This window comes from Aromatoleum toluvorans (assembly GCF_012910905.1).
Taxonomy (GTDB): domain Bacteria; phylum Pseudomonadota; class Gammaproteobacteria; order Burkholderiales; family Rhodocyclaceae; genus Aromatoleum; species Aromatoleum toluvorans.
Genome location: NZ_WTVN01000001.1, coordinates 230686 through 286558 on the forward strand (window position 1 = coordinate 230686; position 55873 = coordinate 286558).

Annotated in this window: 60 protein-coding genes and 3 tRNA genes (2 of these 63 running past the window's edge); 34 read left to right on the plus strand and 29 right to left on the minus strand. The window is 63.5% G+C overall.

Annotation, left to right across the window (positions count from 1 at the left end; genetic code table 11):
- The 3 genes in view from GPA22_RS00970 to GPA22_RS00980 are tightly spaced (each overlapping or abutting the next) and all read right to left on the minus strand, a layout consistent with a single transcriptional unit that may run on beyond the window.
- Positions 1–289 carry the start of a hypothetical protein gene (locus tag GPA22_RS00970; RefSeq protein ID WP_169254218.1) on the minus strand. It extends 392 nt beyond the left edge of the window, so only the first 289 of its 681 coding nucleotides appear in the window; the start codon lies at positions 287–289; the stop codon falls past the left edge of the window.
- Positions 286–1428 carry a hypothetical protein gene (locus tag GPA22_RS00975; protein ID WP_169254219.1) on the minus strand — a complete coding sequence of 381 codons (1143 nt, stop codon included), beginning with the start codon at positions 1426–1428 and terminating at the stop codon, positions 286–288. Before GPA22_RS00975 ends, GPA22_RS00970 begins: the two co-directional genes overlap by 4 nt.
- The gene (locus GPA22_RS00980; protein WP_169254220.1) at positions 1425–2402 is read right to left on the minus strand and encodes a PD-(D/E)XK nuclease domain-containing protein; all 978 of its coding nucleotides are present in this window, start codon (positions 2400–2402) and stop codon (positions 1425–1427) included. Before GPA22_RS00980 ends, GPA22_RS00975 begins: the two co-directional genes overlap by 4 nt.
- Before the next feature lie 631 nt (positions 2403–3033).
- Between GPA22_RS00980 and GPA22_RS00985 the strand changes: the two genes are divergently transcribed.
- Both GPA22_RS00985 and GPA22_RS00990 read left to right on the plus strand, forming a co-directional pair.
- Positions 3034–3792, plus strand: a complete 759-nt coding sequence (locus GPA22_RS00985; protein WP_169254221.1) for a hypothetical protein — start codon at positions 3034–3036, stop codon at positions 3790–3792.
- A 34-nt stretch (positions 3793–3826) separates the two neighbouring features.
- Positions 3827–4456 (plus strand): RES family NAD+ phosphorylase, encoded by a 630-nt coding sequence (locus GPA22_RS00990; protein ID WP_343035915.1) that lies wholly within the window; start codon positions 3827–3829, stop codon positions 4454–4456.
- 70 nt (positions 4457–4526) lie between these two features.
- On the opposite strand, the gene GPA22_RS00995 is transcribed toward GPA22_RS00990, so the two are convergent.
- From GPA22_RS00995 to GPA22_RS01035, 9 genes are all read right to left on the minus strand, one after another.
- Positions 4527–4940: a single-stranded DNA-binding protein gene (locus tag GPA22_RS00995; RefSeq protein WP_169254222.1), complete on the minus strand. Its 414-nt coding sequence runs from the start codon at positions 4938–4940 to the stop codon at positions 4527–4529.
- 68 nt (positions 4941–5008) lie between these two features.
- Positions 5009–5455: a hypothetical protein gene (locus GPA22_RS01000; protein ID WP_169254223.1), complete on the minus strand. Its 447-nt coding sequence runs from the start codon at positions 5453–5455 to the stop codon at positions 5009–5011.
- A 17-nt stretch (positions 5456–5472) separates the two neighbouring features.
- Positions 5473–6618, minus strand: a complete 1146-nt coding sequence (locus tag GPA22_RS01005) for a PFL_4669 family integrating conjugative element protein (protein ID WP_169254224.1) — start codon at positions 6616–6618, stop codon at positions 5473–5475.
- An 11-nt stretch (positions 6619–6629) separates the two neighbouring features.
- Entirely contained in the window at positions 6630–7091 is a 462-nt protein-coding gene (locus tag GPA22_RS01010) for a hypothetical protein (protein ID WP_169254225.1), read from the minus strand.
- Positions 7092–7188: 97 nt separating this feature from the next.
- Positions 7189–7797 carry an STY4526/YPO1902 family pathogenicity island replication protein gene (locus GPA22_RS01015; RefSeq protein WP_343035916.1) on the minus strand — a complete coding sequence of 203 codons (609 nt, stop codon included), beginning with the start codon at positions 7795–7797 and terminating at the stop codon, positions 7189–7191.
- 91 nt (positions 7798–7888) lie between these two features.
- Positions 7889–9418, minus strand: coding sequence for a ParB family protein (locus GPA22_RS01020; protein WP_246263975.1), 1530 nt, complete (start codon positions 9416–9418; stop codon positions 7889–7891).
- A complete protein-coding gene (locus GPA22_RS01025) occupies positions 9393–10292 on the minus strand; it encodes a ParA family protein (RefSeq protein WP_169254226.1) in 900 nt (299 codons plus the stop codon). Before GPA22_RS01025 ends, GPA22_RS01020 begins: the two co-directional genes overlap by 26 nt.
- 205 nt (positions 10293–10497) lie before the next feature.
- Positions 10498–12645 (minus strand): MobH family relaxase, encoded by a 2148-nt coding sequence (gene mobH, locus GPA22_RS01030; RefSeq protein ID WP_343035926.1) that lies wholly within the window; start codon positions 12643–12645, stop codon positions 10498–10500.
- Positions 12646–12647: 2 nt separating this feature from the next.
- Entirely contained in the window at positions 12648–13115 is a 468-nt protein-coding gene (locus GPA22_RS01035) for a hypothetical protein (RefSeq protein WP_169254228.1), read from the minus strand.
- 595 nt (positions 13116–13710) lie between these two features.
- Between GPA22_RS01035 and pilL2 the strand changes: the two genes are divergently transcribed.
- From pilL2 to GPA22_RS01190, 31 genes are all read left to right on the plus strand, one after another.
- Positions 13711–14226: a PFGI-1 class ICE element type IV pilus protein PilL2 gene (pilL2, locus tag GPA22_RS01040; protein ID WP_169254229.1), complete on the plus strand. Its 516-nt coding sequence runs from the start codon at positions 13711–13713 to the stop codon at positions 14224–14226.
- Positions 14223–14903, plus strand: coding sequence for a hypothetical protein (locus GPA22_RS01045; protein WP_169254230.1), 681 nt, complete (start codon positions 14223–14225; stop codon positions 14901–14903). The genes pilL2 and GPA22_RS01045 overlap by 4 nt, the downstream gene beginning before the upstream one ends.
- Positions 14904–14939: 36 nt before the next feature.
- Positions 14940–15416 carry an integrating conjugative element protein gene (locus GPA22_RS01050; RefSeq protein WP_169254231.1) on the plus strand — a complete coding sequence of 159 codons (477 nt, stop codon included), beginning with the start codon at positions 14940–14942 and terminating at the stop codon, positions 15414–15416.
- Positions 15413–16000: a lysozyme family protein gene (locus GPA22_RS01055; RefSeq protein WP_169254232.1), complete on the plus strand. Its 588-nt coding sequence runs from the start codon at positions 15413–15415 to the stop codon at positions 15998–16000. The genes GPA22_RS01050 and GPA22_RS01055 overlap by 4 nt, the downstream gene beginning before the upstream one ends.
- A gap of 192 nt (positions 16001–16192) precedes the next feature.
- Positions 16193–18334 carry a type IV conjugative transfer system coupling protein TraD gene (traD, locus tag GPA22_RS01060; protein WP_169254233.1) on the plus strand — a complete coding sequence of 714 codons (2142 nt, stop codon included), beginning with the start codon at positions 16193–16195 and terminating at the stop codon, positions 18332–18334.
- Complete coding sequence (locus tag GPA22_RS01065; RefSeq protein WP_169254234.1) at positions 18331–19107, plus strand: TIGR03747 family integrating conjugative element membrane protein; 777 nt, start codon at positions 18331–18333, stop codon at positions 19105–19107. The genes traD and GPA22_RS01065 overlap by 4 nt, the downstream gene beginning before the upstream one ends.
- Before the next feature lie 12 nt (positions 19108–19119).
- Entirely contained in the window at positions 19120–19428 is a 309-nt protein-coding gene (locus tag GPA22_RS01070) for an integrative conjugative element protein, RAQPRD family (protein WP_211168866.1), read from the plus strand.
- 11 nt (positions 19429–19439) lie between these two features.
- A complete protein-coding gene (locus GPA22_RS01075) occupies positions 19440–19670 on the plus strand; it encodes a DUF3262 family protein (protein ID WP_169254235.1) in 231 nt (76 codons plus the stop codon).
- Between the two features lie 82 nt (positions 19671–19752).
- Entirely contained in the window at positions 19753–20187 is a 435-nt protein-coding gene (locus tag GPA22_RS01080) for a TIGR03745 family integrating conjugative element membrane protein (RefSeq protein WP_169254236.1), read from the plus strand.
- A gap of 26 nt (positions 20188–20213) precedes the next feature.
- Positions 20214–20627 carry a TIGR03750 family conjugal transfer protein gene (locus GPA22_RS01085; RefSeq protein WP_246263995.1) on the plus strand — a complete coding sequence of 138 codons (414 nt, stop codon included), beginning with the start codon at positions 20214–20216 and terminating at the stop codon, positions 20625–20627.
- Between the two features lie 13 nt (positions 20628–20640).
- A complete protein-coding gene (locus GPA22_RS01090) occupies positions 20641–21408 on the plus strand; it encodes a PFL_4703 family integrating conjugative element protein (RefSeq protein WP_169254238.1) in 768 nt (255 codons plus the stop codon).
- A gap of 209 nt (positions 21409–21617) precedes the next feature.
- Positions 21618–22457 (plus strand): TIGR03749 family integrating conjugative element protein, encoded by an 840-nt coding sequence (locus GPA22_RS01095; RefSeq protein WP_246263996.1) that lies wholly within the window; start codon positions 21618–21620, stop codon positions 22455–22457.
- A gap of 9 nt (positions 22458–22466) precedes the next feature.
- Entirely contained in the window at positions 22467–23939 is a 1473-nt protein-coding gene (locus GPA22_RS01100; RefSeq protein WP_169254240.1) for a TIGR03752 family integrating conjugative element protein, read from the plus strand.
- Positions 23926–24414, plus strand: coding sequence for a TIGR03751 family conjugal transfer lipoprotein (locus GPA22_RS01105; RefSeq protein ID WP_169254241.1), 489 nt, complete (start codon positions 23926–23928; stop codon positions 24412–24414). The genes GPA22_RS01100 and GPA22_RS01105 overlap by 14 nt, the downstream gene beginning before the upstream one ends.
- 6 nt (positions 24415–24420) lie before the next feature.
- The gene (locus GPA22_RS01110; RefSeq protein ID WP_246263976.1) at positions 24421–27294 is read left to right on the plus strand and encodes a conjugative transfer ATPase; all 2874 of its coding nucleotides are present in this window, start codon (positions 24421–24423) and stop codon (positions 27292–27294) included.
- Entirely contained in the window at positions 27294–27824 is a 531-nt protein-coding gene (locus tag GPA22_RS01115; protein WP_169254242.1) for a hypothetical protein, read from the plus strand. Before GPA22_RS01110 ends, GPA22_RS01115 begins: the two co-directional genes overlap by 1 nt.
- A gap of 2 nt (positions 27825–27826) precedes the next feature.
- Positions 27827–29143 (plus strand): integrating conjugative element protein, encoded by a 1317-nt coding sequence (locus GPA22_RS01120; RefSeq protein ID WP_169254243.1) that lies wholly within the window; start codon positions 27827–27829, stop codon positions 29141–29143.
- Entirely contained in the window at positions 29140–29490 is a 351-nt protein-coding gene (locus tag GPA22_RS01125) for a hypothetical protein (protein WP_169254244.1), read from the plus strand. The genes GPA22_RS01120 and GPA22_RS01125 overlap by 4 nt, the downstream gene beginning before the upstream one ends.
- A 13-nt stretch (positions 29491–29503) precedes the next feature.
- Entirely contained in the window at positions 29504–31081 is a 1578-nt protein-coding gene (locus tag GPA22_RS01130; protein WP_169254245.1) for a conjugal transfer protein TraG N-terminal domain-containing protein, read from the plus strand.
- Positions 31082–31086: 5 nt separating this feature from the next.
- Entirely contained in the window at positions 31087–32241 is a 1155-nt protein-coding gene (locus GPA22_RS01135; protein ID WP_169254246.1) for a DsbC family protein, read from the plus strand.
- Positions 32238–32660, plus strand: coding sequence for a TIGR03757 family integrating conjugative element protein (locus GPA22_RS01140; protein ID WP_169254247.1), 423 nt, complete (start codon positions 32238–32240; stop codon positions 32658–32660). Before GPA22_RS01135 ends, GPA22_RS01140 begins: the two co-directional genes overlap by 4 nt.
- 105 nt (positions 32661–32765) lie before the next feature.
- Entirely contained in the window at positions 32766–33686 is a 921-nt protein-coding gene (locus GPA22_RS01145; RefSeq protein WP_169254248.1) for a TIGR03756 family integrating conjugative element protein, read from the plus strand.
- A 4-nt stretch (positions 33687–33690) separates the two neighbouring features.
- Positions 33691–34224 carry a PFL_4695 family integrating conjugative element protein gene (locus tag GPA22_RS01150; RefSeq protein ID WP_169254249.1) on the plus strand — a complete coding sequence of 178 codons (534 nt, stop codon included), beginning with the start codon at positions 33691–33693 and terminating at the stop codon, positions 34222–34224.
- Between the two features lie 11 nt (positions 34225–34235).
- Entirely contained in the window at positions 34236–34790 is a 555-nt protein-coding gene (locus tag GPA22_RS01155) for a hypothetical protein (RefSeq protein ID WP_169254250.1), read from the plus strand.
- Between the two features lie 9 nt (positions 34791–34799).
- Complete coding sequence (locus GPA22_RS01160) at positions 34800–35741, plus strand: DUF3262 family protein (protein ID WP_246263977.1); 942 nt, start codon at positions 34800–34802, stop codon at positions 35739–35741.
- 19 nt (positions 35742–35760) lie between these two features.
- Entirely contained in the window at positions 35761–36396 is a 636-nt protein-coding gene (locus tag GPA22_RS01165) for a hypothetical protein (RefSeq protein WP_169254251.1), read from the plus strand.
- 460 nt (positions 36397–36856) lie between these two features.
- Positions 36857–37126: a hypothetical protein gene (locus GPA22_RS01170; protein WP_169254252.1), complete on the plus strand. Its 270-nt coding sequence runs from the start codon at positions 36857–36859 to the stop codon at positions 37124–37126.
- 320 nt (positions 37127–37446) lie between these two features.
- Positions 37447–38034, plus strand: coding sequence for a JAB domain-containing protein (locus tag GPA22_RS01175; RefSeq protein WP_246263978.1), 588 nt, complete (start codon positions 37447–37449; stop codon positions 38032–38034).
- A gap of 415 nt (positions 38035–38449) precedes the next feature.
- Positions 38450–39034, plus strand: a complete 585-nt coding sequence (locus GPA22_RS01180) for a metal-dependent phosphohydrolase (protein WP_169254254.1) — start codon at positions 38450–38452, stop codon at positions 39032–39034.
- A 319-nt stretch (positions 39035–39353) separates the two neighbouring features.
- Positions 39354–39563 carry a DUF4224 domain-containing protein gene (locus GPA22_RS01185; RefSeq protein WP_169254255.1) on the plus strand — a complete coding sequence of 70 codons (210 nt, stop codon included), beginning with the start codon at positions 39354–39356 and terminating at the stop codon, positions 39561–39563.
- Positions 39564–39589: 26 nt separating this feature from the next.
- On the plus strand, positions 39590–40558 hold the full coding sequence (locus tag GPA22_RS01190) for a tyrosine-type recombinase/integrase (RefSeq protein ID WP_169254256.1): 969 nt from the start codon (positions 39590–39592) through the stop codon (positions 40556–40558).
- Between the two features lie 74 nt (positions 40559–40632).
- Here the strand turns inward: GPA22_RS01190 and GPA22_RS01195 are convergent.
- From GPA22_RS01195 to GPA22_RS01205, 3 genes are all read right to left on the minus strand, one after another.
- Positions 40633–40708, minus strand: a tRNA-His gene (locus tag GPA22_RS01195).
- A gap of 47 nt (positions 40709–40755) precedes the next feature.
- Positions 40756–40832, minus strand: a tRNA-Arg gene (locus GPA22_RS01200).
- A 23-nt stretch (positions 40833–40855) separates the two neighbouring features.
- Positions 40856–40932: transfer RNA gene (locus GPA22_RS01205), tRNA-Pro, on the minus strand.
- 169 nt (positions 40933–41101) lie between these two features.
- Here GPA22_RS01205 and dksA point away from each other — a divergent pair.
- Positions 41102–41527, plus strand: coding sequence for an RNA polymerase-binding protein DksA (gene dksA, locus GPA22_RS01210; RefSeq protein WP_169254257.1), 426 nt, complete (start codon positions 41102–41104; stop codon positions 41525–41527).
- A 91-nt stretch (positions 41528–41618) separates the two neighbouring features.
- Here the strand turns inward: dksA and pnp are convergent, their stop codons facing one another.
- The 14 genes from pnp to GPA22_RS01280 all read right to left on the minus strand — a co-directional run.
- The gene (pnp, locus tag GPA22_RS01215; protein ID WP_169254258.1) at positions 41619–43718 is read right to left on the minus strand and encodes a polyribonucleotide nucleotidyltransferase; all 2100 of its coding nucleotides are present in this window, start codon (positions 43716–43718) and stop codon (positions 41619–41621) included.
- A 168-nt stretch (positions 43719–43886) separates the two neighbouring features.
- The gene (gene rpsO / locus GPA22_RS01220; protein ID WP_169254259.1) at positions 43887–44156 is read right to left on the minus strand and encodes a 30S ribosomal protein S15; all 270 of its coding nucleotides are present in this window, start codon (positions 44154–44156) and stop codon (positions 43887–43889) included.
- Between the two features lie 80 nt (positions 44157–44236).
- Complete coding sequence (gene truB / locus GPA22_RS01225) at positions 44237–45166, minus strand: tRNA pseudouridine(55) synthase TruB (RefSeq protein ID WP_169254260.1); 930 nt, start codon at positions 45164–45166, stop codon at positions 44237–44239.
- Between the two features lie 6 nt (positions 45167–45172).
- The gene (gene rbfA / locus GPA22_RS01230) at positions 45173–45556 is read right to left on the minus strand and encodes a 30S ribosome-binding factor RbfA (protein WP_169254261.1); all 384 of its coding nucleotides are present in this window, start codon (positions 45554–45556) and stop codon (positions 45173–45175) included.
- 3 nt (positions 45557–45559) lie between these two features.
- Positions 45560–48391, minus strand: a complete 2832-nt coding sequence (gene infB / locus GPA22_RS01235; RefSeq protein ID WP_169254262.1) for a translation initiation factor IF-2 — start codon at positions 48389–48391, stop codon at positions 45560–45562.
- 17 nt (positions 48392–48408) lie between these two features.
- A complete protein-coding gene (gene nusA, locus GPA22_RS01240; protein ID WP_169254263.1) occupies positions 48409–49884 on the minus strand; it encodes a transcription termination factor NusA in 1476 nt (491 codons plus the stop codon).
- 26 nt (positions 49885–49910) lie between these two features.
- Positions 49911–50339, minus strand: a complete 429-nt coding sequence (gene rimP, locus GPA22_RS01245; protein ID WP_169254264.1) for a ribosome maturation factor RimP — start codon at positions 50337–50339, stop codon at positions 49911–49913.
- Positions 50340–50501: 162 nt separating this feature from the next.
- Positions 50502–51473, minus strand: a complete 972-nt coding sequence (gene rluB, locus GPA22_RS01250) for a 23S rRNA pseudouridine(2605) synthase RluB (protein ID WP_169254265.1) — start codon at positions 51471–51473, stop codon at positions 50502–50504.
- Positions 51457–52050: an SMC-Scp complex subunit ScpB gene (gene scpB / locus GPA22_RS01255; RefSeq protein WP_169254266.1), complete on the minus strand. Its 594-nt coding sequence runs from the start codon at positions 52048–52050 to the stop codon at positions 51457–51459. The genes rluB and scpB overlap by 17 nt, the downstream gene beginning before the upstream one ends.
- On the minus strand, positions 52031–52861 hold the full coding sequence (locus GPA22_RS01260; RefSeq protein WP_169254267.1) for a segregation and condensation protein A: 831 nt from the start codon (positions 52859–52861) through the stop codon (positions 52031–52033). Before GPA22_RS01260 ends, scpB begins: the two co-directional genes overlap by 20 nt.
- A gap of 36 nt (positions 52862–52897) precedes the next feature.
- Complete coding sequence (locus GPA22_RS01265) at positions 52898–54100, minus strand: tryptophan--tRNA ligase (RefSeq protein WP_169254268.1); 1203 nt, start codon at positions 54098–54100, stop codon at positions 52898–52900.
- Between the two features lie 2 nt (positions 54101–54102).
- Positions 54103–54762 carry a site-2 protease family protein gene (locus GPA22_RS01270; protein WP_169254269.1) on the minus strand — a complete coding sequence of 220 codons (660 nt, stop codon included), beginning with the start codon at positions 54760–54762 and terminating at the stop codon, positions 54103–54105.
- Between the two features lie 74 nt (positions 54763–54836).
- Complete coding sequence (locus tag GPA22_RS01275) at positions 54837–55469, minus strand: L-threonylcarbamoyladenylate synthase (RefSeq protein ID WP_169254270.1); 633 nt, start codon at positions 55467–55469, stop codon at positions 54837–54839.
- A gap of 19 nt (positions 55470–55488) precedes the next feature.
- Positions 55489–55873 carry the 3' portion of a 3',5'-nucleoside bisphosphate phosphatase gene (locus tag GPA22_RS01280; protein WP_169254271.1) on the minus strand. The gene runs 482 nt beyond the window's last position, so only the last 385 of its 867 coding nucleotides appear in the window; the start codon falls outside the window, past its right edge; the stop codon is at positions 55489–55491.

Sequence of the window (55873 nt, forward strand, 5' to 3'; positions counted from 1 at the left end):
CGCTTCGTTGGCCGTTCGTCACTTCGATGTGGGGGAACTGGGCAAACAAGGTGAAGTCTGTTGAACGGTAGCCAGTTCGTTCAATCACCTCTTCCTTTCCGAAAGGATCCGCATTGACTTCCTCGTAGATGAACTTCTCGATAAACCGCGCTTCGATGAAGTCATCTCGTACACGCTCGACAACGAAGCCATCCATGCTCTCTTCGGAGAAGGGCATGTCCTTGAGCGTATTCCCAATGGTTCGTATCGAGGAAGGCCACTGTGCATTGAGCCATCTGACCCTGTTCATGCTGGCGCCCCCTGGGCTTGACCCTCCTTCGCCTCGGCTTCGACTTGTGCTTTCTTGCGAAGCTCCTTAATGGTGTTCGCCGCGGTTTCTTCGATAATGCTCAAATAGTTCTCTTTTCTTTCTGCCTCCACTGGTCGAATGGTCTTCGTATATTGCTTATCAACCATGTTGTAGGCCCCCCGAACGAAGTACTTGAAGCCCTTCCCCTGCAACGGTTCTTCGAAGGCTGCTTCAAACTCGACCATCGGGTGGGGGGGCGTCGCCAGCATCGAACGCCAGATGATGGATGTGATGAAGAAGCCTTTCTTCTTCAGGCTCTGGTACTCCTCTGAGGCAAGCAATGTCTCCCCTCTGAGTGCAACGTTCTTCACCAGTGCCAGCGCCTCGTGCTTGGCTTCCTCGGTATCTTGGTCTTCATCAAGGTCAAGTTCACCTTCTTCTGGCTCCTGCTTCAATCGTTCCACCTTGACACTGGTGACATTCTTCAGCGAGAAGCCCTTGAGCTTGCTGATGAGGGTCGTGAAGAACTCAGTACGTAAGGCAGGAGATTCGAACTCACCAATTTCGATGCGGATGGTTGGGATCTCCTTCTTCCGCTTAATGTCGAGCTTATCCTTCAGTTTGCCAAAGACCTCTTTGGTTCGGGCGTTGGCTGGCATGCGGATGGTCGTTTTGTCCTTCTCGATGTGGAACTCAATCGCGGCTTCTTTGGGAGTGCGCTGGACAAGGCGCGTCTTGCCATAGTCGATCTCCGAATACTTCACGTTAGCTACGACCTGGTCGCTGCCCTTGGAGTGGTGGGTCACTCGTTCATCCGCAGGCGACTCAGCGGTGTAGTCCTTCAGTACCTCCTTGATCTCTTCCATTGTTAGGGCTTCAGGAAGAATGACCGATGTCAGCTTCTCCTGCCGTCCAGAGTGCTCCCGCTGTTCAAGTAGCGTGTTAAGGTCGTGGAAGTCGTGAGGGAGAAGCGAGATGGCGCTGATAAGGTCTTCTCGGCTGTCCTTGGCTGAGTAGAAGATGCCTCTATCCTTCGCTATTTCCAGAAGAACCTTCTCGCTGATTTTCTGTTTGGCCGACATCAAGGCATCGAAGATTTCCTTGTCGGTCGCGCAGTATTGGAGTGTGTTCTTGATCATTGCCGTGACAACTCCAACTCACAGAAGCTGGTGCGAACATGCTCCAGCTTACCCAAGTCAATACCGTCAAGGATCTGCTTGATTTCCTCACCGCCTTGGTAATCGGAAATGTACTGATCCTTCGCCTTCGCGAAGTTGGCGGAAGAATTCGGGTGAGGGTCAAGCAGTCGGATGGTCACTTCGGCTTCTCCTGTGATTATCTGATAATGCATCAGATATTCGATCAGGTAGAGAAATTCATTCACGGTGTGGCCTCGCTTTCTCATGAAGATCACAAAGCCCTTCTTGTTGCTCTTCTTTGGGTGCACATATGAAAGAATGATCCAGGGGGCAGTGAGCATCTCCAAGGTTGCCGCCTTCGCGTGCTCAAGCTGCACGTTCTTCTTTCGCACCAAGTGAGGATAGAAGAACTTGCAATGATCTCGCTCGGGAAGCACTCCGGCCCCTCCGCGAAGATGAATGATTTCGTGGTGAACGTTATTCAACCAGAAGATCTCTTCAGGTCCAAAAACAACAATTTTGGAACCTTTTGGAAGCTCCAAGTCGTTGCTATTCACCTTATCGAGAATCTTGGAGAAGTCCTTGTCGTACTCTCCATCATGGTTGTAAACAAATAGCATTCCATGAACGTTGGGCGAAACATTCGGATGGACGAACTTGTCGCTGAACTCTTGACTAATTTCTGCGCAACTCAGGGTCTTGGCAAGGCTCTCGATTGCCTCTCGGATGGCGCCGGCAGTGATTGAGCCTTGAGCGTAGCTTTTGAGATCGCAGTTCAAGTATGTTCGTGACTGTGAATAGGGCTCGTCATACCAAAAGACAACATCAGAAGGATGAGTCTTTACCTCATGCTTCCCTCGGTTCTCGCACGGCCAATTTAGATTTGTGTGCTCCATGCGTCCCCAAAGAAACTCTTGGAAGATTCCCTTGGAGAGCTTTTCAGCCATTTTTGCAATGTTAATTGTTTCAGCCATAGATCCCCTGATTTCGAAGCTTCGGCTCGAGGCTGACCACGACCTTCATGAAGGCCTGGTGAAAGCGGCCTAGTTTAGTAACTCCCCCGACATGACAGTCTGGCACGTTCTGATACGGGCTAATTTTATGCGATTGGAGAGATGCCGGCGAGGTTCTCTTGGTGTGTGATTGAAGGAGGAAGCAAGATCAGAGGCATCTCGCTGAGAGCCGGAGAACACCGTGGCAGCTGGGCGCGAGTCCGGTCAATGACGGCTCCCGCCAAACTCCTACCCGGGGGAAGTCGCTATGAATGCCCGATCTGGACTGTTTTCCGCCGTTGAACTCGGACAGGCACGGACGGGTGCAATCGCCGGCTAGACTAGAGTCGTGCGGCCGGTTACTCATGCCGGCTGTCGGGCGCAGGTCCGATCAATGGCCGGTTAGGCCAAGAATTTGCCGTTCACCGGCCCGCGCACCACCCCCGTGAACAGCTTTCGCCTGCTCTCTGCTCCGGCACCCGTGTAGCCCCTTGCCCCTGATCCGCGCAACTGATGCCCGCTTGCACCGGGCGCACGGCCAGCACCCTCCCGGCAATAATGATATCCGTGACACTTACACCTATAATGGAGATCATTTCAGAGGAAACGGGCAATGGAGAAACTTCTTTCTGCTGCCAAGCTGCGCAGGCGACAGGCGGCGGCCACGGCATTGCGAGGCATGGGGGCTCGCGCAGCCGGAGGCTACAAACCCCTGCGCCCACGGACGAAGATCACCCGCCCCGCTCCACTTGCTAACGAGGTCGATGAATTTCTCGGTCAGCTCGAAAGCAGGGTCGAGGAGGTCGTGGCGCACGCCGCTGCCGAGCTCGAGTCACGCATGACCGAAATTTTGACGGCATGGACCGATCGTCTGCCCGGGGGCGATCTCCGCGGCGGAGCCCGTGATCCGGACGTGGGGCAGGCGATCGATGCCCGCATGCGCGACCTGGTCGATGCCAGTCCGACCCTTGAACATCATCGCGATGCGAACGCCCGGCTCCGCGCCGAGTTCATGGTCCGCTCCCCTGGCTGGACGGCCGCGGAGGTGGCCGAGTTCGCCCAGTCGCGGGCGCGCAACCGCAATGCTTTGGCATCCCGCTGGGCTGGCGAGAAACGGATTTTCGGCATGCTGAGCGATCGGATCACGCTGTTTCCGTCCTTCCAGTTCAACTCCGATACACGCCAGCCCTACCCCGAGGTACGGGACGTCATCAGCGCCCTCGAATCGGACTACGAGGGCTGGTCACTGGCGATCTGGTTCATCACGCCCAACGACTGGCTCGAGGGCCGGGCACCGCTGGACTGCTGGTCCGCCGACCGCGCCTCGGTCGTGGTGGCGGCGCAGAGCGAGCAGGCGACGTTCCGTGACTGAACGGCAGACGGCGTGGGTGCCGGAGCCACCAACCGTGGGCGAGGTCGAGCGGCTCGCGCTGCAACGGGAAACCTGGACAACCGACGCGCTCATTCACCGCATCCATCGCACGGACGTGTCGCCCGAGCGCTTCAATCCGGGGGACGGGCGCGGGCGCTTCCACCCCCTCGTCACGCAGTCGGCCCCGGCGCGCGCGATCCCGACGTTCTATGGCGGCAGCTCGCTCATCGGGGCACTGTGCGAAACGCTGTTTCGGCTCGAACCGGCCAATCATCGCGGGCCGTTTCCGGTACCCAAGAAGCGCGCCCTCCAGTTCGCCCACGCAACGCTTCGGCCGACCCGCAGCTTGAATCTGCTCGCGCTCAAAGGCGACAACCTGCGTGCCTTGGGACTGATGCGCTCGCAGCTTCTCGAGCCGGGACCGGCGCACTATGACCGCACCGCCTCCTGGGCCTCGATCCTCCATGCAGCCTGCCCCAATGCCGACGGTCTGATCTGGCGATCGCGCCAGCATGACGAAAGCGAATGCCTGGTTCTCTTCGGCGACCGCGTCGGTGAGGCGGAGCTGGTCGTCACCGAGCGGATGAGCTTCGAACCGCCGCACGGGTGGCAGACACTTCTCGCCGCGGCCACACAGGCGGGCTTCGCTATCACCGAGAGCTGAAATGCGTTATCGCGATGTCGGTCGTGACTGGCCGGCCTCAGCGAGAACGGGATGAGACGGTGGCGATGGCTTATGTGGCGTCGGCAGCCTCGCTCATGGACCCCGCGAGCTCGCGCTTGGGTTTGTACTCGACGCGCGCGACCCGACCCAAGCACATGGTGACTTCGTCGGCGGTCACCTGGAAGCCGGGCACCTTGTCGGGGGCGCCCTCCGGCGAGTACATAAACTGCTTGAGGACGCCTTCGACCTGGACGCGCGCACCTCGCCGCAGCACGCGCGCGGCGTCCTCGCCGCGCTGGCCCCACAGCGACACGCTCATCCAGAATCCGCCGACCTGCTGATACTCGCCGTTGGCCTGGTCGTAGGCGTAGTCGTCGAAGAACACGCGCATCTCGGCGACGACCTCATCGACCCCGTTGATGGGGACGTGCTTGAGGATCGGCGTATCGCCGAGATTGCCTTTCCCGCGAAATACGTTCGGCATGTTGCACTCCTGGGCGTCGAGGTAGGACACGACGGCGGCCGACGCCGATGCTGCCGCCGTGCGAAATACTACGGATCGCACTGCCGCGCATGCTTCAGGGCGAGGCGCGCCTCAATTTCACGCCGGTTGAGCTCGAGGGCACGCCGGTGTGTGCGCTCGTACCACTCGCGAAGCGTGCCCGGAAGCTGCACGAAATACGCGTCGATCTTGTCCCATGGAATATGGCCGGCATGGGGTCCGGCACCTGCCGCACGCCAGCGCAGGTGAACCTGACCGGTGGCCTTGCGCCGATGCAGAGACAAATAGAAGGTGCGTCCCCGCACGCGCCGAGTCAGCCTCGACAGGTCATCTTGCGCGCGGTGAATCCTGTCAACCCTCGCGGCGGCCTGCCGCAGCTCGGTCGGTGTCCCGCCCCTACCCGTAAAGGCCTTTGCGTCACGCTCCTGTTGACGTGCCGACGCGTTGTTGCACGTGCTGGTGCTTGCCGCACGATCCGGAGTATTGAATTGCGCCATGTCCTCACTACTCGCGATCAGTCGACCAGGCCCTCATCAGTTGGCTCATCGACAGCTGTACCACTTTCCTGATCAATTGCCGCAAGCTCCTTCGCCACGCGCTCGAGCATCACCTTCTCGGTATCCGAGATTGAGACACGGCGCTGGGAATGACGTGAAACTTGCCGGCCGGCATAGATGCCGGGCGGCACAGTGCCAAGAATGCCGGTGACGGCTGCGACACGTCGCTGGGCATTGGTGTCGGCCCCCGGCAAGAAGTCGGTGCGGCTGAGCGGCAGCAATTCGGGTTTGGTGAGCCACGTCTCGAACCGGATGAACTCCTCGAAAGCTGCGCGCATCGGGCGGGTGAACTGCCGGATCGCATCGTGCTCCTGTTTGTCGGAGAAGATGGCTTTGCGTCCGAGCGTCTTGACGACCCGGACGTAGTAATCGAACTCGACGATCAACTCGGCAATCGCATAGCCGTAGGGGCTGCGGAACCCGAGTTCCAGCACCTTCGGTTCGCGCGATTTGAGAATCGCAAAGCCGAGACCTTTGTCCGCCTTCTTCTTGATTTCAGCGTCGAAGGTCCGGGTTTGGTGATCCAGTCCCCGTCGCAGTTCAGGGATGCGGTTATCGGCCCGCAAGAGTGCCCAGTCGGCATAAGGGTTATTGTTGCGGGTCAGCGTCCAGAGTGCCTTGAGGCTGGATGCGACCCGCTTGCCCCCGGGGATGGCGTTGTACTTTCCCGCGGGGTCCCGCCGGCGCCCCATGAACATTCGAAACCCCTCCTTCGTGTGCAGCGTCATCGTGTCGATACCGTCGTCGACCAGCCCCCCGAGGTCGCGGAGCTGGTTGGCAACGCTTGCCTCGACGACATGGTCTGCCCCATTGGTGACCCGGTAATCCGCCTCCATCTGCTTCAGCTTGTCGCAGCGCTGAAGGTAGAGCTCATAACGCGGCCACCGCGGATCCGTCGGATCGGGATCCTCCGACTCGATCAGGTCGAGCAGTCTCGCGCGCTCCTTCGCGATGCTGTACCGATCGTCAAACGGCGAAGAGTCATCGGTCTCGAAGGGAATCGATGTGCCACCGGGAAAGATCGGGTCCATGAGGCCAGGTTGGTTTGATGGGAGCGCTGAGGAGCGGACCAGCGGGGGAATAATCGAATTGGGCGCAGCCATGAGACGTTCCCTCACGTAATGCGGGTTGAATTGGCCGCTCCTGCGTCCGGGACGTCGTGGAGGCGGGAGAGCGCAGGAATCGGCGTGAAGCCGGGGATGAACTCGGCGTCCGGAAGCGGGCGGCGCAACAACTGGCGCAGTGCCGGCACATTCACCTGGTATGCGGCCGTTGCACGTGGAATCTTCTTGCTGCTGACCAGGCAACTCTGTTCGAGACGCTGCAGGGCGCGCTGAACCACTTGATGACCGAGCTGGGTGCATGCGGACAACGTACGGCTTGAGATGCGCACCGATGTCCGATCGGCCGAGCGCCAGAGCAGCGCCAGCAGAACCGCTGTGGCGGGATAGTCGCCGTACAAACGCACGAGGAGGTCGAGGGTGATCTGTTGCTCGGCTGTCGCACGCGCAGGCCTTTGATCTGGACCTGATGAATCCAGCGGCAAAGGCCTTTTCGCTGGCTCGATTGAATCCACCGGAAATGCATTTACTACTGAGTCGATTGAATCCAGGTGATCCGTTTGCGTGGAGAACCGATCAGCATCCGCAAGGGGCGTCTCCGAGGCAGGCGATTCAAGCGGTCTCGCAGTCGTCGAATTCGTGCACGACATACCAGAGCGTCGCAATCGAAAGATCGGGAAAGACATAATGCAGCTCCACGTACTGCCGCTGCGGCGGGTAGCTGCTGCAGATCCGCGGCCAGGCCTGCTGCACGGCCTCTCGGACCTCCGGTTTCGGAAGAGGAGGACGACCTCGCGCCTGGGGCTCCGGACACAGCAAGGCGCGCTGCTCGCGGATCTGCTCCATCGTCATCTTGAACAGATGCACCAGCAGTTGAGGATGAGCGCCATGTTGAACGTGGTACTCCATCAGTTGCCGAGATTCCGTCATCGCTTCGTGCCGTCGATAGGCGGCCTCGAGGGTTGCCGGCGCGAAGTGAACGGACACGTCGAGCTGGGACATGCCGGCGATCGCGTTGAGATCCCTCACCGAGGCCGTGCGTAGCGTATCCAGGAGGTCCGGACTCAGGCCCGCATCCAGCAGTGTCTCGACCTCACCCATGTCAAGTAGATGGATGAGGTGGGACAGCAGTGCAACCCGCAGTTGTTCACTCTTTATCGGGATCATCCCGCTACCCCAATTTCTGTTGAGCCACCGGATATTGCTTTGAGCCGTGCTCACGACCAACTCGCCTCAGCGACCATTTGCCTTGCTTGCCAACGTGCTTCCGGTACGGTGGGGCTCGTGCCGAAAGCGGACGTCTGGGAGCCGCTCACAGTCGCTCGGGCGAGTCGTATTCCCGGAACTCATGGTGGTAGGTATCCATCAACGTTCGCATCAGAGGCCAATATGCCGGCTGCAGTAGCAACGAAACAATGTGCCGTGCATCGGCGTCGGCCGCATCACTGCCACCCGACAGGCTAACCAGCAGCCGGTGCGCTGCTTGCCGTGTCCGCCTTTCCGGCTCGCTAATCGACTGCTCGCTATCTGCAAGCGGCTCCATGCAGAAGCCGTGCGCCTGAGCGCTATCCCAACGTACGCATGAGGAAATCTGGAACGGGGCGGCGAAACCGTTCAGCGCCGCGGCAAAGGTAGGCGTCTCGGCCGGTCCGCTGTCGGTGCGATCCCTTCCCGTTCGTTTCCGCTTCGGCGCCGATTGGTGCTGCGGCGGAAGCGCGATGTGGTCGCCGATCCGTGGTGCACTCCCCGAATCGAAGTGATCGGGCATCATGCGATCAACCGAGAACGGCCCCTCGGCCGGCGGGTCGCCGGCAAGCCGGGCACGAATTTCGGCCGACGAGAGTTGCTTCTCCGATCCCATCGCGGCGAGCAGTGTCTGCTCGACCACCGAAATATGACAGTTCGCCTGTCGGGCGAACTGGGCATTCATTTGCGACAGGATCCTCTCCACTTCCGCGGCAGTAAGCCGCGGCGGATCATCTTGCTCTCGGACGGCGTTGATTGCGGTCGCCGCATCGGCCGCCAGTTGCTGGAACTCGGTCATGCGAACGTAGGGATCCAGATTGAGGGCCTCGGCAAGCTTCTCCAGGTGGCCAAAGCGGCTGCGAATCGCGCCTGCGCTCTCATGCGTAAGGTGCGGGCCGAAGGGCGCCAACTGGTCGACGGCAAACAGGTAGTTGGTGGCGGTAACTGCGTGCAGTTTCAAACCGCACTTGTTGGCGTGCTCTGAAAGGGCACGGAGACTCAGGGGTCCTCCGAGATCCGACTCCAGCTCGGACTTGAGGAGCGCCACGCCGCGGGCCTTTTCCCAGAACGTGGTGTCGCCCCGAAGCTCGTTTTCGATCAGATGGGCGGCGATGACGTCACTCTCACTGACCCACGGACGGACGACAACGCGAATCCATTCGTACCTGGGGTCCTTCGTCTCGTGCCAGAGCTCCTGAACGATCTGCAGACGGGTGTTGCCGCCCATGTAGCACATGTGCCGATCGGACCCTGGTCTGCGAGTGACGGATAGCGCTTCGCCGAGTCCGCCGCGCGCTTCGATCGAGGCCCGGATCTCGGCGAAGCGCGGGTTGGTCTTCACTCGAGGATTGCGGTCATAGCAATCGATCTCGCTACACCGCAGCATCATCCAGCCGTCAACGTCCTGACTGGCCTTGATACTGGCGGCTGAATCGTCGGGACTTCTCACTGCGAGGCTGTGAGCTGCGAGAAGCGCCCGCCTCTCGACAGTATTTGATCCGCCTGACGGAGCCGGCCGAAGTTTTCCTTGCTTTTCCATTTGCTGCGCCAGATCTTTGATGGAGATCGTTTCAGGCAGTCGTGTCTTGGAATGCATCGGCCACCTCCGCGCTTGAACCGGTCGATGTCCCGCCGGCATAGTTCCCCTCCAGGCTGGGAATCAGTTCCCACAGGAGCGTGTGCATCGTGTCGCACGCCTTGCCAGGATCAATCCAGTGAACCGGGAGTTGAGCGGTCGCCGCGTTCTTGTAGGCCACCGCATGCGGGACGACGGTGTTCAGGACACTGACTCGGCATTGCAGCTTTCGATACTCTTCGCGAATGGCTCTGGCGATCTCGCGCGAGTCGCGGGTGTTTTCCTGCCGGTAGATCATCGCCTGCATCGGCGGAATGGAAAATCCGAAGGAACGCGCGGTTTCGACGCGATTCAGCAACTTCTGCGTGCCGTCGAGAAATTCCCGCGCGGAAAGGATGTCGGGCGATACGGGTGACAAAAGGATATCGGCAGCCAGTACGGCGGCATCCTGGAGATGGCCGACCGCGCCCTGCGTGTCGATGAGCACGACGTCGTAGTTCTCCGACAGCAGCGGACTGCGTAGCGCGAGCTTGATGCGAAGCGCGCTATCCATGCGAGGCGCCAACCAGTCCTGTAGCGACCCTTCGGGCGCGTCGGAGACGACGAGGTCAAGGCAACCGCCAGGATTGAGTCGCTGCCCGCGTGGAAGCATGGGGGCAAGAGCAAGATCGATGGTCGAGATGCAATCGTCCGTGAGTGCCCCCTGCTTGATCATTTGCGTCAGCCCATGGGGCGCCAAGCGCCCGATCGGGAAATACCGGCTGAGACTGGGCTGGACGTCGGCGTCGATCAGCAGCACGCGCATGCCCAGGTCCGCCAGGAGCGCGCCGAGATTGGCATTCACGGTTGTCTTGCCGACACCGCCCTTCGTCGATACGACGCTGTAGACGATCATCGAACCCTCCGTTCTAAACAGCAGAAACGGTGGCGATTCTCAAAGGGACGGAGAGCGATGGGAAAAGCAGAAGTGCCGTCGGGCGAAGCCCCAGCACCAGCTCACGGTGTGATGAGCTGTGTCCCACATGGAATTTGCCTGTCAGAGAATAGAATTGGCCAACATCTAATATTTGTCAACCATCCGACATGTAACGGACCAGCGCCTAGCCCTCTTGTGCCGGACGGGCCACCTTCCCGGCAAACGTAACAATGTTTGGATTCGGAAGCGGGACAGGGTTGACCCAACGCTCGGGATGCTTGATCACCACCGCGGCGAGCTTGCCGACGGGTTTCCCACCCCGCCCGAGCACCATGTAGTGATGAACATTGGAGTTGCCGGCCCCCACGACGTGCCATCGTGCCTTGATCACTTGCCGCTGAATACCGGCGCCCAGTTTGTCGTTAGCACATGACGCATGAACCGCCCCGTTGCCGTCATCGCCATAAAGTGTCGCGAAGTCGCGGAATGTCCTCGGGGAGACCAATGCCATTCCCTCTGGTACGAAATGAACAGGGGCTCCGGCTTCGTTGTAAGGTATGGATCCGTCCGCGATGCCCTGTTGCAGCCATGCCATGAACTGGAGGGCTGCATCGCTGGGTTCCGGCGCGTCGTTGGCCTCCCCCCTTGCCCCTCGCGGAGGCGACGCGGGCACGTGCGCATAGGGCGTGACCGGGCGGTTACTCGGCAGCAGTGCAGGACGCGTAGCTCTTGCAGGTGTCGCAGCGTCGGCAACCGCAGCAGCAGAGTCGTCTTCGGACAGGTAATCCTCCTCGTCGCCGGCGCCTGCTGGTGCGACAGTCGGTGGTGATTGTCGTGGGGTCGGCCGCGGCTTGTCGAACTCGGGAGGCGCGGATGCCGCATGTGCCGGCTTGGGCGGGGGCACGTCGAGTTCCTTGCGTGGCCTCGACGATCGCTGTCCGGACTCCTTGTCACGAGTGCGGCTCGGATCCGTTGAATCGGCGACTTTCGGCGCGTCACTGTTGGACTGCTCGCGCACCTCGCGCGATGCCTTCACGACGATCACACCATCGAATACGGGCGGATAGTCTTCTGGTCGGTCGAACAGGTTCGCGAGCGGGAACTTGAGCATCGCAAACTCATGCGTATAGCCGTTGCCGCGGATCTCCACGTACCAGACGGCCTGTCCTGTATCCGGATTACGCTCCAACAGCCCATAGTCCTGCCAGGTATCGAACAGTCGGTCGTTCTTGCTCGGGCCCGGAACACTGTCGGCGTTGTCGGGATCGGTGCGCGCGATATCCTCGCGCACGGCATCCGCGAGGCGTTTCGCCACGAACCAGGCGGCGCCCTCGGCAACCCAGCCTGCGGCACCGTCTCGATTCAGTGGCAATCCCCCTTGGCGCAGCATACGGCGCATCGCTTCCATCAGCCGCTCGACCAGCGGGACGGCTGTTGCAGAGCCGAATTGGTTGCGCGGCCCCTGCTGCAGGTTGCTCGCGGCTGAACGCTGATCCGCTCCGCGCACGATCTCGGTCAGCACACTGGTTGCATCATCCCCGGACCACGCGGCGTCCAGCTGACCCATGACGGTGGGTTCGCGTGCCAGAAACGCGAGCGCTGCTGCAGGAACGATCCGCGGCGCCAGCACCTGCGGCAAACGCCGGTGCGCGCCGTAGTTGCGCTCCGCTGCCGGGGCAAATCGGACTTCGTACTCCACTGCGCCAGCCATAAGCATGTCCCCCGACAGCGGAAGCCAGGGGCGCGCGGGGCCGTCCGGACGGTCCGCGAGGCTCACTCGAAGGTCGGTTATCGGTTTGCCGATGTCGTGAAGGAGCGCCGCAAAAATGACGGCGTACGTCCAGTGATCGCGCTGCGCATCGATCTGTTCCGCGGGTCCCCCACGCGGTAGCAGATAGCCGTTGCGGAGGCAGACCGCCGCATACACGACCTCGATGGTATGTGCGGCGAGACCGCCGAGGTGCGCGTGATGATGGGCTTCGCTTGCCGGGAGCAGTTGGACGAACCGCAGATACTGCTGGATCGCCGGTGCGATGTCCCGCTCCCATGCCGCAGTGCTCAGTTTGGATTCGCGCTGGATCTGTTGCAGGGCGCCGGCCAGGTTGCACACGTCGATCAGCGCGGTGACATCAAGAACCTTGAGCCATCCGTGGCGGTTCGCAGCAAGCCATCGCGCGTCACCATCCTTGATCGTGGATCGTGATGCGGGAGTCGAACGCCGCGAGCCGGCCACTGTGCGATATGCCGCTATCTTGCCTATGATCGGCCACAGCAACCAGGCGCCCAGCCCTGCCGCCGCGAGAAAACAGCCAACGGCCAATGCCGCCAACACGATCAACCCCGACGACTTTCGACCTGGGCTGTACAGAACTGCGCCAATAGCCAGTTCTCCAGCACTTCTCGTCGCGGATAGGGGCCTTCAGATTCCCACACTTCAACCGTGACCCCCTCGCAGAACGCGGTGAAGGTCTCGGCGAGCGGCTCCCACTTCTTGCCATCGCGGCGTTTGGCCCGGTAGCGACAAAACGGCAGACCCGACAGATCGGCCGCCAATTGCCCCGGCTCAGCGGGCTTCAGGATTTCAACGTAGTGGGCGAGAAGGTTTCGCACGGAAATGATCGGATCGTCCTCGACGTAGAGGTACGTCTCCAGCCCGTCGTACCGGGCAAGCCAACTGAACAGGACGCTGCGCCAACCGGGTTCTCCCAGTCCCTCCAGAAAATGCCCGATGGTGACCACCGCCTGAATCCGGGCCTCTTCCTGGTGCGACGGGATGGACGGCGGCATCGTGTTCATCAGCATTTCACCTCCTGCAAAATGCTCCGTTCTCTTTTTCTTGGCGCATCAATCGGCTGGGGTGAGCCGCCAGCGCTTCACCCATACTTTAGTCGTGCGTAGGTTTCGGCACCACTTCGCCCCGGCTTCCTGGACCGCACGCTCCCCAAGGGTGCAGCACACCTGCCCTTTCCGTCCTTCGCAAATCCGCTCCAACTTCCAGGAGTTTTCACTGGGCATAGGGTTGACCGTGTGCTATGGCCCTTTCGGGAGCCTGCCAAGGCAGGCTCCCGACCCCCTATCCGGTAAGCCTTTGCCGCAAGGCTTCCCCTCCCCGTGAATCCTTCGCCCAGCCCGAGCTGTAGGGGCTGGGCGCCCTTTCGGGTTGGGCCCGTACCCCCTACACGAAGGCCCGCCACCGGGCCGCCCCCTTTGCCCGCCATTTCCGCCTATCACTGCATTACGCATTTTGCAAGCATAAAGCCGCGCAAACTTTCCCGATTTCACACCTGCGCCACGCAAACGCCCTGGCCACACTCTGCTCCGTGACTGGCCGCTGGCAGCAGGCCGCAGCCCCACCGCCTATCCGGTGGGGCTGCCTTTCCACCCGACGGAGCACTCAATGCATCGCATTGTCGCAATCGCTCTCCTTCTGACGGTTGGTTCGTCGTGGGCGGCGTCTCCTTCCGACGAAGTCCGCCTCGCCCGATACACGACGACTTCGATCACGCCCGAGCCAGCCGCGTTGAATCCGCTGACGGCCATCGCCACCGTGCGCTTTCCCCGCGGCCACGTGCGCACCGTGGGGGATGCCGTCAACTACGTGCTCCTTCGCACGGGCTATCGTCTCAAATCCGTCGATACCGCTGCACGTGACCTTTTTCCGCTGCCCTTGCCCGAAGCCCATCGCGAACTGGGCCCTTATCGCGCACTGACCATTGTCGAGCTTCTCGTCGGCGAGGCCTACAAGGTCGATGCCTCCCCCGTGCATCGCACCCTGATTATTGGTCTTCGCCCCGTCGACCGGCCCTCCCCCTCTTCCGGTCCTCGCCACGAACCCGCCTCGGCCCAATCCGGCGCAGCGCGCTTCGACGAAGGGGTGAACGTTCCCGTGGCCATATCGGAGCCGGCGCAATGAGCCTATCCCAAGCCACGCTGGCGCAAGACGGTGCAACCGAAGCCGTCCCGCTCCCGCCTCGTCATCAATCGGGTCATCGCCGAGTCGCATTCGTCCTGATTATTTTCTTTGTCATTGCCGGTATCGCCTTTTCGGCGCTCCACCTTCTCCGTGCGCCGGCCACGCCCGAGGCGATCCCGCAAGCCCAGTCGGGGGAAGAGAGTGCCCGTGCGCGTACGCCCCTTTCATTGCCCGATCCGCTTCCGGCGCAGGGGACCGATGCCTCCGCTCGCCTGGATAGCGTTGAAGAACGCACCATCGAATTGGCTCAGCGAGTTGATGGACTGATCGCGACCATGGCGGAACTCACCACATCCGTCACGGCGCTTTCCGACGCCAACGCTCAACTGCGTTCGCGGCTCGACGCCTTGAATCAACCGCAGCGCCCTGCCCTTCGCCGTCCCCCACCCATCAAGCCAACTGCGCCATCCAAGCCGAACCTGCCGGCAATCGTGTCGGTTGATAGCTGGGCCAATCAATCGTCCGTTGCCATTCGCGACGGCGACGGGCGCCTCGCGTTCTACCGCGAGGGCGACACGGTCGGTGTCGCCCGTATCCAGCGCATTGACACGCGCGCCGGACAAGTCCAATTCCGCCTCCCTGACGGAAGCACCGCCACGGCTACGGTGCACGACTGAAGCGGGTCTCCTATGAGAAATCGACTTCTTCCGCTCATGCTTCTGCTCGTTTTCGCAGACGTCGGCGCCGTGGATACCACGACGACCGATGTGGCCGCCACCCGCCGCAACACCACCGACAAGGCGTCTGCGGCCATACCCGAAACGAGCGTATCCAGCACCGATGTCCTGGAAGCGCGTTACTGGGGCATCACCGTGGAAGAGCTGCAGCGCGCCCGAATCCTCATGCGCGGTCCTCGTGGTGCCTTCAGCGATCCCCGCATCAGTCCGGTCGAAGTGCTCGGTGTCCACGCCCGCTCTGAGGCAGAGCGCACGCGGTACGGCGAACTCTTCGCAAAACTACTACACGACGACGCCGAACGCGTCCTCGCATGGCAACGGGCTGGCACCGAAGCGATGCGGCGCCTCTATCCCAACGACAAGGTGGTGGACTTCTCCGGTCTCCGACCGGCCAGCGCGAAGGGCAAGACGCTACCGAACTGGTTTTTCACGCCGGGAGCCAACCGCGAATGACGACGCACATGCCTATTCCGCGGCGGGCATTCCTTGCCAAGACACCATGCGCCCTTGTCCTGCTCGCAGCCCCCGCTTTGTCATACGCGCGAAGTGATGCCAGGGGCCAACGGCGCACCTATCCCCCCATCCCGCCTGCGTACCGACAGGTCGCTCAATCCCTTGGTCTGCCCGCCACGATCCTCTACGGCGTGGCGATACAGGAATCAGTCACGGTGTGGAAAACGGTGGCCCTTCCCTGGCCGTGGACGCTCAATGTACGCGCGGTCCCTCGCCGCTACACGAGCTACGCGGAAGCCGTAGCCGACCTTCGGCACGTGCTCGCGCAGGGGGTGCGCAACGTCGATTGCGGTGCGATGCAGGTCAACTGGCGCTACCACTCTGACAAGTTGCGCACCCCTACCCTGGCCCTCGATCCTTGGCACAACCTGACCGTTGCGGCTTCGATTCTTCTGGAGCAGCGGGCTGCCACATCGACCTGGTTTGACGCCGTGGGGCGCTATCACAACCCAGCCGATCAAGGCCGCGCCGATGACTACGCGCGCTCCGTCTTTGCGCACATCGCGAGAATCGAACATGTATGAGTCCGCCCTTCTCGCGTTCAGCAGATTCATCGCTCCCGCTCCGGTCACCGTTCCCCCGGTGACCCTCCGCCGCACCTCCCGCGGCTCCTCACCCGCTGCAATGGCGGGTTCTGCACAACCATCGTCCAACGCCCACCGGGCCTCCTCCCTGCCCACGACGGTGGTTGTGCGTCCTTTTTCAAGGACGGGAACATGAGCCGCGGCGTCATCGAGGCCTGGTTGCGGCCGCCGATCGAGATCTGGAGCGCGGCAACGTCCGCTTCCTGCGGACTCGTTGCCCTGTCCGCACCGTGGGTGCTGATGATGCCGCCCAACCTGGGGCTCGTTGCCGCCCTGCTTGCCTTCGGTTTCGCTGGCCTACGCGGAAAGCAGGCCTGGCGCGTATGGCGCTACCAGTATGGGCTCACGCGCTACAAGACCACCGCGGTCGCGCCGCACAAGCTACCCCGCATTCCGGGCAAACTGTACCTGGGCGAGGGATTCGCGTGGGGACAGCAGCATACCCAACGCCGAATGGATGCGGCCCGACCGGAAGCACAGCCGTATCTCGTCCAGGGCCTCACGGTGACTGCAACGCGCATGACCCTGCGGGGCCTGCGGCGCACGCCTCTCAAGCCTCTCGCCGCGGCACTCACCACGCCGCGCTGGTGGAATCCGCTGGCCGAACCGCCCGATCTCGGCGGCACCCCCATTCTTCACGGCGTCGAGCCCAAGGAAGTCCACGTGACGTTGGGTCAGAAGCATCGCCCCGGACACCTCCTTTGGCTGGGCACGACGCGCGTCGGCAAGACGCGCGGCATGGAACTCCTGGTAACGCAGGACATTCGCGACCGGAAAGTTGTAATCGTCATTGATCCGAAGGGCGATGCGGAACTCATGTTGCGCGTCTATGCAGAAGCTGCCCGTGCGGGCCGGATGGATCATCTCTACCTCTTCCACCTTGGCTACCCGGACATTTCCGCGCGCTACAACGGCATTGGCAACTTTGCCCGTATCACGGAAGTCGCCAACCGCACCACCAATCCTCTGCCCTCGAGCGGGAACTCCGCAGCCTTCAAGGAGTTCGCGTGGCGATTCACCAACCTCGTCGCGCAAGCTCAGGTCGCACTCGGGCAGGTGCCGACCTACGAACTGCTACTGCGCGACATCACGGACATCGAACCGCTCTTCCTCCGATACGCCACCCACATCCTCAAGATGCAGGGTCCGGACGACTGGGAACTGCGACTCGAAAAGGTCCAGACCCAAATCACAAAGCGTCAGATCACGGTGCCACGCGCGCTGCAGGATCGCAGCGAACATCTGGTGGCGCTCGTCCATGTGCTGAAGGACCTGCAGTTGCCCGATGCCGTGCTGCAGGGCCTGGCGACTGCTGTGCGCTACGAACGTAGTTTCTTCGAGAAGATCGTGGCCTCGCTCGGACCGTTCCTCGAGAAGCTCACCACCGGCCCCGTCGGCAAGCTGATTTCGCCGGACTATTTCGATCCGGCCGACACCCGCCCGATCTTCGACTGGATGCAGATCATCCGCCAGGGCGGCATCGTGTATGTGGGCCTCGACGCCCTCTCCGATGCCACGGTCGCCGCCGCGGTGGGCAATTCCATGCTGGCCGATCTCGTCAGCGTGGGTGGAAAGCTCTACAAGACGGGCCTTGATCCCCATCACCCCGAGGGCAAGATTGTCCTGCCCGAAGTGGCCTGCCACTTCGACGAGGTCAACGAAATCGCGGGGCCGGAGTTCGTCCCGATGGTCAACAAGCTGGGCGGATCCGGTTTCAGCATCACCGCCTACACCCAGACCATTCCGGACATCGAGGCCAAACTCGGCGACGCGGCGAAAGCCCGACAGGTGTTGGGCAACTTCAACAACATCATCATGCTACGCGTCAAGGACCCGGGCACGGCGGAGTTCTTCTGCAGCCAGCTGCCCGAGGTCGACGTCCAGCATCTGATGGTCGTGACAGGTGTCAGCGACACCGACGGGTCCACGGCGACGGACTTCACTTCACGTAACGAGGATCGCCTGTCCACTCAGCGAGTGCCGATGGTGTCGCCCTCCGACATCATGGCACTCCCGCAAGGGCAGGCCTTCGCCCTGCTCGAGGGCAACCGCCTCTTCAAGCTTCGCTTCCCCCTGCCCGACCCCACAAACGATCGCTTTGTCCCCCCGTCCCTGCAGGACGTCGCGAACCAGATGCGGGCGAAGTACCGTACCTCCGAACACTGGTCCGCCCAGACCGACTGGCTCAAGGACATGCCCATCGGGCTCGTCGCCCCGCTCGGTTTCACGGTCGGCGACTCAGCACAAAATGACGATGCGGAGACTGCAGCATGAGTAGCGCTGCGTCATCGGCGTCCTCGTCACCTCGCTCGTCCACGGCGCCGGCCTCCTCCGCGCCGCGTGACGTGCGTTCGAGAGGACCACTCAGCAGTTTCGCGGACGTGGTTGTGGGTCTGCTCTTCGCAACCTTTACCTCCTGGGTGTTCGGCACCGCACTGACGATCGCCGGTGACTATTCGTTCTGGAAAGGCGAAGGCATCAGCCAAGCGCGGAGAGCCGTCGCGGAAGACTTCGGCTACATCCACGGATTTCCGCGCTCTCTCATTGTCGCCGACACCGTGGTTTTCGCCCGCGATCTTGCCGAGCTCGTTACGCGGCCCTACGTGTGGCTTCACGCCCCGCTGTTCATTGCGCGTGCGAATGCGATCGATCCCAACGCAGCAGCCAAGCCTCAAGCACGTACTGCCCGGCGCATCGTCAGGGAAGCCGGCCGCTGGGTCGAGATTTCACTCTATGTCGCGCAGGACACCGTGATCCGCTTGGCGGTCGCCTTTTACGCGCTGCCGGCATTCGCGATGGCCATCCTTCTCGGCCTCATCGATGGCCTGGTGCGTCGCGATCTGCGCAAGTGGTCCGGCGGGCGCGAATCCTCCTTCGTCTATCACCACAGCAAGCGCTTCGCCTGGTGGTTCCTGACCGCCGGATTCACCGCCTACCTGGCGTGGCCATTCGGAGGGTTCAACCCGGCCTATCTCGTCCTGGCTTTCGCAATTCTTGTCGCCGCCTCCGTCTCCACCACCGCATCCACCTTCAAGAAGTACCTGTGAAGGAGTCTCGTCATGCGCCGATTGTTTCGCCAGTTGTTCCTCTCGTCGCTGTCCGCAGCCGCTGCGTTCGTCATGATGCCCGCGCAGGCCGACGAGGATTCCGAGCGCGAAAACCTCGCGCGCCTGGAGCATGAAATCGCGCTCCTTGGAGAGGAGGTGCGCGCCGCGAAGGCGCACGCCCCGACGCTCGCCCGGGTGCGATTCCAGTACGACGATCTGGCCCGCGATCTGGACCTGATCCGTCTCGGGATCACTGAGCATCTCAACGCGCCTCGCCAGCCACGACCGATCGAACCACTCAAGGGCGACTACCGCCGCTGACGGGAGCTGTCATGACTTCGGACCAAGTCCAGGCGTTCTCGAATTCGGCGGGGGTTGCCCCGGCGGCCATCGCCATCGTCGTTGCGATGATCGTTGCCGCCGTCGGCGTGCTTTGGGCGGCGGACATGGTTCGCCGGCTGGGTATTGAAGGGCTCCACGACCCGCGCCGTCTGCCAATGCTTTTCCTCTACAAGCTGCGGGTACTGATCATCGTCTTGCTGCTGATCTATCTACTGACCTAGATCGCGGCCGGTCCGGCAGGCAAGGCCGCTGGCCTGCCGGTTCTTCCAAGGCGCGGCGCCTCTTCAATCACCGGAGGGAATCATGAAACGTCTCATCCATCATTCAGGCGCACCGAGCGGAGCGATCCATCGCGCGACCAGCGGTTTGACACGCTGGTGGAGTTCGCCCACGACGATTCCTCGAGCCGCTCCGCTCATGGTTGCGATCCTCGCCGCGGCCTTCATCGTCGAACCGGCCTTGGCCGAGCTGCCGACCGCCGTGCAGGCAGGCAGCGCCGCCTCGGGCGACTACATCGAAATCGGCAAGCAGTACTTCAAGAACGGTCTCATTGTCCTCGGCCTGATCATCGCAACGCTGGGCTTCATCGCGGTCGCGGCCGGGGGCATTGCGAAGTTCAACGAGTACCGCATCGGACGCGCGGAGCTCGGTGACCTTGGCGTTCTCGCCGTTGTGGGCGCCGTCGTGCTGGTTCTCATGGTGTACCTCCTCAACGAAGCAGCGACCATCATCGACTAGGAACCGTCATGGAATCCGCGAGCCCCATGGCCCCTCAAGACCCGCCCCCAAGGCCGACCACTACGCCTCTGCCGGATCGAGTGAACGCAGAACCGCCAATCATCAAGGGGCTTTCGTCCACCGAATCCAAGTGGGCCATCGGGCTGGCCGGCCTTGTGTGGTTTCCCGTCGGTAGCCTGGTTGGGCTTGCCGTCCATCAGCTGCCGGTGGCCGTGCTCATCATCGCCACCGGCCCGATCGCAACCGTCTGGCTCGCGGCGGGCCAGATGGCGAAGCTCAAACGCAATCGGCCGGATCACTACTACCTGCATCTGCTTCTGCACTGGGCGGCCTCGGTGCATCTCATCCGCTCCGGGTTCGTCACCCATTCGGGCGCCTGGGACATCGGCCGCACGCTCCTTCCGGCGCGCGCGCCGAGGTCACGCGCACGCACTCGTTGAGACTGGAGAGCCCATGTCGCCCTTCACGAACAACCTCGCAAACGCGCACGCAACCATACGCAGGCAATCCTGGTTCATCGCAGGACTGCTCGTCCTGTTGCTGATTGCCATGGTGAGCTGGCGCACGACGCAGACCCATTTCACCGCGCATATCCCACCCGACCTTTCCCGGGGCGGCGCGATCCAGCTGGGGCGCACCTCGGAGGTGCCGGCACCAAACGTCTACGCCTTTGGCTTCTACATTTGGCATCAGGTCAACCGATGGGCCAGGGACGGCTCAAAGGACTATGGGGCCCAGATCTATGCGCTGCAGAATTACCTGACGCCGTCGTGTCGCGAACAACTGCTGCAGGACATGCGGGTCAAGGCGGGAGACGCCGAGCTGATCCAGCGCACCCGCGCGCTAATGGAGATTCCGGGCTACGGATACACCGCGAACCGCGTCTCCGAGCATGGAAACGGCGGCTGGACTGTTCTCATTGACGCGCAACTGGTGGAAACCTCGCGCGGCATGCCGGTCAAGGACACGTTCATCCGCTATCCGCTGCATGTCGTGCGTTACGACATCGACCGGGAGAAGAACCCCTGGGGGCTCGCATTGAACTGCTTTGCGGGGCGCCATCCGGAGCGGATCGATCCGCAAGCGCTGCAAACAGTCGTCAGTCCTACATCGCCCCCTACCGCGGCCCTGCCCAGGACCGTCGTCGCGCCAGAACAACCGTCCCAGCCCGCGGCCGTGGTCCTCCCACTGCCGGTGGCGCCCGCCCAAACTAAGGAGTAAGCGCCATGCCGTCAGTACCACGCGCTTTTCTGGTTTCCGGCGTATGCGCGACTGCGATCCTGCCGGTATTCGCACAACAGGCGCCGACGGCGCCCGCCCTCTCTACACCACTAATCCCGCCGGTAGCCCCCGTCGTGGGACCGCAGATGACCCTTGGCGGCGTGCCGCTTGACCTCGGTGCCTTACCCCACGCTGCGTCGCGTCCAGCAATGCCCCCGGCCGCCTCCGGTACGCGCACGACGGCTCCGGCCGAAACGAGCGATGACCAGCCGCCTACCGCAGCCAAACCCGCAAACCGCGTTGCCGCCCCGACGCCAATTGGCGGCCGTACCGAGCATGTCCTATTCGACCGTCTTCCCGTCCCGATCCTTCTTGCGCCGGGACGGGAGCGTCTGGTGCAGTTCCCATTTGTGCCGCTGATCGACGTTCCACCATCCCTCCAGGGCCTCCTCGAGGTGCAGATCATCGAGGACACCGCTTACCTGACCGCCCATAGCCCAGTCCCGCGAACTCGACTGGTCGCCCATGCGATCGAAGGGGGCACCAAGCTACCCCTCGACGTCGAAGCGGTCGACGGCAAGGACGCAAGGCCGATTCTTCAGATCCATCTGCCGAGCGAGGCCTCCGCCGACGATGACGATTCAGCGGCGGGCGCGGCGCGCGGCAACCCCGACCCCGCAGTGGGCATGATTCAGCTTACCCGCTACGCGGCCCAAGTCCTCTACGCCCCAAGCCGTCTGATTCCCACATACGCCGGGGTGCGTCAGGAGCCGGTCGACCGCAAGCCCGTGGTGGGCCTGTACCGTGGCGGCGAGGTTGAGACCGCGCCCTTGGGCGCCTGGTCCAGCGGCGCCCTCCATGTGACCGCAATCCGCTTCACGAACCGCTCCACGCATCCGGTCGAACTGGACATGGAACGTCTGCGCGGTCGCTGGATCGCCGCCACCCCACAGCATTGGCGGCTGTTGCCCAAAGGGTCCGAGGCGGACACCACGGCGGTGTACCTCGTTTCCGACCGGCCGTACGCCACCGTTGCCCTGTGGCGATAGGACTCCGCCATGCAGATCGCCCAGAACAAGCTCGTTCCCGTGCTGACCGCGGTTGCGCTCTCCGTGACGGGTTTCATCCTCTACAAGCAAAGCCAGGGTCCCGGGGTACCGGCCGGGCCGCCAATGGCCGCCGTGCCCGAGGCCCCACTGCCGCCCACCCAAAAAGGGGCAGACGCCGACACGCCGCAGGAAACGTTGAACACGGTCGTGGCGGCGTACGGCAAGCTGAACGAGCAGACTCAAGCGCTCGTCGACGAGAACCGGCGACTCAGGGACGAGAACGCGCGCAAACAGCGAAGCGAGGACCGTATTCGTGAGCAGCTCCACCGGGAACTGCGCTCCGAACTCCTCACCGAACTGGAAGGCATGAAAGCGCGCGAGCTATCTCGCAGCGAATCGCCCTCGTCAGGACTGCTCAATTCCCCGCTGCTTGGCAATCTTCCTGCCGGTTTCGGCTTCGAGCATGCCGGCTCTGGATCCGGCGCTAACCCCGCGAATGCTTCAAGCACCGCTATCGCGGCGGTTTCTCCGATGCGCGTCCTGCCCTTGGGCTATCAGATGGGCAAGGGGGCTGACGGCAAGGTAGGCGTCGTGCGCGAGCTGCCTCTCGCTGGGCCCACAGCCGCGCGTACGCAAACCGCCCCGGAGAAGCCGAAGAAGGCCGTTCCGGTCGTCACGCCCTTCTACACCGTCCCCGAAAACGCCACGCTGACTGGGGTCATCAACATGACGGCCATCGTCGGTCGGGTTCCCGTCGACGGCAAGGTCACCGACCCGATGCAGTTCAAGCTGCTGTTGGGCCCCGAAAACCTGGCTGCGAATGGGCACTACCTCCCACGCCACCTGAGTGGCGTCGTGGTATCCGGTATCGCGATCGGCGACATGACACTCTCGTGCGCCGAGGGGCTCATCCAGTCGCTGACCTTCGTCTTCAACGACGGCAACATTCAGACGGTGAGCCGGCGCAACAACGGCACGACGCCACTCTTCGGTGCGACCGGCGGCACGAGCGGCACCATGCCATCGCTGGCCGCCGCGCCCAAGCTGGGCTGGATATCGGACCGCTACGGCAATCCCTGCATTCCGGGCGAGTTCGTCACCAACGCTCCGGCGCACCTCACGGACGCAGTGGGGCTCAGAACCCTTTCGATCGCTGCCGCGGCTGCCGCAGCTGCCCAGACGACCCAGACGGATAACGTCTTCGGCACAACCACCAGCCGGGTAAGCGGCGATCGCGGCACCTACATTCTCGGTCGGTCCCTCAGCGGCGGCGTCGATGAAGTCACGAGCTGGATCATGCGCCGCCTCAACAACTCCTTCGACGCCGTCGTGGTGCCTGCCGGCGGCGAAGTCGTTGTGCACATCGACACCGAGATCCCCATCGACAAGTCGTCAGACGCCCGCAAGCTCGACTACGGCAGGATCGACGACGCCTCGACCACGCACGCCGACATGCGAGGTAAATACTATGGACTGGACTGATGCCGCGCGCGCGGCACGAATATTTCCCGCACCGTTTGCCGTCGTCGCGCTCCTCACCGCCTGCAGTATTGCCGGCCCGCGTAGTTCGCCCCTTCCGCAATCGGAACCGACGATGGAGCAGATCTACCGCGAGCGGGCCGGCGATGCAGAGCGCGATCGGGCGCGCGAAGCGCTTCCCTTGCGACCGTCGTCTGACGTGTCACCGGGGCCGGTGCGCGAAATGGCGATGCGTCAGATTGAGCGTCGCTTCGCCCGCCTCGCGAATCCCGATCTGTTGATGGTCGTGTTTCCCCACCTCGCCCAAGGCAAGTACCCCGTCCCCGGTTACGTGACCGCATTCCCGATGTACGAACGGGTCGAGTACCTCCTCCCCGGTGAAGCAGACGCACCGCTGCCGGAGTCACCACCGCTCCGGCCTGCCGCTGCGCCGACACATAGCGAGCCCGAAAGCGCCCAAGCGACCGCACACCCCTGAATACGGATGGATCACATCATGTTGGGCTTGATTCGCATGCTCACGTTTCCCCCACCGGAGGAACAGTCAGCCAGCAAGCGGGACCTCCCGGAGGGCTCGTCCGGTGCCGACCCCGGGCTGCGCCGACGGCCCTTCCGCGTCCAAGATCGGCGCCGGCAGGCCGCCCGCCCACCGAGTTTCACCGACCAGTTGCCGTGGATGGACTTCGAGCCGGCAACGCAAACCTTTGTCCTGGAGGACGGAGTCTCGCGCGCACTCCTGTTCGAGCTCGACCCGCTGCCGAGCGAGGCCCGCGCCGACCATTACCTGCAGGCGCGCTGTGCGGAAATCCAGTCCGCGCTTCAGGCCCTGCCCGAGTACGACGAGGCGCCGTGGGTGGTGCAGTTCTTCTGCAACGACGACACCGATCTCTCATGGGAAATCGAACGCATGCGCGACTACATTCTCGCAGTGCATGCGAAAGCACCGGACCGCGGTCGGCAGATCCTCGAGAGCGACTTCACGCGGCACTTCCTCGCCGAGATGGCTGAGCACCTGGCGACGGTTTCCAGACCAGAGGGCGCGTTTACGGATGAAGGGGTATCGGGAAATCGCTGGAGGGGCCAACTGCGCCGCGTCCGTTGCGCCATCTATCGGCGCCTCCCGCCCGGATTCGACTTCTCCCGGGAGATGCTCGATCCCGTCGAGACGCTGCAGCAAACCGCCAGCGGGCTGATCTCCGGGCTGGCGCAGGCAGGGGTCAAAGGACGGCCAATGAACGCGGATGACTTCTACGCGTGGCTCCTGCCCTTCTTCAATCCAAAACCCGACCTCGCCGATACGGTCGGGGATCTGCTGCGCCTGTGCGCCTATCCGGGCGATGACAAGGCGGCCCACGGCATCGACTTGGGCGAGCTACTGTTGTTGTCGCCCCCGCGCTCCGATTCAAAGGCCGGCCTGTGGTTCTTCAACGACCGCCCGGTGCGCGCGTTGGCGCTGCAGTCGTTGCGCCAGCTTCCCGAGATCGGCCACTTCACGGCCGAGCGCCACCATGCCGACAAGCAGTTCGCCCGCTTCGACCGCCTTCCTGATGGAACGATGCTCTCGGCGACGGTGGTGATCACCCCGCAGGACACGATGCGTCGCCGCGTCGAGGCGATCAAGAGCGCCTCCCGCGCCAACACCATTGATGCGATCCACACCTTCGAGGAAGCGACCCAAGTCCTGGACAACCTGCGCACCGACAAGCTTTACCCGTTCTATCTGACACTTTTCGTGCGGGGCGAGGACACGAATCAATTGGGGCGCTCGGTCGCCGAGATCACTGCGGCGATGCATTCGTCCGGACTCAAGTTCATTCAGCCGATCGACGAACTTCAGGGCTGCGACGTCTTCCTGCGCGGGCTTCCGATGTGCTTTGACCCCCACTTCGACGCGACGCACCTGCGACGTACCCGACTCACCTTCGCCTCCCAGATTGCTGCGCTCCTACCGCTTTATGGGCGGGCACGCGGATCCGGGAATCCGGGATTCTGGCTGTGGAACCGCGGTGGCGAGCCGCTTCTTCTCGACCCCCTAAATCCGGCCGACCGAAACAAGAACGCCCATCTCTTGATCCTGGGCCCCACCGGCGCGGGGAAGTCGGCGAAGCTCAACTATCTCGCCATGCTCATGATGGCCATCTATCGGCCCCGATTGGTCATCGTCGAAGTCGGGAAGTCCTTCAGTTTGCTGGGCGAGCATATGCGCGCCCACGGGCTGAGCGTGCATCAGGTGGATCTAACGCCCGACGCCGACGTCAGCTTGCCGCCGTTTGCGATGGCGGCCCGCCTCGTCAGTCACGGGGAGCAAGCCATGGCGCAGGCCCTGCAGTCGCCAGATCTCGATCCGGAACTCGGCGCGGCGCCCGACGAGACCGAAAACGTGCGGGACGACGAGGACGAGGACGGGGCCGACCCGAACAAGCGGGACATCCTCGGCGAAATGATCATCGCCGCGACCCTCATGATCACCGGAGGCGAGGAAGTCGAAATACACAAAATGAGTCGGGCGGACCGCTATCTGATTGCCCGCGCAATCCTTGCCGCAGCCCAATGTGCTCGCGACCAGCTGCAACACCATGCTCGGGCCGAAGACGTCGCCCGCGCCCTCATGGACATGCGCAATGACGAAAGTCTGGGGGGCGCCCGCCGTGATCGTGCTGAGGAAATGGGCCAGGCGATGATGGTCTTCTGCGACGGACTGCGCGGGAAGCTCTTCAATCGCTACGGCACCACATGGCCCGATGCCGATGTCACGATCGTCGAGATGGGAACCCTGGCGCAGGAGGGGTACGAGGATGCGTTGGCCGTCGCCTACACCTCGCTCGTCAATCACGTTCAGGCGCTGGCCGAGGCGACCCAGAACGATCATCGCCCGATCATCTTCCTCACCGACGAAGGACACATCGTCACCACGAACCCGCTGCTCAACCTCTACGTCGTCAAGATCACCAAGATGTGGCGCAAGCTCGGCGCCTGGTTCTGGCTCGCGACCCAGAACATGAAGGACTTCCCCGATACCGCCTCGCGCATGCTCAACATGTGCGAGCACTGGATCCTGCTGACCATGGATCGCGACGAGATCGAGCAGGTCGCGCGCTTCCGGACGCTGACGCCGGAACAGCGCGGGCTGATGGAATCGGCGCGCAAGGAACCGCCGAAATACACCGAGGGGGTATTCCTCGGCACGAAGCTGCAGGCGCTCTTCCGCAATGTCCCACCGCCGCTGGCGATCGCCCTCGCGATGACCGAGAAGCACGAGAAAGCGTGGCGCCAGGACCTGATGTCGCAAACCGGCGGCACGGAACTCGACGCGGCCTATGCGATTGCCCGGGAGCTCGCCCGGCGGAGGACCGCCTGATGGATTTGCGGAGCCTCGATGCCGGCGAGCTGACGCTCGCGGCGCAACTCGACCGCCTCGTCGCAGAGAGCCTGGACGCACGGCGCCACCGGCTCGTCTTCGTCGAGAAGGTCCCGGACGCGGCCTTCTCGCTGTGGGCACGGGCCAAGGCGACCCGTGAGCCCGACGATGTCGCCTATCTCGACCTCCAGGGCGACGGACAGAGCCTTGTGACCGGGTGCATCGTCGGCCTCGATGTATCGGGCGACGACCTCGATGAGGCGCTCAACGTTGTCCTGAACGGGAGATCCGTGGTCCTCGTGAGTGGCCTCGACCGCTCCCGCGCGCGTCTCGGCGAGCGGCTTTTCCGCTGGCTCGACTGGAGCGCAACGCACCTGCCACTGACCGTCGCCACTACCCGCGAGGCGGCCGCATACGTCGTGCGCCTGCGTCACCACAACGTCGCCGTCGTTCAGATCCTCGACAGCCGCCTCTCCGCGGACGCCGCCGCCCTCGCCGGCCGCGCCATCCAATCGCGCCAGGACCCGTGACCATGCGCAAGGCTTGTCTGACCCTGATCTTCGTCGTCGCCGGCGTCGCGCCCGTGTCCCACGCCGGCGACATTCCCAGCTCGAGGTCGAACCTTTACTACCGCTTGGGCGGGGGCGATCCGGTCTCGCGCGCGCCGAACCCGGGCGGAGTGCCATACAAGCTGGGGCTGTCCGGCGTCGCCAAGCTGAATTACTCCTGCGGCGCCTACGATTTCGAACTGTCGTTCCAGAAGCTCATGAACCAGTTCGCGCAGCTCGGCACCCAGATGACCCAGGCCGTTCAGGCCGGCATCGCTGCGCTGCCGATGTACCTCTTCCAGCGCGCCTCCCCTGGCTTGTATGAGTTGTTCCAGACCTACGCGAAGAAGGCCGAGGTCGCGATCCAGATCGCCACCAAGAGCTGCGAAGAGATGGAGGCGCAGATCAAGCAAGGCGAGGACCCCTACGAGGATTTCATTCGCATGGCACGCGGCGAGGCGTGGAAGCAGGAGGCGATCACGAACCAAGATGTGGTACTTGCGAAGGAGAACGTCGGCGTCAAGAACGGGAACGATGGGGTTACTTGGGTCGGAGGCGAGAAGGCGGGAGGGACGGGACAGAAGGCAATCAAGATCATCTTCGACACCGTCTACGCCGGTTTCAATGTCACCATGGGCCAACCGCCCGCCGTCACGGCCACCGCATACGCGCCAGTCAAGCTCACGGAGACTTTCCCGACGCCCGACAAGGCCGCCGTCTACGCGACGGACGTCCTCGGCGATCTGGAGATATACACGTGTCGTGGCGGTGGTTGCCCTACACCCCAATCTACGATGGGCCTTGGTCTCGTGCAGAAGTTCGAGCTCGAGATCCCCACGACGAAGACCCAGGTCGCGACCTTGTTCGAGACCACCGTGCCGAAAGGCAGTGATCTCAAGATCGCGTCGGCCCCCGGGGTGCTGGTCACGCGCGAACTCGTCGACGCGATCCGCGAACTGCCGCCAGTCGAGCGGCGCATCGCGCAGGACCGGCTCGTGCAGGACGTCGCGCTGGCACGCACGGTCGACAAGGCCCTCATCGTCCGCAATCTCCTGCTCACGGGGCGGATGATTCCCGAGGTCTACAAGACCGCCAACACCCAGATCGAATCCAAGCTCGCCGAGCTGAACCGGCATATCGACGACGTACTGTACGAGTCGAATGTTCGGAAACGCGTCATCTCCGAAACCGCCGCCACCCTCATCGACAGCTACCAGGCCACGCGCGCCGCGTCCGCCGCGAACTCGGTTCAACCGCCCGTCGATCGCAAGCCCGTGATCGACGGCAGGGTGAAGAAATGAGCGTCCGTGAACTGCGTCCGCCGCGGCTCGCGCGCCGTCTCGCGCGCCCGGTCGCGGTCGGCGTCGCCTTGGTCGCCTTTGTGGTCCTGGCGCTCTTCGCGTTCGGCACATACGACGAGTGGGCCACGGTGCATCGCGGTGTCCGGCACCTGAAGCCGTATCTCGTCGCGCTCCAGTGCCTCGCCATCGCCGCCCTGTGGTTCGCGTGGCCATGGGTCGTCGGGCGGTTGACGCGTTGGCCGGACGACGCCCGTGCGGCCCTGCTCGCTGCACGCCACCGGATCTGCGCGGGGCTCATCGTCATCGAGCTCGTCGTCGTCCTGGGCGTCCCGTTCAGCCTCTTCTAGAAGGTGCACGGCCATGAGCGTGGATAGCTACCTCGAACTCTTCACCACAATGTACGGATGGGCGTTCGCCGGCGTGATCCGCGACGTGCTCGTCGACACCGGCCTCATCTTCCTGCCCTTCCTCTTCATCCTGATCGGTACCTGGCTGCATGCGCATCAGATGAACGGCGCCGAGGGCGCAGACGCGGCCTGGATGGTGCGCACGATGGAGGCCGAGTTCTGGACCGCAGTGTTCGTGCTGGCCTTCTGCTTTACCCCGGTCGGCACCAGCCTGCAGAACGTGAATCTCCACCACACGCCTCCGGCGACGACCCTCAACGCCGCGCCGGTGACGGCCACCGGCGCGAGTTCCGACAGCACCTTCGATGATGCCTTCAACGGCGTGCCGCAGCAGCTCGCCCTGCCGCCATGGTGGTTCACCGTCATGAGTCTGTCGGCGGGCTTCAACGATGCGGTGAAAGGTGGCATCTCGGGCGGCCTGAGTGGTTTCCGGCAAGTTGAGGAGCTCGCGCGAACCGCGGCCGTCGAAGACCCGACCATGCGCGCCGAAGTGCAGCGCTTCTACAACGAATGCTACCTGCCGGCGCGCTCCCGGTATCTCACGGATGAGGCGTCGCCGGAGGCGGCCGCCGCCCTCGCCAGCTACGGGGAGGCCGACCCTGACTGGATCGGCAGCCACGCGTTTCAGGCCGACCCGAACCTCTACGCTGCTCTGTACGCGAGAGCGGGGGTGCCGGGGTTCGCGCTCGACGTTGGCGACGCGGATGCCGACATGGACGCGAACACGGTGATGCCCGAGCATGGGAGGCCGACCTGCCTCGAATGGTGGTCCGACGCATCCAGCGGCTTGCGTACGCGCCTCGCCAACAAGATCGGCATCGTCGGCACCCCGTCCGAGACTCTGCCGCAGCGAATCGCGGTGCTCTTCAGCGCCGTCGCGGCCGACCAGCGCGAGGACGGCCTCGCGCGACTCGCGATGGGACGCTCGAATCCCAGCATGGCGCCGGAGACACTACTCCCCGAAGACAATCGCGCCTGGTTCCAGGCCCTCAGCGGCGCCGCAGCCGATGTCGCCGGGATGGCCGGGATGGTGAACAAGGCGATCGACACCCAAGCCGCACGGTTTCCGATCATCCAGTTCGCGCTCTTCGCCCAGCCCCTGATTCTGATGGGGATCTACATGTTCCTGCCGCTGATCCTCGTCTTCGGGCGCTACAGCCTGAACGTGATGTTCCTCGGCGCGCTGGCGATCTTCACGGTCAAGTCGTGGGCCTTGATGTGGTACATCGCGCTGTGGCTCGACGAGCACCTGTGGGTGGCGATGTATCCCGGCGCGGAATCGATGCTCTTCAACGTCCTGCACCTGGAGTTCGACACCGCCCTCAAGCGGTCGACGCTCAACACCCTGCTCATCGGGCTGTATCTCGGCCTGCCCCTGATATGGAGCGGGATGATGGGGTGGGCAGGCTTGCACGTGGTTCAGACCATTGACGCCATGCAGCGGAGCGCCATCGGCCAAGGAATGACCGCGGGGCAAACGGGCGTAGGCATGGTCGCCGGCCGCATTGGACGCGCGGTACGGCGGAGGTGAGCAAGATGGAACCCGCCCTAGTAATGGATGATCGGTGCCCCGGAATAGACGCCTACTGGCTCGCCATTCCTACCCGCGCCAATCGGTTCGCGACCATACGCGGTAAAGGCGTCGCCCATCGTCTCCTCACCGGCAAACGCACCGCGAGTGGCACTCGAAGTGTCCGCAAATATGGGGTCGCGGTCGTCGTCCGAATCTCGACGTTCCGAACCTCCCGCCACAACAATTCCGATGATTTCCAGCACCGCGCCCAGCAAGGCGAGCATCCACCCGGAATCCGTGCCGCTCGCGCGTGCATCTCTGTCCATAGTCCCTCCCTTACGAAGAATGATCCTATGCCAACGGCCCATCGTGAAACATACGCCGCGGTGCGTGGAACGTCGACCCCACGGATGTTCCATGTTGTAAGCGTCGCCTTCCTCTCTCTCGGCCTTTCGGCAGCGCCCGGTTTCGGCGCCGGGCCAGAGGGCGCAGCGCAGGACATCAAGGCCGCGATCGCCCGCCACACGAACGGCGAGGTGACGCCGGATTCCGTGGCTGCGACGCCCGTGCCGGGCATCTTTGAAGTGACGAACGGCATGGACGTCTTCTACGCCGACGCTTCGGGGCGCTATGCCTTCATCGATGGCCGCCTGATCGACACGCTCGAGAAGCGGGATTTGACGCAAGCGAAGCTCGCCGCGCTTGCTGCGATTCCGTTCGACGAATTGCCGCTCGATCTGGCGCTCAAGACCGTACGCGGCGACGGCTCGCGCAAGTTCGCCGTGTTCGAGGACCCGGCCTGCCCGGTGTGCCGCTCGATGCAGCCTGTACTCGCTCGCCTCGATAACGTGACAATCTATGCCTTCACCTATCCGGTGATTTCGCCCGATTCGATCCCCGCCGCGGTCGCGATCTGGTGCAGCGCACAGGGTGCGCGCGAGTCGCGCTGGCAAGCCTACATGGACGGCGCGCCCATGCCGAAACAAATCGAGCCGCACTGCGAAGAGGCGATGCAGGTCGTCAAGCGCATCGTCGATTTCGGCCGCGCGCGCGGGATCCGCAACACGCCGACAATGGTGCTCGGCGATGGGCGCCGCGTGCTTGGCGCGATGCCCGCCGAGGAACTCGAAGAGGCCCTGGCGCGCGCCGGCGCGCGCACGGCTACCGGCAAGCCATGAAGCGCGCGGACATCACCGCCACTCGCGTGTTCCTCCTCCTGGCCGCGCTCGCCGCGGGGCGCGGCCACGCCCAGGAGCACGTCGAGGTTTTTCAGCTATCCACGCAGCAGGTTCGCGGAGCCGACGGCGCAGCCGTTCATTACGTGGATGGCATCGAACGCGTGACGAAGGCGCTGTCGGTCGGGCTACCGCCCTCGACCCAGCAAGCGGCCACGCTTGCCAAAGAACGCTTCGCGGCGCTGTCCGGTGCAGACCGGAAAGGCATCGAAGCCGGCGCGCGGGCGCTGGATCTTGCCGCGCGTTACCGATTGACGAAGGTGCCGGCGATCGTCTTCGATCAACGCGCGGTAGTCTATGGCGTGCCCGACGTGGATGCAGCACGAACGATTTATCGCGCCTGGCGTGCGCGCGGTCATTGATTGGCAAGGCGCGTCGAGATGGTTTCCCATCGGCAGACTCCAACCCGTACCTTCCGAGCCTTCTTGGGCACTGCGGCGCTTGCTCACGCGCCGCTCTCCGCCGCAATGGAGTTTACGACCACTGCGGCGCTATTCGCGCAGGCGATCGCCAGTTACCCCTCGTGCGCGTTCTTGCACATCTCCGGCATCTGTTTCTGGCTCTTCTGCACGCCGTTCGGATGCGACATCAAGGCTTCGACCCGGTTCAGCCACTTCGCCCCCGATCTCGTGGTGAGTACCTACCACGATGTCGCGACCCATCCTTGGCCCGAGATCGGCATACCGCTTGCCGCGGCGACGACGAGCACCATCGGTGCGCTGCTCGGGAAGCCCCTGTCGGATAGCGCCGGGACTCGGTCGCGCGGAGACCGCACCGACAAGGCCCGGCGCTTTCGCGATGCCGATGCCATCGGCCACCCGGCGACAAGCCTCGGCCCCTGCCCGACGGCAGTCAGCCCCTTCGTGCCCTACTTCATGTCCACGCTGGACGCGCTGGTGTGGCGCTCCTATCTCCCGGCGGAGTTGCTGTTCCCGGCCTCCTGGATCCCCGGCATGCGCGAGGTTGGCATGTGGCCGGCCAACACCTGGGGCAACGTGTATCCGCGGACCGGCGAAGTGGTGCAGCAGCACGAGGTGAAGGGTGCGGCGGTCCTGTCACAGCGCATCGCCGATTTCATCACTCGACCCGGACAGCCCCACATCTACACGTACGTGTCGTCCGCCGCGCTGGCAGTTCGTGGCAGCCAGCTCGTGTGGGATCCGCCGCCTGCAATGGAGATGAACCCGATGGGTGGCTTGTGGCAGATGAATGTCGCGGTGCCCACCAGTTGCCACGTGTTTGGCCTGAACGACACCGCAAGCCCGGTCTCATACGGCGAAGCGATGACGACGAACTCGGGGAGCTACGCCTATACGCTGTGGCGGCCCTATGCCTGCTGTCGAGTCAGGGGTGTCTTCATCGGCCACATCCAGTTCGGACTCTGGTGATGACATGAAACGCACCCTGATCCTTTCTCTCGCCCTGCTGATCGCCGCCCCCGTCGGGTCCGCAGAGCCCCCCGTCATGCCGGCAATCGTCATCCATGACGGAGGCGGCGTATCACTGGCCCCCTATTTGACGAATGACGAGGGGGACGCCCGCGAGATGCCCCCATCAAAGCAGCCCGTCGCGCCGCGGCAATCGCCCTCCATACCAGCTTTCCCGGTCGCCTCGGCGAAGGCCGGCCCCGGGCGACTGTTGCCGAACCCGATGCCGGCACGGCTACCGGGCGGACCAGGCGCCCCGTTCTTCGTCGTCGGCGACGACGCGCCGTCCCACGCGTGGCTGCAGCGCAACGCCGAGCGACTGCAGGCACTCGGCGCCCGCGGCATCGTCGCCGCCGTGGCAACCGAGGCCGACTTCACGCGCCTGCGCGCGCTCGCCGGCGTGCACATGGTGCCGATGTCCGCCGACGCGCTCCTGGAGGCCGCCGGCATCCGCGTCTGGCCGGTGCTGATCGGTGCCGACGGTTCCATTTCCCAGTGAGGAGACTCGGCATGCTGCCACCGAAACGGCTCCCGTACGCATCTGCGTTCGTCGCGATCCTCTACGTCGGCTTGGTTCACGCCGACGAGAAGTCCGCGGCGCTTGCCGCCGCGCTCTTCGAGAACGTGCCGGCCTCGGCCTTGCCCGCGCCGGATCGCGTCGCGATCGCGCACCTGACACCGCTGGCGCTCAATGGTAGCCAGGTCGTCAGCACCCTCCCCGGCTGTGACCGCGAGCCCATGGATCCCGAAGCACACGTGGAGGATCTGAACGGCGACCGGAAGCCCGAAGTGTTCGTTGTGGCCGGCAACACCTGCACTTCAGGCATGACCGGCATCAGCGTTTGGCTTTACGCCAGACAGCGCGATGGAACATGGATTCAGCTGATGGACGTGATCGCGCCGGCGTACCGCGTCCTGCGGTCCACAAGCCACGGCTGGCGCGATCTCGCACTCGCCAGCCGGACTTCGTCGTGCATGGGGGTGTGGCGGCTGGGTGGCGACGGCCACTATCGTTACGCCCGATCCGAAGCCGCCGATGGCGGCCCGTGTCCAGACCGTCAGTAGGAAACCGCCATGACGAGATTCCGTCTTCGCCCCGGTGCCCGCTCCCTGTACCTGCTGCTCCTCGTTGCCGGACTGGCATGGGCCGGCATCACCTACGTCGATTTCCTACGGGCGCTCGGCGAACGCGAGAGCAGCATGAGGCCGGACGTGATCATCGGTTCTGGCTACGCCGGGCTGTTCCAGTTCGGCGAATCCGCGCTGAAGGACGTGGGCCTCTACACCGGCGATGCCACCCCGAAGAAAAACGACTGGAACGGCAGCTTCAGCGGCAAGTACGGCGTGACGTCGCTTGCGGAGTTCCTTGCGAACCCCGATGCGCAGGTCCAGGCGGTCACCGCCTACCACGCCCAGGCTTGGCGCACCCTCGCCAGCACCTACGGCGCGGAGAGTTACCTCGGCACGACGATCAATGGAATCGAGATTACACAGTCCGGGCTCGTCGCCGCGGCCCATCTGCTCGGCGCCGGAACGGTCGGAGCATGGCTCAAGTCGGGCGGGACGACGAACCCCGCCGACGGCAACGGCACGAAGCTCACCTCTTACCTTTCAAAGTTCGCCGGCTACACGCTGAGTGCCACCGCCCCGACATATGCCGCGCTGCGCGCCGCCGATCCTACCGGTGGCACCACGGGCGAGAGCTACGTCTACACCGATCCGCCGCTGAGGTCGTCCGGCGGCGGATCCGGCGCCGTCGCGCTGCTCACCCCCCATAACAGCCACGGCTTTACCTCCGCGGCGCAGGGCTTCCATGCCGCCACCGGCTACCAGATGGGCAAGGTGCGGGATCTCCTGGTTGGCCTCGCCGCAACTGTAGTGCTGACGTGGATGGCCTACGTCGTGATCAGCAAGTGGCACGCACTCAGCAGCGGCGGCGAAACAATTCGTGAAATGACGTACGACATTCTTCGGGCTATGGTAGTGACATCAATCGTCCTGCTCCTGATGGTCTAGGACAGCTGGAGGATCACCGATGAAACCCGTAATTTGCCTCGTTGCCGCATTCGCGGCGTGGGTGTCGCCCGTTTCGGCGGACGTGCTCGATGGCGTGATCTTCGGCGTGAAGTGCATGAGGGCGGACGATCCGCAGGCATGCGAGGACCGCTCGAAGCGCGAGGCCAATGAGGCGCGCGAACGGATGCGGCAACAGTCCGGTGCAACGGGAGTACAGACTCAAGGGCGTACCGCCCCTGCCGGCGGGGACAGTTTTGGAAAAAAGGTCTACCGGAACTGGGTGGAGAATGTCGTTTGTAAGGCGTTCGCGAAGCGATCGTCACGCGACGTGGATACGACCTACGCGCGCGCCATGAGCCGCTATAGCTTCTTGACGCCGAACGAGGTCGAACGCCGGTCATTGGCAGGCGAAGCGAGCCTGCATATCGCGGGCTATCTGCATGAATCCACTCCCGGCGCACTGTATCGCCTGGAACAGGTGGTGCATTCACCTGACGTGGCCAATGGGCAGCGCCAGTACAAGCTGATTCTGGAGCTTGCACGCGACGGCTCCGGTACGCGCGTAACCGGGCAGTATTGCGTGACCACCGACGATCCCGCCGGCTGGCAGGACTTGCCGCCCAAGGTGCTCTCGAGTCTCAACTCCACCTTCTGACCGGAGGAGCGTCCCGCCATGCATGACGACGAACGTTCTTGCCCCCACTGTCGCGGCGCTTGTGAGACCCGAGTTCTGACGGACCGCGCCTGCCACAGTTGCGGCGGAAGCGGCCGCGACAGAGGTTCGTCCCACGAGTACTGCCGAGCCTGCAACGGGCGGGGAATCGAATCGAGCTGGGAGTTCCAGCCGTGCACCGCCTGCAACGGCCATGGCTATGTCCGCGCGTAATGGCCTCACCGTCCGCCGGCGACGCTCAATGATGAGGCGCGAGTGCAGGTGCCCGGCCGACAAGCGTATTCCCGACTTGTCCACAGCGCCATCCCCAGTTTCTGTGGGCAATCGGTTTCGTGCTGCGCCGGCCGTGCGGCCAAGCCACGAAGGCACTACAGCGCAGGCGTTTGAAATTGCTCGAGATGGCGAGCACAGCCCTGGGTAACGAACCGAAGGGAGGCTGATCGTGCGTAATGAATGGCCGTCGAGTTGGGGCGCGGAACGGACTGCATTGTTCAACTTCTTCTCGATCCATGCGGTCGCCGCGGGTGACACCGTCGAGATCTATAAGGGGATAGCGAAAATTGCGGTCATTCCCATCGACATTGACTTCACCGTGCTGCGAAAAGCCCTTCCACTATTGATCGACAGCTACGAATTGGGGGCGAAGGCCGGGCGCGAGAGCTTGGCGACAGACTTCCGGGCCCTTCTTGGCGTGATTGGTCGCCGTGATTGACGCCACCCCGCGGACCGGGCGCGAGGCTGGATCGCAGCCAATGTGTTAATTCTGGATACCGAAACGTCCCATCCAGAAAGAATTATGGATGCCAATTAGGACTGAACTGTCGGGACTGGGCTATCGGCATTGCAGGTGCGTCAGAACCCGACTACGATATGAAAGCAGTTCAGCCGAAAGGCTGCCAGCGTCCGGTCAGCCCCTGAAACCGGAATAGCCTTCGGGCTCGGGGTCACGTTCGTCGGTTCATGTCATTCCCATGGGGAGCTGCTCCCCATCAGGGACACGGCTCTTCCCATTCTTCTGAGGAGATGCCGGTGATGCCCTTCTATTCTTCCCCTACTTCCCTTGCTGATGCCGCACTGCTTGAGCGCTTCTTCGGCCCGGAGGCCGAGGACGTCTGGGAGAGCTGCAGCGGATCGTGGACCCAGGTCGTTGGGCTTGCCCGCGAACCCCACACGCCCGCTTGGGATGCCTTGGCGTGTTCGCTCGAGATCCTGAAACGCAGCTTCGCCGAGGATCTGGCCACGCGCGATGTGCTCGACTCCCCGGCGGTCGTCAGACAGTTCCTCCGCACGTTTTTCGCAGGACGCCCCTACGAGGTCTTCGTGGTCCTGTATCTCAATGCCCGCAATCATCTCATTCGCGCCGAGGAGGCGTTTCGCGGCACCTTGACGCAAACGAGTGTCTATCCGCGCGAGATTGTGCGGCGAGCGATCGAGCTCCATGCTGCAGCAGTGATCTTTTCGCACCAGCATCCGTCTGGAGCGTGCGAGCCCTCCACCGCCGACGAGGCCCTCACACGGACCCTCAAGTCCGCACTGGCCTTGGTTGACGTGAGTGTGCTGGACCATTTTGTCGTCGCGGGTAACGCGACCGTTTCCTTTGCCGAGTCGGGCCGGCTGTAGCACGTGGCGCTCGCCCATCGGCATTCGTATCAATCGGCCGGCGGCCGGCCTCCCTTCCGACCCACTGCGGCCCAGACGCCTCGTGCGTGTGGCCGCTTTTCTCAGGATCCTCAGGCCTTGAGAAAAGCGGCTACGCCGCCCACCCCCGGGGAACGTGTCTGCCCATTGCCGACGCTTGTCAGGCTGCCGTCAAAGCGATAAATTCAACGTGCCGGCCAAAGGGCACACTGCCGCATCCAAAGACGCGCGGATCCCTCGCTCGCTCCCCACTCGCTTTCGCATCACTTCCTTGCTTGTCACGCTGCGCTACGCGCTGCGCCGACCTCTGTCCTGAATCCCCACGCGTCGCCAAGCCATGAGTACCTCATGGCCATCGGCAGGCCGAGCCCGGAAACACGAACGCAAGGAGAAGCAGATGAAGCAGGATTTCCCCGAATCACAGGGAAGGCGCCGAGTTAAAGCACGCGCTGCGCACTCGTTCAGGTCAGACCCGTGTTCCGAGTGCACCGGATCAGCCTCCCACCTCGTACGAATCGAGGACATCGCGCACGCCCTGGCAAGCACCTGCTGCTTCGCCGGCCAAACGAAGATCTTCTATTCGATTGCGCAGCACGACTACCTCGTCAGCATGATCGTACCGCCGCAAGATGCGCTCGCGGCGTTGTTGCTCAACGCTGGGGAGGCACTCAAGCAGTCACTCCCGGAAAGCCTCGAGACCGAGGGCTATGTGCCCAATGACGTTCTGACGAGGCTCGGCGTACCTACCCACCTCGCGCCAACTGTCGAGCATGCCGATCTCGTTCTGCGGGCGACCGAATTCCGCGATCTCGGCCGGCCATACGATAACGCGCTGATTGACATTGATGAGGTCAGGCCGCTGGTGCTAAAGATCCAGCCGCTGCCACCGATTGTGGCGAAACATCTCTTCCTCGACCGCTACTATGAGCTCCGCCCAAAGGAGGATCCGAGGCGGCTCCCTATCACGGAGGGAGCATCATGAAACAGGATGCCTTCGCTGTCGCGCCGGACATTGTACGTCAGACGCGGCCCTTCCTGGCACCCTGCAGTATCGCGGGCGGCACTAAGGACTCCACCGTGGCCGTCCCGCGCCAGCAGCCTACTCGGGAAGCAGGGCTCTGTCGGCGAAGCCGATGTCTGCGGATTTTCTCCTCGAGACTTCGACCGCCCCATCAACACCACGGGTAGCCAGATCAACAGCGCTCCACTCCATACTCCGCCGCGGACGCTACCGAGCGGTAAGATCGTGCCGGAGAACGCGGCCGAGGCGAAGCTGCTGCCATCGCCGAAAGAGGCATGACATGTTCCTGAGTAAGGACGAACTCCGCGACCTCACTGGCTACCAGAAGCCCTCGTTGCAAAAGCGTTGGCTCACGGATCGTGCCTGGCCGTACGAGGAAGACGCCGCTGGATACCCGAAAGTGCTGCGCTCGATCGTCGAGAAGCGCATGGGCGGCTCGACTGAAGCTGCCCGGCGCAGGCAAGGCCCCGATCTCGGAGCTATCCTGTGATGATGGGACGTCCGCGAAAAAATTGCATGAACCTCCCGCCTCGCATGTACCTCAAGGGGCGGTCGTATTGGTATGCAGCGAACGGAGGATGGATCAATCTCGGGCGCGACCTCTCCATCGCTCGGACGAAATGGGCTGAGCTGGAGAACACGAACGCCCCTGCCGAGACGATGTCTGGCGTCATCGGCCGCTACCTGCGAGAGGTGGTACCCGAAAAAGCCGCGAGCACCCAGGCCGGCAACAAACTGGAATCGGCGACGCTGACGAAGGTGTTCGGCCTAATGAAGCCGGCCGACATCACCGCGGCTGATGTGTGGAACTTCATGCAGGCCCGCGCGAAGACGTCGAAAGTCCGCGCCAACCGCGAGCGATCCCTGCTACAGGACATCATGCGCCACGCGATCATGTGGGGTCACTGCAAGGACAACCCGGTGCGCGAGGTGAAGCCGTTCAAGGAAACGCCTCGCACGCGCTACGTCACCGATGCCGAGTTCGATGCGGTGAAGAAGATCGCCCCTCCGCTCGTTGCCGCACTGATGGACCTTGCTCGCCTCACCGGTCAGCGCCGCGGTGATCTACTATCCCTGCGCCGCGATGCGATCACGGACGAAGGGCTGATGATCAGTCAGGGAAAGACGGCTCGCAGTCGGCTCGTACAGATCTGCATCGCGTGGACGCCCGCATTGCGCGAGGCGGTGAACGCGCTGAAAGAACTGAAGCGCCCGATTGCCAGCACGTCGCTGGTGACCAGAAGGGACGGATCACCGATGACGATGGAAGGCTGGAAAACTGCATGGCAACGCACGATGGATAAGGCGATCGCCGAAGGCGTGATCACCGCGCGATTCCACTTCCACGATTTGCGCGCGAAGACAATCACCGAAATGAAGGAAGGCGGCCGGGACGCCAGGGCGCTTTCAGGCCACGCGTCCGATGCAATGATCGAAAAGGTCTATGACCGGCGCAGGGTAAAGAAAGCGACTCCGCTGGAATAAATCGGTGCGGAGTTTTGAAAAAAAGCCAGAGTATTGAAAACGGCACCCCGAAGGGTGCCGTATCTCTTTGATTTTGGGGCGACATACCGGGATCGAACCGGTGACAACTGGAGCCACAATCCAGTGCTCTACCGACTGAGCTAATGCCGCCACTTCTCCAGCTGCAGAAAAATTCTACAGCCAAAAAACCTTTTCTCTGGCCTGCCCGACAGGAATCGAACCTGTAACCCCCGGCTTAGAAGGCCGGTGCTCTATCCAGTTGAGCTACGGGCAGATCCCGCGGGCATCGGGGTTAGCTGGTCGGGGTGGAGGGATTCGAACCCCCGACATCTTGCTCCCAAAGCAAGCGCGCTACCGGACTGCGCTACACCCCGAGAGCCGCGAATAATACACACTCATTCCCTGCACGTCAAACACGAATCGATTTTTTTGCATTCGCATGGCGGCACGCGACTATCCCGAGAACGGCGTCTTTGCTTGCTCCGCCGGGCGGTTTCTGATATTAGTTCGGTTTCTTTCAATTACCAACCGGAAGTCGAAGTCATGCCGGACGATACACTGCAGAAACAGTTCCCGCCGTACGTCGCCGAAAAGGGCGAGGAATACATGAGCGAGAAGCAGCTGGCCCACTTCCGCGAAATGCTGGAATCGGTGAAACGGGAATTGGCGGGCGATATTGAGCGCACGGTTCATACGATGCAGGACGAGGCCACTGTCTTCGCCGATCCCAATGATCGTGCCAGCCAGGAGTCGGACATTGCGCTCGAACTGCGCAACCGCGACCGTGAGCGCAAGCTGATCAAGAAGATCGACGAGGCCATTGCGCGCATCAATGCCGGCGAATACGGCTACTGCGACAGCTGTGGCGTCGAGATCGGCCTCAAGCGCCTCGAAGCACGCCCCACGGCGACGCTCTGCATCGACTGCAAGACGCTCGAGGAAATGCGCGAGCGTCAGGTCGCCAAGTAAGCAGACTGCTCGAACACCGCCGCGCTTCACGCACGGCAGCACAAACAAAAAAGGGACGCCGCGGCGTCCCTTTTTTTTCGTGCGAGCCGGATTACTCGGTAGCCTGATCCAGCAGCGCCTTCATGCTCAGACGGATCTTGCCTCGTTCGTCCGTCTCGAGAACCTTGACGCGCACCGCCTGGCCTTCCTTGACGTAGTCCGCCACGTTATTGACCCGTTCGTTCGCGATCTGCGAGACATGCAGCAGCCCGTCGCGGCCCGGCATGATGTTCACGATCGCGCCGAAGTCGAGCAGGCGCACGACCGTGCCGTTGTACACCTTGCCCACCTCGACCTCGGCCGTGATGGCCTCGATCTTCTGCTTGGCGAGCTGCGCGCCTTCCGCGCTTACCGAGGAGATGGTCACGCTGCCGTCATCCTGCAGCTCGATGATGGTGCCCGTCTCTTCCTGCAGCGCGCGGATGACCGCACCGCCCTTGCCGATCACGTCCCGGATCTTCTCGGGATTGATCTTCATCGTGAGCATGCGCGGCGCGAACTCCGAGACTTCACCGCGATGCGACGCCAGGGACTGCTTCATGATGCCGAGGATATGCATGCGCCCCTCGCCCGCCTGGGCCAGCGCGACCTGCATGATCTCCTTGGTGATGCCCTGGATCTTGATGTCCATCTGCAGCGCCGTGACGCCCTTCTCGGTGCCCGCGACCTTGAAGTCCATGTCGCCAAGGTGATCCTCGTCACCGAGGATGTCCGTCAGGACGGCGAAGCGGTTGCCTTCCTTGATCAGACCCATCGCGATGCCCGCCACGTGGGCCTTCATCGGCACGCCGGCGTCCATGAGTGCGAGCGATCCGCCACACACCGATGCCATCGAGCTGGAGCCGTTGGACTCGGTGATTTCCGAAACCACGCGAACCGTGTAGCTGAAGTCCTCCGGTGCCGGCAGGGCGGCGACAAGGGCACGCTTCGCCAAGCGGCCATGGCCGACTTCGCGACGCTTGGTGACGCCCATGCGCCCGGTTTCACCGGTCGAGAACGGCGGGAAGTTGTAGTGCAGCATGAAGCTCTCGCGGTACTCGCCCGCGATCGCGTCGATGATCTGCTCGTCACGCCCCGTGCCCAGCGTCGCAATGACCAGCGCCTGGGTTTCGCCGCGCGTGAACAGCGCCGAACCGTGCGTACGCGGCAGCACGCCGACACGGATCTCGATCGGGCGGACAGTACGGGTATCGCGTCCATCGATACGGGGTTCGCCGGCAAGGATGCGGCTGCGCACGATACCCGCTTCGAGTTCGTGGAAGATGTCCTTGAGTTCGTTCGCCGACGGCGCGGCTTCCATTTCGGCGCCAATCGTCGCAATCGTGTTCTTGCGGATCTCGTTGACGCGCTCGGTACGGGCCTGCTTGCTGGTGATGCGGAACGCATCTTCGAGCTGGGCGCCCGCGAGCTCCTTCAGGCGGCTGATCAGCGCCTCGTTCTTCGCGGGCGGCTGCCAATCCCACTCGGGCTTTCCGGCGATCTCGACGAGTTCGTTGATGGCGCGGATCGCGACCTGCAACTGCTGGTGGCCGAATACCACAGAGCCCAGCATGACTTCTTCCGACAGTTCCTGCGCCTCGGACTCCACCATCAGGACCGCGACCTCGGTGCCCGCAACGACGAGGTTAAGCTCGCTGGTCTTGAGCTGCTCGACGGTCGGGTTGAGGATGTATTCGCCGTTGGCGTAACCGACACGGCACGCGCCGATCGGGCCGTTGAACGGGACGCCGGAGATCGCCAGCGCAGCCGAGGCGGCAATCATCGCGGGGATGTCGGAATCGATCTCGGGGTTCAACGACAGAACCGTGACGATGATCTGGACTTCGTTGTAGAAGCCGTCCGGGAAAAGCGGGCGGATCGGGCGATCGATCAGGCGGCAGGTCAGCGTTTCCTTCTCGGTCGGGCGCCCTTCACGCTTGAAGAAGCCACCGGGAATGCGACCTGCTGCGTAGAACTTCTCGACGTAATCGACGGTGAGCGGGAAGAAATCCTGGCCGGGCTTTGCTTCCTTGGCGGCAACGACGGTCGCCAGGACCATCGTGTCATCCATGTTCACGATGACGGCACCACCTGCTTGGCGAGCAATCTCCCCGGTCTCGATGGTGACGGTGTGCGCGCCGTATGCAAATGTCTTTTTGATGGCGGTAGGCAAGTTGAATATCCTTTAGATGAATGGAAGCAGCAGACTACAACTGCAAGACAGCTTCGCTCGCGCATGACAGCCGACAAAAACAAAGCCGGTGCGACCCCGCGGGATCCGCACCGGCTTGTTCGCTAGCTTGTCTTTTTCGACGCTGTCAGACGCGACACGTCCAGCGAATTACTTGCGCAGACCCAGACGTTCGATGAGGGCGCGATAGCTGTCGGCGTTCGTGCGCTTCAGGTAGTCGAGAAGCTTGCGGCGCTGGCTGACCATCTTGAGCAGGCCGCGACGCGAGTGGTGGTCCTTCGCGTTGGCCTTGAAGTGACCAGTGAGTCCGTTGATGCGGGCGGTAAGCAGCGCAACCTGAACTTCCGGCGAGCCGGTGTCGCCTTGTGCACGCTGGAAGTCGGTGACGATCTGCGCCTTGGATGCGGTATCGAGAGCCATGTGGGTGTTTACTCTTTTCGTTTTCTGCCAATCAGAAGCGTGGGATTATACCCAACGCACCATAAAAAACTCAATGTTTATCAAGACTGTTGCGTAGTTGCGCCGGTTGCGACGAGGCGTTTGGGCGACAGGCGGCCATCATCGGCCAGCTCCCCCAGTCCCAGGAAGCGTCCGTCCCCGTAAACCCTCACGAGCCCCCGCTCCCCGCAATCGACCGCCAGCACCCGCCCTTGCAGCAAACCAGCGGCCTGCGCGGGCGAGAGAGCGATCGCCGGCAAATGAGCCACGAGCGCGTCGGCGGGCGCAAGCAGGTGTTCGCGCTCGTCCGCCGGAACGCCCTCGAGCGCCGCCAGCGTCACCGTGCCCGACTCCACTGCAAAGGGGCCGATGCGCGTGCGCCGCAGCGCCGACAGGTGGGCCCCGCACCCGAGCAGGCGACCGAGGTCGATCGCGAGCGTGCGGATGTAGGTCCCCTTGCTGCACGCCACGCGGACCCGGAAACTCTCGTCTCCCGATTCCAGCAATTCGAGGGCATGAATGACCACGCGTCGCGGCGTCAATTCGACCTCGATACCGGCGCGTGCATACTCGTACAAAGGCTTGCCGTCGCGCTTGAGCGCCGAATACATCGGCGGAATCTGCTCGATCTCTCCCGTCAGGCGTGCCAGTGCCGCACGGATCGCTTCTTCCGTCACCGCCACCGGCGCACTGGCGATCGGACGCCCCTCGGCGTCACCCGTGTCGGTTTCGATCCCGAGACGGACGGTTGCCTCGTACTCCTTGTCCGCATCGAGCAACATCTGCGAGAACTTGGTCGCCTCCCCGAAGGTCAGCGGCAGCAAGCCCGTCGCCATGGGATCGAGCGTGCCCGTGTGTCCCGCCTTGGCCGCGTTCAACAGCCGGCGCGCGGTCTGCAACGCAGCGTTCGAGGTCATGCCCTGCGGCTTGTCGAGCAGGAGAACGCCATCCAGCGCTCGCCGCTGGTGCCGGAACTGCTTCTGCGTCTTCAAGGCCGGTCAGTCTTCCGGCTCGCCCTTGTGCCGCGCGTCATCGTCGCGCACCACCTGGTCGATCAACTGCGACATGCGACTGCCGCGCTCGACGGACGGGTCGTACTGGAAATGCAGCTCGGGCAGCGTGTGAATGCGCACGCGCTTGCCGAGTTCGCGGCGCAGGAAGCCGCTCGCACGGCGCAGGCCGACGAGGATTTCGTCCAGCCCTTCCTCCCCGCGCATCGAGGTGAAGAACACCTTTGCATGCGCGTAGTCGGGCGTGATCTCGACGTCGGTCAGCGTGATGAATCCCACCCGGGGATCCTTCACTTCGAGGCGGATCAGCTCGGCCAGCTCGCGGCGGACCTGCTCCGCCACGCGCTGGCTGCGGGAATACTCCTTGGGCATCTCTTATAGCGTCCGGGCGATTTCCTGGATTTCGAACACTTCGAGCTGATCGCCTTCCTGCACGTCGTTGAAGTTCCTGATCGACAGACCGCACTCGAACCCGAACTTGACTTCCTTGACGTCGTCCTTGAAGCGCTTGAGCGACTCGAGCTCGCCGGTGTGGATGACCACGTTGTCGCGCAACACGCGGATCTGCGCGCCACGCCTGACAAGACCTTCGAGCACGTAGCAACCGGCCACGGCGCCGACCTTGGGCACGCGGAAGACCTGCCGGACTTCGACGAGGCCCAGCTGATTCTCGCGCTTTTCCGGCGACAGCAGGCCCGACAGGGCAGCTTTCACGTCATCCACGGCATCGTAGATGATGTTGTAGTAGCGGATGTCGATGCCGAAGGTCTCGGCCAGCTTGCGCGCACCCGCATCGGCACGGGTATTGAAGCCGATGATGACGGCACCCGAGGCCTGCGCCAGGTTGACGTCCGACTCGGAGATCGCGCCGACCGCCGAGTGGATCGCGTTGACGCGCACTTCGTCCGTGGAGAGCTTGTTGAGCGCCTGCACGAGGGCTTCCTGCGAACCCTGCACGTCGGCCTTGATGATGAGGGGAAGCGACTTGACCTCGCCTTCGGCCATCTGCTCGAACATGCTCTCGAGCTTGGCGGCCTGCTGCTTGGCAAGCTTCACTTCGCGGAATTTGCCTTGGCGGAAGAGCGCAATTTCGCGCGCCTTCTTCTCGTCGGCCAGCACGATTGCCTCGTCACCGGCGGCCGGAACATCCGACAGACCGAGGACTTCGACGGGAATGGACGGCCCCGCTTCGTCGATCGCCTTGCCGTTCTCGTCCAGCATCGCGCGGATGCGGCCGAAGGTGGCACCCACCAGCATGACATCGCCCTTGCGCAGGGTACCGGACTGGACCAGCAGCGACGCGACCGGACCGCGCCCCTTGTCGAGACGCGCTTCGATGATGAGGCCCTTGGCCGGCGTATCGACCGGGGCCGTCAGCTCTAGCACCTCGGCCTGCAGCAGTACCGATTCGAGCAGGCTGTCGATGCCCACCCCGGTCTTGGCGGACACGTTGATGAACATGACCTCGCCACCGTACTCTTCCGGCACGACGCCTTCGGCGATGAGTTCCTGCTTCACGCGTTCCGGGTTGGCCTCGTGCTTGTCGATCTTGTTCACGGCGACGACGAGCGGCACGTTGGCAGCCTTCGCGTGATGGATCGCCTCGCGCGTCTGCGGCATCACGCCGTCATCGGCGGCAACCACGAGGATGACGATGTCGGTCGCCTGGGCGCCGCGGGCACGCATGGCCGTGAAGGCCTCGTGACCCGGGGTATCCAGGAAGGTGAGCATGCCGCGCGGCGTTTCGACGTGATACGCGCCGATATGCTGCGTGATGCCGCCGGCCTCGCCGGAGGCAACCTTTGCACGACGGATGTAGTCGAGCAGCGAGGTCTTGCCGTGGTCGACGTGACCCATCACGGTCACGACCGGCGCACGCGGCTCGACCGTGGCGTCGGCTTGCGCCTCGGCATCCTCGAGGAAGGCATCGGGGTCGTCGAGCTTGGCGGCGAACGCCTTGTGCCCCATTTCCTCGACCAGGATCATCGCGGTTTCCTGGTCCAGCACCTGGTTGATGGTGACCATCGATCCCATCTTCATCAGGGCCTTGATCACTTCGGCAGCCTTCACCGCCATCTTGTGGGCGAGGTCGGCGACGGTGATCGTTTCCGGCACGTGAATTTCGCGCACGACGGGCTCGGTGGGCATCTGGAAGGCCTTGTGGTCATCCTGCTGCCGCCCCTGACGGCCACCGCCTCGGGCTCCGCGCCACGACCCGGTCGTCGCACCGACTTCGCCACGCGTCTTGAGGCCGCGACGCTTGCTGTCGCCGGCACCGGCTCCGGCATCGGCGCCGCCACGCGCACCGCGCTTGGCATCCTTGCTTCCCGGCTTCTCGTCTCCCTTGGCGGGGCGGTGCAGGGTGCCGGTAGGCGCCTTCGCGCCTTCACGAGCCTCGGGTTTGGCTGCTTCCGCGCGCTTCTCGGCCTCAGCCTTGACGCGCGCCTCCTCTTCAGCACGGCGAGCCTCGGCGGCCGCGCGCGCAGCAGCTTCGCGCTCCTGCTTGGCCTTCAGATCCGCCATCTGGCGCGCACGCAGCTCCTGATGCCGACGAGCCTCGCGCTCGCGAGCAGCGCGCTCTTCATCGCTGAGGATCGAGACGCGCGGACGCGGCACGGACGCCGCAGGCGCCTCTTCAGCATCCTCGGCCTGCTCGGCAACCGCCGCCTGCACCGGCTCCTCGACCGGGGCCTCCTCGGCCGGTTCTTCCACGATGGGTTCCGGTGCGGGTGCGGGTGCGGGTGCGGGTGCGGGTTCAGGTTCGGGCGCCGCCTCGACGACCGGCTCGGGCTCGACGACGGGCACCTCCGGCACAACCTCCGCCACGGGCTCGAAGACACCCTCCTCCGCAGCAGCCATCACTTCCTCGACGGCCGCCGACTCGCCTGCAATGGCCTCGCCACCGAGCTCGTCGCGCTTGACGAACACGCGCTTCTTGCGCACCTCGACCTGGACCGTGCGGGCACGCCCGGTCGAATCAGTGGCGCGAATCTCCGACGTCTGCTTGCGCGTCAGCGTGATCTTGCCTTTCGGCTGGCTTGCGCCATGGGAGCGACGCAGATATTCGAGCAATCGCGCCTTGTCCTGCTCGGACAGCAACTGGTCGGGGCTGGTCTTCTCAACACCGGCTTTCTGCAACTGCTCGAGCAGTACCGCTGCCGGCATCCTGAGTTCGCCGGCGAACTGGTTTACGCTCATTTGTTCCATCAATCAGTGCCCTCCCCTCATTCTTCGAACCAGTGCGCGCGCGCGACGGAAATCAACGCGCTTGCACGTTCCTGTTCGATTCCGGCGATTTCGACAAGCTCGTCGACTGCGAGATCGGCCAGATCATCGCGGGTGCGCACGCCGTGTTCGGCCAGCTTGGCAGCGAGCGGCTTGTCCATCCCTTCGAGGTTGATCAGATCGTCGGAAACATTTTCCAGCTGCTCCTCGGTCACGATGGCCTCGGTAAGCAGGACGTTGCGTGCGCGATTGCGCAATTCGTTGACCGTTTCGTCGTCGAAGGCCTCGATTTCGAGCATTTCGGCAAGCGGCACGTAAGCGATCTCCTCGAGCGACGAGAACCCCTCGTCGATGAGGATGTCGGCAAGCTCTTCGTCGACGTCCAGCTTGTCCATGAAGAGCTGGCGCAAGCCCTGGCGCTCCTGGCCGCTCTTCTGCGCAGACTCCTCTTCGCTCATCAGGTTGATCGTCCAGCCGGTGAGCTCAGACGCGAGCTTCACGTTCTGTCCGTTGCGGCCGATCGCGATCGCGAGGTTGTTGTCGTCGACCACCACATCCATGCTGTGGCTTTCCTCATCGACGACGATCGACACGACCTCGGCCGGCTGCAGCGCGGAAATCACGAACTGGGCAGGATCGGGCGACCACACAATGATGTCGATCTGCTCGCCGGCGATTTCGTTCCGCACGGCGGTCACGCGCGAGCCGCGCAGGCCGACGCAGGTACCGATCGGATCGATGCGGCTGTCGTTGGACTGCACGGCGATCTTGGCGCGCAGCCCGGGATCGCGCGCGCAGGCCTTGATCTCCAGCAGCGCGTCCTCGATCTCGGGCACCTCGAGCTCGAACAGCTTGCCGAGGAATTCGGGCGCGGTGCGCGACAGGATCAGCTGCGGGCCGCGGGCGCCGCGGTCGATGCGCAGCAGGAAGGCCTTGACGCGGTCGCCGACGCGCAGGTTCTCGCGCGGGATCATCTGATCGCGCGGGATCACCGCCTCGAGACGGCCGACTTCGATGATCGCGTTGCCGCGCTCCATGCGCTTGATCGAGCCGGAGACGAGATGCTCCTTGCGATCGAGGAAGTCGTTCAGGACCTGTTCGCGCTCCGCGTCGCGGATGCGCTGCAGGATGACCTGCTTCGCCGCCTGGGCGCCGATACGGCCGAAGTCGATCGGCTCGAGCGGCTCCTCGATGTACTCGCCGAGCTGGATGCCGGGCTTGACCTCGCGGGCATCGATGATGCCCATCTCGGCCTCGTCGTTGACGACCTCCTCGTCCGGCAGCACGACCCAGCGGCGGAAGGACTCGTAGTCGCCGGTGTCACGATCGATCGTCACACGCACGTCGGCGTCGTCATGGATGCGCTTCTTCGTCGCCGAGGCGAGCGCAGTTTCCAGGGCACCGAACACGATGTCCTTGGCTACGTTCTTCTCGCGCGCCAGCGCATCGACAAGCAGCAGAATTTCGCGGCTCATTAATCAAAACCTCCACATACGAATACTCAGAACCTGGGCACCAGACGCGCTTTCTCGATCTCGTCGAAGGGGAAGGCGACCTCGCCCTTCTCGGTGCTGAGCCGCACCACGCCCTCGGAGAAGCCTGCGAGCACGCCGACGAAATTCCGCTGATTGCCGATGGGCATGCGCAGACGGACCTGGACGTCACTCCCGGCGAAGCGCTCGAAATCGGCGGCCTTCTTGAGCGGCCGATCGAGACCGGGCGACGAGATTTCGAGACGGTCGTAGTCGACGTTCTCGACTTCGAAAACCCGGGTCAGCTGATTGCTGACCGTCGCGCAGTCGTCCACGTTGACGCCGCGATCGATATCGATGAACACGCGCATCAACCGCCCCTTCGGGGAAGTCTCGAAATCCACCAGCTCGAAACCGAGGCCGGTGACAACCTGCTCGACCAGACGTTCGACGTCCATTTCATGCCCACAAATAAAAAATGGGCGTAACGCCCATCTTTGTTGATTCCATCCACAAAACGATCCCCGCTCGAACGCGGGTATCAAAGCTTTACAAGTATAACGGCTCCATTGAAAACAGGCAATTGCGAGCCCGGCCAACCGGCTCGCAATTCGTCGCCGTCAGCGCGGAGTCGTCCGATGCACCCTTACCTGTCGCGCCTTTTCGGCCGTTCGCGCCGAAACCTGGCGCTGCGGGCGCGGCAGTCCCGCAAGCTCGCATACGTCTTCCTCCGGCATTTCCATCCACATGCCGCGCTTGAGCCGCGACGACAGCGTCACCGGGCCGTAGCGAACGCGCATCAGGCGGCTGACAGTGAGGCCCACGGCCTCGAACATGCGCCGCACCTCGCGGTTGCGTCCTTCGGAAAGCGTAACCTTGTACCAGTGGTTAATCCCTTCGCCGCCCTGGTCGGTGAGGGTCGTGAAGCGCGCCAGACCGTCCTCGAGCTGGATGCCGGTCTTGAGCGACTCGATCTGCTCTTCGGTCAGTTCACCGAGGAGACGGACCGCGTACTCGCGTTCCAGTTCGTAGCGCGGATGCATGAGACGGTTTGCCAGCGTGCCGTCGTTGGTGAAGAGCAACAGCCCCGAGGTGTTGAAGTCGAGCCGGCCGACGGCGATCCAGCGCCCCTTGCGCAGGAGCGGCAGACGCTCGAAGACGGTCGGACGCCCGTCGGGGTCCTCACGCGACACGATTTCGCCTTCCGGCTTGTGATAGATCAGCACGCGCGGCGTGCGCGTCGCGAACTTCAGCGGCACGAGCTTGCCATTCACCTTCACGCGATCGCCGGGACCGATCTTCTGCCCGAGCTCGGCCGGCTCGCCGTTCACCGATATCCGGCCCGCGACGACCCATTCCTCGATCTCGCGGCGCGACCCGACGCCGAGCTGCGCGAGGACCTTCTGCAGGCGCTCCGGCTCGATCGTCTCGGCCGGCGCGCCGCGAGCGGGGGCGGCGGCCCGGACACGCACGGGCGAACGCTCGCCCCGCGACTCGGCGGACGCACCCGCGTCATCCGGCGCCCGCGGAGCCGACGTACGCGGCCGAGCGGGTGCGAAGTCGGCACCGGCGGGTTCAGTTTTCTTCTTCATTGGCGGCCGGAGCGGCCGCTTCGATTTCTTTGGTGTCGACAAGGTCCATGATCCTTTCGATTTCGGTTAGCGCGGGCAATTCGGTCAGGCTTCGCAGACCGAGGTCGTCGAGAAAACGCCGCGTGGTCGCGAACAATGCGGGACGACCCGGGGTGTCGCGGTGGCCGACGATGTCGACCCAGCCTCGCGACTCGAGCGTCTTCAGCACATTCGGCGACACGGCGACGCCCCGGATGTCTTCGATGTCGCCGCGCGTGACAGGCTGACGATAGGCGATGATGGCCAACGTTTCCAGCACCGCGCGCGAGTATTTCGGCGGCCGCTCTTCCTTGAGGCGGTCGAGGAATATCTGGTATTCGGGCCGCGTCTGGAAGCGCCAGCCGGACGCCAGCTGAACCAGCTCCACTCCCCGGCCGGCCCATTCGGCGCGCAGTTCGTCGAGCAGGCGGCGTACGAGGTCCGGACCGGGGTCCGGGTCGAAGAGGCGCCGCAGGTCGGAAACCTGCAAGGGGGCCGACGCGGCCAGCAGGGCAACCTCCATCACGCGCTTGAAATCGTCAGGCGTCGTTGGCTGCATCGGCAAGTTTCACGTAAATCGGCGCAAAGGGTTCGTTCTGGGCGACCTGCACGAGCTTTTCCTTGACCAGTTCGAGCACGGCGAGAAAGCTCACGACGAGGCTTGCGGCCCCGCGTGCGGGTTCGAACAGGGTATCGAACACGACGAAGTCGCCATCGCCCAGTTTGCGCAGGATCGCCGTCATGTGCTCGCGCACCGACAGTTCCTCGCGCCGCACCTGATGATGTTGCGTGAGGCGCGCCTTCTTCATGATCTTGAGCCAGGCGAGTTGCAGGTCGTGCAGACTCACTTCCGGCTGCCGCTCCACGATCTTCTCGGCGACGAAGATGCTGACCCATTCGTGATCACGCTCGACGCGCGGCAGCGCATCGATCCGCGCGGCCGCCATCTTCATCTGTTCGTACTCGAGCAGGCGGCGCACGAGTTCGGCACGCGGGTCGAGCGATTCGTCCCCGCTCTCGCGGGGCGGACGCGGCAGCAGCATGCGCGACTTGATTTCCAGCAGCGTCGCGGCCATCAGCAGGTAGTCCGCAGCGAGCTCGAGATTGTGCCGGCGCATGGCCTCGACATACCCGAGGTACTGCGCGGTGAGCGGCGCCATCGGGATGTCGAGGACGTTCAGGTTCGCCTTGCGGATCAGGTAGAGCAGCAGGTCGAGCGGCCCCTCGAAGGCTTCCAGGAAGACTTCGAGCGCATCGGGCGGGATGTAGAGATCCTTGGGCAGCTCGAGCAGCGGCTCGCCGTAGAGACGAGCGACCGCTTCCACCTGGGCAGACGTCTCGGCCGGAGCCAGATCGAGCGGCATGTTCATCGCGCAAGCATCCCCGCCGCCCGTGGGCGACCTTCCTCAGCGATACGAAAGGCCCATCGCCTCGCGCACGTCGCGCATCGTCTCGCGCGCGAGCACTCTCGCCCGGTCGTCGCCTTCGGCGACGATGCGGCGCAACAGCGTCGGGTCTTCCTCGTAGGGCTTCGCGCGTTCGCACATGACGGCCTGCTCCGCCAGCACGCCGTCGATCACCGGCTGCTTGCACTCGAGGCATCCGATGCCCGCGCTGCGGCAGCCTTCCTGCACCCACTTGCGCGTGCTTTCGTCGGAGTAGATCTGATGGAACTGCCAAACCGGACATTTTTCCGGATCGCCCGGATCGCTGCGGCGCACGCGTGCCGGGTCGGTCTGCATCGTGCGGATCTTCTTCACGACGCTGTCCTTGTCCTCGCGCAGGAACACGGTGTTGCCGTAGCTCTTCGACATCTTCTGCCCGTCCAGTCCGGGCATGCGGGCCGCCTCGGTGAGGAGCGCGCCCGGCTCGACGAGGATCATCTTGCCGCTGCCTTCGAGGTAGCCGTGGAGACGCTCGAGATCGACATGGCTGACGCTCTTTGCCTCGTTCAGCATCGTCCGCGCCTGCTCCAGCGCGGCACCGTCACCGTCCTGCTGGAAGCGCTTGCGCAGTTCCTCGAACAGTTTGCCGTTCTTTCCGCCGAGCTTCTTCACGGCCTCCCGCGCCTTGTCCTCGAAGCCCGGTTCGCGCCCGAACATGTGGTTGAAGCGGCGCGCCGCTTCACGCGTGAATTCGACGTGCGGCACCTGGTCCTCGCCGACCGGCACCTTGTCGGCGCGATAGAGCAGGATGTCCGCCGACATCAGCAGCGGATAGCCGAGAAAGCCGTAGGTCGCGAGATCCTTGTGTGCGAGCTTGAGCTGCTGGTCCTTGTAGGTCGGCACCCGCTCGAGCCAGCCAACCGGCGTGATCATCGACAGCAGGAGGTGCAGCTCGGCATGCTCGGGCACCCGCGACTGGATGAAGATCGTGGCTTTCTCGGGATCGACCCCCGCCGCGAGCCAGTCGATGAGCATGTCCCAGACGCTGTCGGCAATGACTTCCGGGCTGTCGTAGGCCGTGGTGAGGGCGTGCCAGTCGGCCACGAAGAACAGGCAGGGATAGCTCTCCTGCAGCTTGACCCAGTTCTTGAGCACGCCGTGGTAATGGCCGAGGTGGAGTCGCCCGGTCGGGCGCATGCCTGAGAGAACGCGTTCTGCGTACATGATTAGAACCCGAAAAGCATCGCGAGGAAGATCTGGAAGATAGCCATCAGGGGCCACAGGATGTAGCCGAGGATGCCGGTGAAAAGGAGCACGAGAAGAATCGGGAAGCCGTAGGGCTCGATGCGTGCGAATTTCCACGCCAGCCGATGCGGCAGCAGACTGACGACGATGCGGCCGCCGTCGAGCGGCGGGATGGGAAGCAGGTTGAGGAGCATCAGCACGGAGTTGATCTGGATGCCCGCCATGCCCATCTCGCGCATCGGCACGGCGTACAGTCCGCCCGGACTGGACATCCCCAGCTTGAGGAGCAGTGCCCAGCCCAGCGCCATCAGGAAATTCATGAACGGCCCGGCGGCGGCCACCCACAGCATGTCCGCCTTCGGCCTGCGCAAGCGGCTGAAATTCACCGGAACGGGTTTCGCCCACCCGAACAGCACTCCGCCGCCGCCGAACAGCGAGCTGATGGCGAGAATGGCCCCGGGCACGAGAATGGTCCCCACCGGATCGATGTGCTTGAAGGGGTTGAGCGTGATGCGCCCCTCCTGCTCCGCGGTCGGGTCGCCGAAATGCCGCGCCACATAGCCGTGCGCCGCCTCGTGCAGCGTGATGGCCAGCAGCACCGGCAGGGCCCAGATAGCGAGGGTGGCGATCAGCGAATCCATGAACTTCGGCGGATAAAACGTAATATTCTAGCAGAGCCGGCAAGTCCCCTCCGGCCCGCGGCAAGCCTGCCGCGCTAGTCGTTCTCCAAGCCGAACGGCGCCAGGTCGCCCCGGCCGGCGCGCACCAGCACCGGCGCACCCGATGTCAGGTCTATGACCGTCGTGGCCTCGGGGCCGCAATAGCCGGCCTCGATGACCAGTTCGACCTGCTTCTCGAGGCGCTCGCGGATCTCCTCCGGGTCGGTCAGGGGCAGGTCCTCGTCCGGAAGCAGGAGCGTGGACGTGAGGATGGGTTCATCGAGTTCCTGCAGCAGCGCAGCCACGACGGCATGCTCGGGAATGCGCAGGCCGATGGTCTTGCGCTTCGGGTGCAACACCCGCCGGGGGAGTTCCTTCGTACCCTCCAGGATGAAGGTATAGGGTCCCGGCGTCACGGCCTTCAAGAGGCGGTATTGCGCGTTATCGACACGCGCATAGGTGGCGATCTCGGAGAGGTCGCGGCACATCAGCGTGAAGTGGTGGCGCTCGTCGACTGCGCGAATCCGGCGGATGCGCTGCAGCAGATCTGAATCGCCGGTGACGCCGCCGAGGGCGTAGGCGGAATCGGTCGGGAACGCGACGAGCCCGCCGGCACGCATGATCTCCGCTGCCTGACGGATGAGGCGCGGCTGCGGAAGCTCGGGGTGAAGCGAGAAGAACTGGGCCATGAATGCCTTCTTGTCCTGGTCAGGGGTGCATGTCCGCGAGCGGCGCAGCTTCGGTGAGCCGCGACCACACGGGGACGAGATCGGGCGGCAACGGCTCGCAATGCCCCAGATCGACGGGGCTTTCGTCGCTGCCGTGAAAATCGGACGCGCGCGAGGCGAGCAGCCCCCGGCGTCGCGCGATACTGGCGAAGCGCAGGACTTCAGGCGGCGCACGCGCGCCCGACACGACTTCAAGCGCCTCGCCGCCGCAGGCGACGAAACGGTCGAAAAGCGCATCCATGTCGTGCGCGGAGAGGCGGTAGCGGCCCGGATGGGCGATCACCGCGATACCCCCTGCCCCGCGGATCCAGCTCACCGCATCCTCGAGCCGCGCCCAGGCATGAGGAACGAATCCGGGTTTGCCG

Excerpts from the sequence above, each read along its gene's own strand:
- GPA22_RS00975 (WP_169254219.1), bottom strand. The coding sequence starts at position 1,428 with ATGATCAAGAACACACTCCAATACTGCGCGACCGACAAGGAAATCTTC.
- GPA22_RS00980 (WP_169254220.1), bottom strand. The coding sequence starts at position 2,402 with ATGGCTGAAACAATTAACATTGCAAAAATGGCTGAAAAGCTCTCCAAG.
- GPA22_RS00985 (WP_169254221.1), top strand. The coding sequence starts at position 3,034 with ATGGAGAAACTTCTTTCTGCTGCCAAGCTGCGCAGGCGACAGGCGGCG.
- GPA22_RS00995 (WP_169254222.1), bottom strand. The coding sequence starts at position 4,940 with ATGCCGAACGTATTTCGCGGGAAAGGCAATCTCGGCGATACGCCGATC.
- GPA22_RS01000 (WP_169254223.1), bottom strand. The coding sequence starts at position 5,455 with ATGGCGCAATTCAATACTCCGGATCGTGCGGCAAGCACCAGCACGTGC.
- GPA22_RS01005 (WP_169254224.1), bottom strand. The coding sequence starts at position 6,618 with ATGGCTGCGCCCAATTCGATTATTCCCCCGCTGGTCCGCTCCTCAGCG.
- GPA22_RS01020 (WP_246263975.1), bottom strand. The coding sequence starts at position 9,418 with ATGCATTCCAAGACACGACTGCCTGAAACGATCTCCATCAAAGATCTG.
- GPA22_RS01025 (WP_169254226.1), bottom strand. The coding sequence starts at position 10,292 with ATGATCGTCTACAGCGTCGTATCGACGAAGGGCGGTGTCGGCAAGACA.
- GPA22_RS01035 (WP_169254228.1), bottom strand. The coding sequence starts at position 13,115 with ATGCTGATGAACACGATGCCGCCGTCCATCCCGTCGCACCAGGAAGAG.
- pilL2 (WP_169254229.1), top strand. The coding sequence starts at position 13,711 with ATGCATCGCATTGTCGCAATCGCTCTCCTTCTGACGGTTGGTTCGTCG.
- GPA22_RS01045 (WP_169254230.1), top strand. The coding sequence starts at position 14,223 with ATGAGCCTATCCCAAGCCACGCTGGCGCAAGACGGTGCAACCGAAGCC.
- GPA22_RS01050 (WP_169254231.1), top strand. The coding sequence starts at position 14,940 with ATGCTTCTGCTCGTTTTCGCAGACGTCGGCGCCGTGGATACCACGACG.
- GPA22_RS01055 (WP_169254232.1), top strand. The coding sequence starts at position 15,413 with ATGACGACGCACATGCCTATTCCGCGGCGGGCATTCCTTGCCAAGACA.
- traD (WP_169254233.1), top strand. The coding sequence starts at position 16,193 with ATGAGCCGCGGCGTCATCGAGGCCTGGTTGCGGCCGCCGATCGAGATC.
- GPA22_RS01065 (WP_169254234.1), top strand. The coding sequence starts at position 18,331 with ATGAGTAGCGCTGCGTCATCGGCGTCCTCGTCACCTCGCTCGTCCACG.
- GPA22_RS01070 (WP_211168866.1), top strand. The coding sequence starts at position 19,120 with ATGCGCCGATTGTTTCGCCAGTTGTTCCTCTCGTCGCTGTCCGCAGCC.
- GPA22_RS01075 (WP_169254235.1), top strand. The coding sequence starts at position 19,440 with ATGACTTCGGACCAAGTCCAGGCGTTCTCGAATTCGGCGGGGGTTGCC.
- GPA22_RS01080 (WP_169254236.1), top strand. The coding sequence starts at position 19,753 with ATGAAACGTCTCATCCATCATTCAGGCGCACCGAGCGGAGCGATCCAT.
- GPA22_RS01085 (WP_246263995.1), top strand. The coding sequence starts at position 20,214 with ATGGCCCCTCAAGACCCGCCCCCAAGGCCGACCACTACGCCTCTGCCG.
- GPA22_RS01090 (WP_169254238.1), top strand. The coding sequence starts at position 20,641 with ATGTCGCCCTTCACGAACAACCTCGCAAACGCGCACGCAACCATACGC.
- GPA22_RS01095 (WP_246263996.1), top strand. The coding sequence starts at position 21,618 with ATGCCCCCGGCCGCCTCCGGTACGCGCACGACGGCTCCGGCCGAAACG.
- GPA22_RS01100 (WP_169254240.1), top strand. The coding sequence starts at position 22,467 with ATGCAGATCGCCCAGAACAAGCTCGTTCCCGTGCTGACCGCGGTTGCG.
- GPA22_RS01105 (WP_169254241.1), top strand. The coding sequence starts at position 23,926 with ATGGACTGGACTGATGCCGCGCGCGCGGCACGAATATTTCCCGCACCG.
- GPA22_RS01110 (WP_246263976.1), top strand. The coding sequence starts at position 24,421 with ATGGATCACATCATGTTGGGCTTGATTCGCATGCTCACGTTTCCCCCA.
- GPA22_RS01115 (WP_169254242.1), top strand. The coding sequence starts at position 27,294 with ATGGATTTGCGGAGCCTCGATGCCGGCGAGCTGACGCTCGCGGCGCAA.
- GPA22_RS01120 (WP_169254243.1), top strand. The coding sequence starts at position 27,827 with ATGCGCAAGGCTTGTCTGACCCTGATCTTCGTCGTCGCCGGCGTCGCG.
- GPA22_RS01125 (WP_169254244.1), top strand. The coding sequence starts at position 29,140 with ATGAGCGTCCGTGAACTGCGTCCGCCGCGGCTCGCGCGCCGTCTCGCG.
- GPA22_RS01130 (WP_169254245.1), top strand. The coding sequence starts at position 29,504 with ATGAGCGTGGATAGCTACCTCGAACTCTTCACCACAATGTACGGATGG.
- GPA22_RS01135 (WP_169254246.1), top strand. The coding sequence starts at position 31,087 with ATGGAACCCGCCCTAGTAATGGATGATCGGTGCCCCGGAATAGACGCC.
- GPA22_RS01140 (WP_169254247.1), top strand. The coding sequence starts at position 32,238 with ATGAAGCGCGCGGACATCACCGCCACTCGCGTGTTCCTCCTCCTGGCC.
- GPA22_RS01145 (WP_169254248.1), top strand. The coding sequence starts at position 32,766 with ATGGAGTTTACGACCACTGCGGCGCTATTCGCGCAGGCGATCGCCAGT.
- GPA22_RS01150 (WP_169254249.1), top strand. The coding sequence starts at position 33,691 with ATGAAACGCACCCTGATCCTTTCTCTCGCCCTGCTGATCGCCGCCCCC.
- GPA22_RS01155 (WP_169254250.1), top strand. The coding sequence starts at position 34,236 with ATGCTGCCACCGAAACGGCTCCCGTACGCATCTGCGTTCGTCGCGATC.
- GPA22_RS01160 (WP_246263977.1), top strand. The coding sequence starts at position 34,800 with ATGACGAGATTCCGTCTTCGCCCCGGTGCCCGCTCCCTGTACCTGCTG.
- GPA22_RS01165 (WP_169254251.1), top strand. The coding sequence starts at position 35,761 with ATGAAACCCGTAATTTGCCTCGTTGCCGCATTCGCGGCGTGGGTGTCG.
- GPA22_RS01175 (WP_246263978.1), top strand. The coding sequence starts at position 37,447 with ATGCCCTTCTATTCTTCCCCTACTTCCCTTGCTGATGCCGCACTGCTT.
- GPA22_RS01180 (WP_169254254.1), top strand. The coding sequence starts at position 38,450 with ATGAAGCAGGATTTCCCCGAATCACAGGGAAGGCGCCGAGTTAAAGCA.
- GPA22_RS01185 (WP_169254255.1), top strand. The coding sequence starts at position 39,354 with ATGTTCCTGAGTAAGGACGAACTCCGCGACCTCACTGGCTACCAGAAG.
- GPA22_RS01190 (WP_169254256.1), top strand. The coding sequence starts at position 39,590 with ATGAACCTCCCGCCTCGCATGTACCTCAAGGGGCGGTCGTATTGGTAT.
- dksA (WP_169254257.1), top strand. The coding sequence starts at position 41,102 with ATGCCGGACGATACACTGCAGAAACAGTTCCCGCCGTACGTCGCCGAA.
- rpsO (WP_169254259.1), bottom strand. The coding sequence starts at position 44,156 with ATGGCTCTCGATACCGCATCCAAGGCGCAGATCGTCACCGACTTCCAG.
- rbfA (WP_169254261.1), bottom strand. The coding sequence starts at position 45,556 with ATGCCCAAGGAGTATTCCCGCAGCCAGCGCGTGGCGGAGCAGGTCCGC.
- infB (WP_169254262.1), bottom strand. The coding sequence starts at position 48,391 with ATGGAACAAATGAGCGTAAACCAGTTCGCCGGCGAACTCAGGATGCCG.
- nusA (WP_169254263.1), bottom strand. The coding sequence starts at position 49,884 with ATGAGCCGCGAAATTCTGCTGCTTGTCGATGCGCTGGCGCGCGAGAAG.
- rimP (WP_169254264.1), bottom strand. The coding sequence starts at position 50,339 with ATGGACGTCGAACGTCTGGTCGAGCAGGTTGTCACCGGCCTCGGTTTC.
- rluB (WP_169254265.1), bottom strand. The coding sequence starts at position 51,473 with ATGAAGAAGAAAACTGAACCCGCCGGTGCCGACTTCGCACCCGCTCGG.
- scpB (WP_169254266.1), bottom strand. The coding sequence starts at position 52,050 with ATGCAGCCAACGACGCCTGACGATTTCAAGCGCGTGATGGAGGTTGCC.
- GPA22_RS01260 (WP_169254267.1), bottom strand. The coding sequence starts at position 52,861 with ATGAACATGCCGCTCGATCTGGCTCCGGCCGAGACGTCTGCCCAGGTG.
- GPA22_RS01265 (WP_169254268.1), bottom strand. The coding sequence starts at position 54,100 with ATGTACGCAGAACGCGTTCTCTCAGGCATGCGCCCGACCGGGCGACTC.
- GPA22_RS01270 (WP_169254269.1), bottom strand. The coding sequence starts at position 54,762 with ATGGATTCGCTGATCGCCACCCTCGCTATCTGGGCCCTGCCGGTGCTG.
- GPA22_RS01275 (WP_169254270.1), bottom strand. The coding sequence starts at position 55,469 with ATGGCCCAGTTCTTCTCGCTTCACCCCGAGCTTCCGCAGCCGCGCCTC.